Below are 53,252 nucleotides of genomic sequence, written 5' to 3' on the forward strand. Positions count from 1 at the left end.
ACCAACGGTTGGAAAATCGGAGCGGTATAACGGGAGACTGTTACGTACCGTTCTAACAGAATCTCAGGCTGCGATGCCTGGGTTTACTTACTAAAAGAAAAGATTTATGATTTTTATAAAGGCCATTAGTAACTAATGGCCTTTATAATTATGTTATCTTTATTTATACCTGAAAATATATAATTCTCAAGATTATGCGTTTGCGCAACGTTTCAATTCTTACTATACTCTCACTATTAGGAATAATCTCTTCTTGTAAGGAAAAAAAGGAAACTCTTTTATTTCAATTAATAGAAACCAGCGGAATTAATTTTGACAATAAAGTAACTGACGGTAAGCTTGAAAACAGCTTTCTTTTCCGGAATTTTTATAACGGTGGGGGGGTAGCAATTGGGGATTTAAACAATGATGGACTGGCTGATGTAGTACTTACCTCTAATATGGGGGAAAACAAAATCTATCTGAATAAAGGTAATTTCCAATTTGAGGATGTTACTGCTAAATCCGGCCTTCGGCAAGATAGCATGTGGAGTACAGGCGTCACCCTTGTTGACATTAATAATGATGGCTGGCTTGATATTTTTATCTGTAATTCAGGTCATATGACCAATGGTAACAGGCGGAATAAACTGTATGTCAATAACCACAATATGAGTTTTACAGAGAAGGCTCATGAATATGGTCTCGATATTAGTGGTTATACAACGCAGGTTTCTTTTTTTGATTATGACGGTGATGGCGATTTGGATTGCTTTATGATTAATAATAGTCCCATTCCTGTAAATACATTGAACAACAACAACGAGCGTGATCTTCCTGATTCTGAATGGAACGTAGCTCAATTTCTAAAAGGAGGTGGCAATCATTTATACCGGAACGATAATGGCCATTTTACAGAAGTTACTACCAAAGCAGACATTCACAGTGGTCTGATCAGTTTTGGGCTTGGTGTATCTGTGGGAGATCTCAACGGAGATGGATGGCCCGATGTTTATATTTCCAACGATTCATACGAGAGGGATTACTTATACATCAATCAAAAAAATGGAACCTTTAAAGATGAAACAGATGACTGGTTTCAACACATGAGCCTGTCATCAATGGGCGCTGATATAGCCGATATTAATAATGATGGCTATCCTGAAATTTTCACAACTGATATGCTTCCTGAAAATGACTACCGGCTGAAGACCATGGGTTCCTTTGATGATATTGAGCAGTTTAACAGTAAAATAAAAGCAGGATTTTCTTATCAGTATGTAAAAAATTGTTTACAATTAAATAACAAAGACGGGAAGTTTTTTGACATAGCGAATTATAGTGGAGTTTCAGCAACCGACTGGAGCTGGGGAGCATTATTATTTGATGCTGACAACGATGGCTACACTGATATATATGTATGCAATGGCGTAAACAGGGATGTTACCAATCTTGATTTTATGGAATTTTTTGCCAACGATGTTATTCAGAAAATGATTCTCAGTGGCAAAAAGGAAGGAGTGGATGAAATATTGAAACGAATCCCACAAAATCCATTAAAAAATTATGCCTTCAGGAATCTTGGTAATCTGAAATTTCAGGATGTGGGTGAATCCTGGGGATTTACGCAACCATCTTTTTCGAATGGCGCTGCTTATGGAGATCTCAATAATGATGGCGCAATGGATCTGGTGGTGAATAATGAAAATGGACAGGCTTTTGTTTACAAAAACAATTCAAGAACTATAAATAAAAACAATTATCTCGGTATCTTTTTGAAAGGAAACGATAAAAATACTTTTGCCGTTGGTAGTGAAATAAAATTGTATATCGGAAATCAAATTCTAAGCCGTGAGGTAATACCAAGCCGTGGATTTCAATCTTCTGTGGATTATAAGCAAATTGTTGGCTTAGGAAAATATAGTAAGATTGATTCGATGATAATATTGTGGCCAAACCGAACGTATTCCAAATATCTCAATCCACCTATTGATACCCTCCTGGTAATTCATCAACCGCCTAATGCAAAATTGTATTCCGATACGTCAAGCCTATCAATACCTTCTTTTTTAGAGCCTGTAAAAAGTACTTTTGAGAAGCACCAGGAAGATGATAATATTGATTTTTATTACGAAAAAAATATCCCCGAAATGCTTTCCAGGGAAGGCCCCAAAGCGGCTGTAGGCGATGTAAATAGTGATGGATTGGATGATGTCTACATTGGTGGTACAAAAGATCATCCTGGCCAATTATATCTTCAAACCCAATCCGGCCAATTTGTAAAAAAGAAAGAACCCATTTTTGATCAGTATGCTGATTTTGAAGATCAGGCTGTTCTATTTTTTGATGCAGATAATGATAGTGATCTTGATCTGTATGTAGGGCCCGGAGGAAATAATAATACACCTTATAGCAGGCAAATGCAAAGCCGGTTGTATAAAAATGATGGCAAAGGAAATTTTACTATTGACGTGGATGCTTTTCCTCCAAATGGTATGAATACAGGAGTGGCTATAACTTATGATTTTAATCATGATGGTTATCCCGATCTTTTTATTGGCGGTAGAAGTTATCCAAGGGATTATGGCGTTTCACCTTCCAGTTACCTTTATGTAAATGATGGCCAGGGTCATTTTAAAGATATTGCTAAAACAAAAAATCCGGATATAGCCAATATAGGAATGGTGACCGGCGCTGTATGGGCAGATGTAGTTGGTGATACTTCCAAAGAATTAATTGTAACGGGCGAATGGATGGCTCCCCGAATTTTCGCTTATAATGGGGATCATTTTATAGAAATTAAATCGAACCTGAATAAATTATTTAGTTTGTGGCAAACAATAACTGCTTTAGATGTAAACGGTGATGGTAAAATGGATCTAATTTTTGGTAACATTGGAGAAAATTTTTACCTGAAGCCCGACTCAGCTCATCCGGTAAAATTATGGATTGAAGATTTTGATCAGAGTAATTATATAAATAAAATACTTACCTACACTGTCAATAAAAAGGATAAGCCTGTTTTTCTAAAGCGTGACTTAGAGAATGACATTCCATCAATAAAAATTAAAAATTTGAGCCATGAAGATTTTGCAAAAAAATCAATAGAAGATTTGCTTCCGGCTGAAGAACTGCAAAAAGCAACAATAAAAGAATTTAATTACCCTTCTTCAATTGTGGCTATTAATCAGGGGAACGGTAATTTTAAAATCAAAAAATTACCAAAAATGACACAACTTTCTTCAATTAACTCCATCCTTCCAATGGATATTGATGGAAATGGCTTTCCGGATTTAGTACTTGGTGGAAACTTATATACGTTTCTTCCACAATTTGAAAGATTAGATGCAAGTTTTGGAGACATATTATTGAATGACGGTAAGGGAAATTTTACATGGGTTGATCAAAAAAAAACAGGGTTGAATGTAAAAGGAATGGTAAGAGATATCGTGAAAATTCCCGGTAAAAATGACCCTAAAATTTTATTTCTGATAAATGATCAATACCCGGCCTTATATGAATTAAAAAATGGCTTACAAAATAAACACTCTGGATTGACACAATGATGAAACAATGTAGTTCTTTTCTATATTTCAATTGGTGTAAATATAGGTTGTCAGTAGTTAATTTATTCTTCATCAATGTTGTGACTTTTGTTTTTGCTGTTTTTTTTTCGGGATGCAAACCAAAAGATCAATTGCCACCCGTGTTTGAACTGATGAATGATACACAAACCGGTTTACACTTTGAAAATAGACTTACCGCAACGCAAGAATTTAATATTTTTAAATACCTATATTTTTATGACGGCGCCGGAATCGGCGCAGGGGATTTTAATAATGATGGAAAGATTGATTTATTTTTTGCGTCTAATCAGGAGGCCGATAAATTATATCTCAATCAGGGAAGTTTGAAATTTAAAGATGTAACTGAGGAAGCGCACATTCCTGAAGATGGCGGCTGGTCAACTGGCGTTTCCGTTGTTGATATCAATAATGACGGCTTGCTTGACATTTACATTTGCAGGGTGGGGCATTACCAAACTTTGCAGAGTCACAACCAATTATTAATATGCCAGGGAATCAATAAAAATGGAATTCCTTATTATAAAGATGAGGCCCACCAATACGGTTTAGATTTTTCTGGTTTTAGCACACAGGCTGTTTTTTTCGATTATGATGGCGATGGATACCTTGATATGTACTTATTGAATCACACTATTCATCAGAATGGAACTTTTGGCCCGAGAAATAAATTGATACAAATTAAAAACCCATATTCCGGCGACAGGCTTTACCGAAATAATGGGAATAACACCTTCACAGATGTTACCACAAAGACAGGAATATACAGCTCCATACTGGGATATGGGCTGGGCGTTTGTGTTTCGGATATTAATCTTGATGGATGGCCGGATATATATGTGGGCAATGATTTTCATGAAGATGATTATCTCTATATTAATCAGCATAATGGAACTTTTAAGGAGGATCTGAATAATGAAATTATGCATACAAGCCGTTATACTATGGGAGTGGATGCTGCAGATCTGAATAATGACGGGTATCCCGAAATTGTCTCTATGGATATGTTGTCGGAAGATCCGCAAATAGACAAAAGAGTGCTCGGCGAAGGTGAGTATGATCTCTTTTTAAGTAAGATTGATTATGGATATAATTATCAATATTCTCGTAATAATCTTCAATTCAACCGGCGCAATGGAATGTTTAGCGAAGTGAGTTTCTATTCCGGAATTTTTTCAACTGACTGGTCGTGGGCTCCTTTATTAATGGATTTTGATAATGATGGCTTAAAAGATTTGTTTGTATCAAACGGGATAACAAAAAGATTGAATGATATTGATTATATCAATTACGTATCGGGTGATGCTTTGCAAACAAAAGTTCGGACTGACCAACTAAGCGGTAATGATATAACGCTGATCGATAAACTTCCGGAAACACAAATACTCAACCGGTTCTTTGAAAACAAAGGTAATTTGGCTTTTAAGGATATTGAAGATGAAATAAAAGGAAATGAAGCCTCTTATTCCAACGGCGCAGTATATGCGGACCTGGATAATGACGGCGATTTGGACATTGTTGTCAACAATATAGATCATCCTGCCTTCCTTTACAGGAATGCGACCAATGATAAAAGGGCCAGGCCGTATCTTGATATTAAATTAAAAGGACCAGAAAAAAATATTAATGCGATCGGAGCCAGGATACTGGTGTATGCGAATGGACAAATAAGGTCATATCAGAATTATCCGGTTCACGGTTTTATATCGAGCATGCAAATACCAATTCATATCGGGTTATATAAAGCTAAAGTGGATTCTATGTTACTCGTTTGGCCTGATAATACCTATCAACACATCCGCTATTCAAAAGTGAATGAATTGATAGAAATTGCCTATCAAAAAGATCTTCCGAAATTTGATTTTGCCAGTATCACGTCCTATTGGAAAAATTCTGCAAGGCCAATGGAAGATATTACTTCAAAATCCAACCTTTTATACAAGCATAAAGAAAATTCATTTCAGGAATTTAATCGTGAACCTCTGATACCTCACATGCTTTCAACCGAAGGGCCTGCATTGGCGGTTTGCGACATTAACCATGATGGATTAGAGGATGTTTTTATAGGGTCTTCAAAGTGGGAGAAACCGGCTGTTTTTGTACAAAACAAAGTAGGAAAATTTATTAAAACTGCCCAACCTGATTTGGATAAAGACAGTACCTATGAAGATGTAGGAGCCTGTTTCGCTGATGTCAATAATGATAGGTTTCCCGATTTAATAGTTGCAAGCGGCGGTAACGAATTTTATGGTAAGGACACTATGTTAACTCCACGGGTTTATCTTAATGATGGAAAGGGGATTTTTCATAAACTTGAGAATGCTTTTGACAATTTATTTGTAAATGCTTCCTGTGTGGAACCGTTCGATTTTAATGATGATGGTAATGTTGATTTGTTTGTTGGAGGAAGATCAGTTCCGTGGAAATATGGTGAAGTTCCAAAATCTTACTTATTGCAAAATGATGGAACGGGGAAATTTAAAGAAGTAACGGATAAATATGTAAAAGGGTTGTCTGATATTGGCTTGGTGACTTCTGCGTTGTGGTATGATATTAACAACGACGGTAATAAAGATTTAATATTAACCTTAGAATGGGGTGGCATAGTGGCATTCATTAATCATCGTGATGTATTTACTAAAAAGATTCTTTCTGATAAAAAAGGATGGTGGAATTTTGTGTTGCCGGTGGATTTGAATAATGATGGCAACATTGATTTCATAGCTGGAAATTTAGGATTAAATAGCCGTCTAAAAGCTTCCGAAAAAGAACCCGTAAGACTTTATTATAACGATTTTGACGATAATGGCAAGAAGGAACAGGTATTGACTCATTATTTTCAGGGAAAAGAAATTGAGTTTGCCAGTATTGGAGAATTGGAAAAACAGATGCCAATAATCAAAAAAAGATTTTTATATGCAAAGGATTTTGCAAAGGCCACGCTCAACGACATTTTTGTCAAAGAAAAACTAAAAAACGCAGATACTCTCACGGCAAATTACTTTTCAAATGCAGTTCTTCTGAATGATGGTAAATTAAACTTTTCAGTTCAGCATTTGCCTTGGCAGGCCCAGTTGTCCACTTATAAAACCGCTGTGGTGGTAGATGCCAATGGCGATAATTTGCCTGATATTTTAATAGCCGGAAATTATTATGAAAATAATATTCAAATGGGAAGAAATGATGCCGATTATGGAACTATACTTCTCAATAAGGGGAAGGGTAATTTTGAAGCGGAGCCACTAAATGGCTTGCAAATAAAAGGGCAGGTACGTCATATTAGCGAAATACAGATAGGCGACAAAAAAGCTTATATACTCGCAAGAAATAATGATAGCATAATGGTAATTCAATTTACGGGGCACTTAAAAAAATAAAAAAAAATTATAGAAATTTATTGGTCTACTGGGCAATGGGGTTGACTTTTGAAACTATCAAAGTAAACAGGGTGTTCGAAAATCCCGAAGATTTATACATGAAGCCTGATCCTATTCATCATCTCATGGCACAGGGACGTAGATATTTGTAATCCATTTTAAAGTATCCGGCTCCCTGCTGCGGTCGGTTACCAACGATTCAAATGGAATGGCCATAGCGGTTTGTTGATAATCGGACATGTATACATTCATTTGATGCATGGCTTTTTCTACAGTGATGTTGCCTCCATAAACTTCGGCGGTTAATACTTTCCATGGAACGAAACGCCTATAAAATATTTCTCCTTTTCCTTTAAGCCTTTTATTTACCGGTATTGCCACCATAGTTTTAAACTCTGAATTTTCTAATTTTCTTACACTAAGCATGGGGAAATTGTTCTCCTTGGCTCCTTCGCTTTTTATATATTTTTTTAGATTTCCGACTAAATTATAAATTTCAGAAGTGGTAGGATAGTCTGGCGTAATTATTTTTGTAGCAACCAGCGTGGAATCTTTTGATATTATGACGTGAAAATTAAAGCCATAAATATTTCTTTTGTCTTCCAAATACGAGACAAGCCCCGAAAGAATTTGAGTCATATTATTCCGGATGCTTTTGGCCTCCCGGTATTTCAATATTCTTGTTATGGGATTAATGCCCGCATAGAAGCTACACTTCCATTCTATAGCAACCGAATCAAAATTCAAACTGAAAATATGGATGGTGCTTTCAATGTTAGTTTTTTTATTTTTTATTTGAATTTTTATAGCATCATACAATTTCTCATCCAGATGGTAATGATATCCCTTATAGTAATACCATATCGAGTCAGCTTTGGTATTGTGGCGCAGGCTGTCTGGACCTGGCCACCATTTCCTCCAGCCATGTGAATTGTGTATCGTTCTGGAAACTCCGTTAATATTACAATTCGCCAATTCCACCGTAGCTATTTCCAGTTTTTCAGGAATAAACACATAAGAGCAAATTGATAGCAGAATAATCAGCGATAAAATAATTATCAGAATTTTTTTCATTTTTTTGGAAACGAATTATTAGCGCTACAAAGTAACAAATGGAACTTATTGAACCGATAATCTTTCAAATATAAAGGATCAATTAATATAAAATAAAGGGAAATGAACAATCGAATTCAACAATCGTTTTATAAGAAAGAATCTTACAATTTAGCGAGGATTATATTTCCAATTGTTACAATTTAGTTTACATTTAATTGCTGTTATAATTCTTTTAAATTTTCAATAGATGAAAAGATTTATTTTCTTTAGTTTCTTTGCTTTTTCTTTTTGCTATTCCTTTTCCCAAACAACCGATCCCTGGAAAATTGTTGCCAACAAAATAGACCCATCCAATTATTATGGCGAAACGGTTGCTAACGGAATGATCGGAATTGTGTCTTCCGCCGACCCTTTAAAATGTAAAACCGTTGTTTTAAATGGCGCTTATGATCAGTATGGCCGTGGAATGGTCAGCAACTTTTTGCAAAGCTTCAATCTTGTAGATATGTACCTGGATATTGATGGGCATCGTATTGGCGAAGGAGATTCGAAAAATATGAAGCAGATATTGGATATGAAACATGCGAATTTAAATACCACATTCGATTACCAGGATAAAGCTACCGTTTCCTATACTTATTATGCTTTGAGAAATTTACCTTATAATGTTTTGGTAGATGTTACTATAACTGCTAAAAAAGATATTCAAATAATTCCGGCGAGCGTGATGCAGGCACCTGATGAGTTGCGCGATGTTCAAAATTATTACAACCAGATTGACAGGCCGCATGTGGAAATAAGCTTACTTTCATCCGTTGCCAAAAGCCCGACAGGAAAATTAACTTTCGGATCATGCACTACTTTTTTATTTGACGAGCCTCATGATTCCGAACCGGAACTGATTCATGAAATGTGGGATAATAATATGCATCTTTTAAAATTTAAAAAAAATTTAAAAGCCGGCACTACTTACCATTTCGCGATTGCCGGAGCATCTATTACGACTGCGCAACATGAAGATCCTTTCAATGAATCACAACGATATGTTATCTATGCAAAATTGCAGGGCGCAAAAAAATTAATTCAGTTTCATGATGAAGCCTGGGACAAGCTTTGGAAAAGTGATATAGAAATTACCGGCGATGCAGCAAGCCAACGTGATGTTCATTCTGCGATGTATCATTTGTATTCTTTTGTACGGGGAGGAACCGCGTATAGCCCGTCGCCAATGGGTTTGAGCGGCCTTGGATACAACGGTCATGTTTTTTGGGACGCAGAACTTTGGATGTTTCCGCCGCTTTTAGTATTGCACCCCGACATGGCGAAAAGCATGATGGAATACCGTTTTGAAAGATTGAAAGAAGCAGAGCACAATGCATTTGCACATGGCTATAAAGGAGCGATGTATCCGTGGGAAAGCGCTGCCAGCGGCAATGAAGAAACACCTGTGTGGGCGTTGAGCGGCCCCTTTGAGCATCACATAACTGCCGATGTAGCCATTGCTGCGTGGAATTATTTTTGTGTTACGCAGGATACGTCCTGGCTGCGTGATAAAGGATTTCCCATGATAAAAGCCTGCGCTGATTTCTGGGCAAGCCGCGTAGAAAGAAATGGCCCGGGACATTACGATATAAATAATGTAGTGGCGGCCGATGAATGGGCCGAAAACGTAGATAACAATGCTTTTACCAATGCCGCTGCAAAAGCCAATCTGCAATATGCCGTTTGGGCTGCTGAAATATTACACGAGCCTGTTGATACCGATTGGTTAAATGTGAAAAATAATATCCCGATTATGAAGTCGGCTAACGGTGTCACATTAGAATATGCCGGTTATGATGGTATCAAAATAAAACAGGCCGATGTAAATTTATTGGCGTATCCTTTAAAAGAGATTACCGATTCTGCGCAAATAAAAAAAGACCTTGATTATTACGAAAGCAGGGTAGGAGAGGGCTCCCCGGCAATGACGCATGCTATCTTTACCATATTGCACGCACGACTCCAGGAACCTGAAAAGGCATGGAAGGCTTTTGAGGAAACTTATATCCCCAATAAACTACCACCATTTGGTGTGATGGCCGAAACTGCCGGCGGAACTAATCCATATTTTGCAACAGGAGCTGGTGGATATTTGCAAGCCGTCCTTTTTGGTTTTGGCGGCCTTGATATTACACGCAATGGCATTGTTCAGTTAAAAAGCGTTTTGCCAAAACATTGGAGATCACTTAGATTGACAGGCATCGGAAAAGATAAAAAAACTTTTGTTGTAAATGGATTGAAGTGAATTTGGAATTAAAAGGTCCACTTTATAATTTATAATAATTTGGAATAATCCTGTCACTATAATATTATAATACAAAAGAGGCGGGTAGTAAAGCAATTTTTAATGAAGATTTTTATTTTGACAAATAATCCTTATTACCGGTAGCCGGCCTATCTTTTTTGAGAAAGAAAATATTTTTTTATTTTATATTAAATCCGGAGAAAATATTATATTGCAGGAGTATTGTTTATTTATTTAACGTTTGCATTGAAGAAAATAACTGCCATATTTTTTCTCATCATATTCGCATTCAACTGGTTTGGATACCGGCTGATGTACGATTTTATGAAAACGCAGGCTAACAAACAATTGGAGGTGGCACTGGATAATAATCATTATGATGAGTCGCAATTAATTGAATTAAAAGTTCCTGTTAATCTTCCCTACCAAACAAGCTGGTCATCTTACCAGCGCTACGATGGCGAAATTGAAATCGGCGGTGTGAAATATAAATATGTAAAAAGAAAGCTGGCCAACGATACGCTTTATCTGAAATGTATTCCGAATACAAAAGAGATGAAATTGCAAACTGCAAAAAATGATTTCTTCAAACTCACTAACGATTTGGCTCAAAATCAAAATCCGAAAAAAGCAGATAATTCCTCCATTTCTGTTTTAAAATATTTATCCGTATTTGATAACTCTTCTTTTGGGATAGAAATAAATTCTCCATTAACCCCAGATCAACAATGGCTGTCTTTAAAAGCAGAAGCATTACCTTTTGTTGTTCTGCTTTCTTCCGAACGCCCGCCCGATTATAACGCCTGACAAGGCTTTACAAGCCTGCCGCACAAGACGACGATTCTTTAAAAAATTTATGGGATCTTCTTTATTGTATTGTTTTGCTTTTCTGGTAAAAAAGGTTTACCCGTTTTGAAGGCAATTTCAATGGTTTCAAAATAGCCTTTTTATAAGGCAGCAAAACGGAGTTCCATAAAGCCAAAGAATCAGGCTCGTTGATTTGTTGCGGCCTTCCTTCAGATAATTATTATTGAATCTTACTTCCGATTTCGTTTTTCTGAATCCCGAATGCATCGGGCAACAATCAAAAATTTGAAATCAATAACGGCTTATTAAAAAACATTTTTCATGAGAAGGATTTTCTCAACACTACTTAGCACTTTTTTATTATTGCTTGTTAATAACTATTTACATGCACAGGGATGTGTTGCAATACGTACTACCGGTGGCAGTCTATGCACCATGCAACATCCCGATGAAATGGCCAGTGAAACCAAACCTGATATCTGGCAATTGAATATCAGCAATCGTTATTTCAATTCGTTCAGACATTTTGTGGGTACAGTCCAGCAAAAACAAAGGCTCAAAGAGCGTAGTGAAGTGATCAATCATGTCAATACAACTGATTTTTCTGTTTCACGCGATTTGAACAGGCGCTTGTCGTTGTCGGTGGGCTTTCCGATTTTGTCCACTTCACGATCTCAACGCGCACGCTTCGGAAATGAAGAGCGGTACACTACTCATTCTTTTGGCCTCGGCGATTTGAACATCACTTTATACCGTTGGATGATGGATCCTGCTGAAGCACATAAAGGAAATATCCAATTGGGATTAGGTTTAAAGTTTCCGACGGGAGATTATAAATACCAGGATTATTTTCCGGTCAATGATTCAACAAAGGAGCTTCGTACGGTTGACCAGTCAATCCAGTTAGGAGATGGCGGCACAGGGATTATTGCTGCCGCAAATGGCTTTTATAATTTTACGCCTCTTGTGGGAATCTATGGCAATTTATATTATCTCATCAATCCGAGAGAACAAAATGGCGTGCCCACTTATCGTTCCAATCGGAATGAAGCGATCATGAGCGTGCCTGACCAATATATGGCCAGGCTGGGTTTGAATTATGGTTTTAAGGGGAGCATGAAAAATCTCTCCGTTGCATTAGGCGGTCGTCTTGAAGGAATACCAGTATATGATCTTATCGGTGGAAGCGAAGGCTTCAGGAGGCCGGGATATATTTTTGATATCGAACCCGGTGTAAACCTGGCAGTGAAAAAATCAACCTTCTTTTTGGCAGTGCCAGTTGCATTAATTCGTTGTCGTACACAAAGTGTTCCGGATAAAGAAACTACCGCGCAAACAGGTGTTTACAAGAACGGAGACGCAGCTTTTGCAGATTATCTTATAAACGTAGGGTTCACCACAAGGTTTTGACAATAAAAATTTATAATCAAGTAATACGGCTCTGTTAATCCTATCGGGAGTCTCTTTTTAAAATATTAAGTTTTGTTTTTTGATTAAGAAAATCTTTTTTAAAACAACAAACAATGAAAAAACTAAAAAATAACAAGCAGCAGATTATGAAACCCGCGGGAAAGTGCTTGCAAATTATTGGAGGATTTCGGAAAGAAATTCTAAGACAAAAATTTTCGTAAATCAAGTAATACGGCTCTGTTATTCTTATCGGGAGCCTCTTTTTTAAAGTACTAATATCAGTATTTTTTTGATTCCGGAAAAATTTTAAAACAGCAAATGATAAAAAAAATAAAAAATAAAAGCAGCAGATTATGAAACGGGAGAGAAAGCGCTTACAACGTATTGAAAAATTCAGAAAGCGATTCTGAATGGAAAATTTTCGTAAATCAAGTAATACGGCTCTGTTATTCCTATCGGGAGCCTCTTTTTTTGAATGGTTTAATATCAGATTTTTTTATAAACCGGAAAAATAAATTCCCTGTTATTATCAGGATAAAAAAAAGGAAAAATTGTTTGTTTACTGAATGGTATCTGTAAGAAAAATAATTGTTATGCCGCACATTCCAATCGACCAGTTCTACCGTCCGTGATTATGATTTGGTGTACAGAATGACTTTATATTTTATATAAAAAATGAACAAAAAATAATTAATAAGTTTTAGTAATTAAAATTAAATCATCAGGATTCTTAAAAATATGGGAGATACTAAATTAAATAACCCTGTTCAAAAAATTAATTTCAGAAGCAAGTCCGCATTTTGGGTGGGTTTTTTATCTGTTGCCGTTGGCGTGGCTTTGCAAATTCCTATGTACACTAATGCTGCCGGCATGGACTACAAGCTGGTGGGTATGCCCATGAGCACCGGCATGTATGTGGGAATGGCGCTTTCTATAATAGGGCTTGCCATTACGCTTTACAGCCTTCTGCCTGCATCAGCAATAAAAGAAAACAACGATTACCATTTTAAGGTTCGTGCACTTGACGATGCACCTATTAATAAAACACACATTGGATTGCTGTTCGTTATGGCTATCGCAATTACTATAGATGTGATGAAGCCTACAATTTTGTCTTTTGTTGTGCCTGGTATGGCAAGGGAGTACGGGCTTAAATCACCTGTAAATCCGGACGGGATTATCCCCGTGGCGTTTCTTCCTTTATGCGGAATTACAGGAACCGTGTTGGGATCTTTTTTATGGGGATGGCTGGGCGATAAAATCGGGCGCAGGTCTTCTATTCTTATGGCGGGTGTAACATTTATTGCAACAAGCCCCTGTGGCTGCATGCCCGAATTTTGGATGAATTGTGTTATGTGCCTTTTGATGGGCTATGGAGTGGGCGGCATGTTGCCTGTTCTTTTTACGCTCATGGCGGAAAGCATTCCCGCACGGCACAGGGGCTGGTTGATGGTTCTTATCGGTGGAGATATTGCAGGAGCTTACGTAATTACAAGCGCGCTGGCTTCATGGCTTGTTCCGGAATATAGCTGGAGGATTCTTTGGTTGATTGGTTTTCCAACCGGCTTCATGCTCATTCTTTTAAATCGCTGGATTCCCGAATCACCGCGTTACCTGCTTAATCACAGAAGGTTTAAAGAAGCGCAACAAGTGATGAAACGTTATGGCGCGGTTGCTATCAAAGAAAAAATCATGACAATTCATGTTGAGACCAGAATCAAGGATCAGTTTAAGCAATTGTTTCGCCCGCCTTTTTTAGGCATTACGGCCACTTTGACACTGCTTGCTCTTGGAGGAGGTTTCGTTGAATTTGGATTTGAACTTTGGATTCCTTCCAATCTGCAGCATCTTGGGTTTACAAGCGCCGATTCTTTTGCCATCCTTCGCAATGCAGCGCTTATTGGTTTTCCGCTTAATTTTCTTGTAGCGTGGATATATGGATTCTGGAGCAGCAAAAAAACAATCGTTCTTCTCACCCTGCTAACGGCTGCATCTATGGTAGGTTTTTTATTTGCAGGCAATTCAATAGTGCAACATAAAGTCTGGCTTTATGTATTGCTTGTCATTCCTATATGGGGCATTAGTTCCGTTATATCCATTCTATCGGCGTATGCTGCAGAAATTTATCCGACAAGAATACGTTCGCGCGGAAGCGGCCTGGTAGCAGGTTTCAGCAAGTTTGGGGGCGTGCTGGTCATCGCGCTTGTTGTATTTGCCATTGCGCCGCCGTCAATTGCGGCCACAGCAATTATAGGGGCTGTTCCCTTGGTGTTGGCCGCCTTGTCAATTATATTTTTTGGGGTAGAAACAAGGAAAAGGCAGTTAGAAGAAATTACAGCAGAACAACTTTCTCATATTTCAGCGTACGATGAAAGCAGTGACAACGTTGAAAACTTTTAGTTGTTCAGGTGACCTATAATTCCTGAGGTGATTTGCAGAAAATTAAAAGAAGAGCTTGAGTGTACAATTCTAAAATTATTAAACAAAAAATTATGCCCTACATACCACTTGAAGACCATCTGCCGGGCATTACCGGGTTATTGGAATATAGAAAAGACAGTGGCCAGCCCATTCGCGAGTTAACACAAGTATTGATGCGCGGGCCGTCGTCTCTAACGGAGGGCGAACGCGAACTGATTGCTTCTGTAGTTTCTAATGGCAATCAATGTACTTTCTGTTCTACTGCGCATACTGCTACGGCGGATTTATTAATTGGTGATCATGAAACTTCTCAGAAAGTAAAACAGGATATTGCTACCGCTCCTGTCAGTGAAAAAATGAAAGCGCTTCTTGAAATAGCTTCTCTGACAAGAATCAGCGGTAAAAGCGTGACTGAAGAAAGTATAGAGAAGGCCAAAGGTGCGGGCGCCACCGATATTGAAATTCATGATACCGTTTTAATCGCTGCATTATTTTGTATGTATAACCGCTACGTAGATGGAATGGCCACTTCACTTCCTAAGGAAGAGAGCTACTATGAGGTTTTGGCTGAAAGGCTTGTCAATTATGGATACATGCGATTGCCACAAGGATATGATCATCTAAAAAAAGAAAATAAAAAGTAAAAAATAAAACAATGAACAAAAGCACTATTGCTATTAAAACGGCTATTTGGATGTTTCTGCTAATCCTCTCTTTGCGATCGGTGGGGCAGGAAATAAAACTTTCAGGTAAAATTACTGACTCAGAGACCGGTAAACCTCTACCGGCGGTGAGTATCAACGTAAAGGATAAGTTAATAGGGACCATTACTGCTGAAGACGGCACATTTGACCTGACAGTAAACAAACAAAAATTGCCTTTTTATATTTTGATTACTTCTGTTAGTCATGAAAACAAAGAAATCCAAATTACAAGTAATAACCAGTCTGTCAATGTTTCACTCCTGCCCAAAACGGCCTTTCTTAATGAGGTAGTAACTGCGGCATCAAGGGTTAAAGAAAATATTCTGCGGTCGCCGGTTACTATCGAAAAGATGACGCTGAAAGATATTACTGAGAATCCCTCTTTAACTTACTACGACGGCCTTAAAAATATAAAAGGCATGGAGGTAGTCAGTAGTAGCCTTACTTATCAACAAATGAATACCCGCGGATTTAACACTACCGGAAATTCAAGATTTCTTCAAATGGTGGACGGAGTGGATAACCAAACGCCGGGCCTAAACTTTGCTGTCGGCAATTTGTTCGGGGCATCAGATATTGATGTCGAAAGTGTGGAAATCATACCTGGCGCGGCTTCTGTGTTATATGGGCCAATGGCTTTTAACGGGGCGTTGCTCATTCATACCAAAGATCCATTTCATTACCAGGGATTAACCATCCATGCCAAAACCGGGCTAAATCATGTGGGGGAAAAAGGAGTAAACCCCAAAGGGCTGGGTGATTTTGCTTTGCGCTATGCAAAGGCATTTAATGATAGATTGGCTTTTAAAATAAATGCTTCTTATCTGGCAGGCACCGATTGGTACGCCACAAATTATACGGATGTAAGTGCGCAGACCCCCGCGGCAAACCGAGGCCCTAATAATCCGGGCCGTGATGCTTTGAACATTTATGGTGATGAAGTTTCAAAAACACTGCCTGGCATTGGGCTTGTTTCGCGAACCGGCTATGAGGAAAAGGACCTTATGAATTATAATGTATATAGCCTCAAACTGAATGGTGCGCTGCATTATCGCATTGCCAATAACCTGGAATTGATTTATCAATACAATCTCGGCAAAGGAACCGCCAGCTACACCGGCAGCAGCCGTTTCGACCTAAATAACTTTGTGCTTCAAACCCACAGGATAGAATTGAAAGGATCAAATTATTTTTTGCGCAGCTATGCGGTGGCTGAAAATTCTCATGATTCATACAATACGCGTTCATTAGCTCAATTCATCAACCGTGAGTGGGTGAAAGATTTGAACGGCAATGTGGTTTCTCCGGCCCAGGCAGATGATGTTTGGTTTAACAGGTACCAGGCCGCTTTTAACGGTACTATATCGGGGGTGACTGCGAACGATAACAGCGCTGCGCGTGCATTTGCCGGCCAGGGAAGATTTGCGCCCGGTTCCAAAGATTTTAAAGCCGCCAAAGACGCTTCCATTCATAATTATGGGTTAAGTGGCGCTGGTGTTTTCAGCAATAGTAAATTTTATCATACGGAAGGGCAATACGATTTTAGCAACCAGGTAAAAGTATTTGAATTGCTTGCTGGTGGCAGCTTCCGTTATTATGATATGTTTACCAACGGAAGCTTATTTGACGACAAGGACAACAAAGTAACTATAAAAGAATATGGAGCCTTCGTGCAGGCAGCAAAAAAATTGTTTGATGACAAGCTGAAGGTAACTGCTTCCATGCGATACGACAAAGACGAAAATTTTGATGGAAGCTTTACGCCGCGCCTGTCAGCAGTTTATACCGTTGCTAATACCCATAATTTCCGTGCTTCTTATCAAACGGGATTTAGAAATCCTACGCCGGTTGATCAGTTTATTAAGTTAAACGTTGGCCCGATCACTATTTTGGGTGGAGCGCCCCGGAATAGTAAGGGCATGGGCGTATATGAGAATTCATTTACTGCAGCATCAGTTGGCGCATTCGGAGGTGCCTTTGGAGCAGCATCGGCGAATGGAACTCCTTTTCCACAGGCAGTTTCAGACAATAAAGATCTGTTGAAAAAATCAAATGTTGCCTATATTAAACCGGAAAAGGAAAAAGCATTTGAGGTTGGATATAAAGGATTATTTCAAAATAAATTTTTGGTAGATATTAACTATTACTATAGCACCTACACAGATTTTATTTTGAATACGGTGGTAATACAGCCGCAACACGATGTGTATGGCAGCGATGGAAAAATCAATTTTGACGCCGCCACCGATATTCTGGATGGAAAAGTTCATGCGTTCCAATTATATACCAATGCGCCTGATAAAGTCTCGGCACAGGGCGTATCCCTGGGGCTCACCTACATTTTTGATAAAGGCTATACACTTGGTGGAAACATGACATGGTCTTCCTTTAATCTGAAAAATGCCGATCCAAATAATGTGGCACAATTTAATACCCCGGAATATAGCACCAATGTCACTTTTGGCAATAGTGATGTACACAAAGGCTTTGGATTCAATTTGTCATGGCATTGGCAAAGCGCGTTTGACTGGTTTGGAACTTTTAACGGTATGATGCCGGGCAGGATTCATGCTTATTCCCTTGTGGATTTCCAGGTAAATAAAAAATTGCCCAAAGCGCATTCCACCATTAAACTTGGTGCAAGCAATATTTTCAATAACAAGATTTACCAGTCTTATGGATCGCCGGCAATAGGCGCTATCTATTATATATCCATAACTTTCGATGGATTATTAAAAAAATAAACGCGAATTAATTTCGAACACTTTTATCTAATTATTGAACAAGCAAAAAATGGAAGATATCGCCTTAAGAGAAAAAAAGATTTCGGCTTATCATAAGCTTTTCTTCGCCATATGCTTTGTCAGCACAGCCTTTGGTGGTGCAGTTTCTACGCTGATGTCTGTGTATTTGCCCGTAGTTACAACAGACCTTGCCGGAAATAAAAGCCCAACAGAAATGAATGAAATCAGCGCTTATATTAACGCCATTTTTATTTTCGGGTGGGCTTTCGGCGGTTTCGTATGGGGCATCATCAGCGACAGGATCGGCAGGAAAAAATCATTGCTGATGTCAATCGCTTTTTATGGGGTATTTACTGTGTTGACAGGAATGATGCCCAATTGGTGGCTTATGGTTATTTGCAGGTTTTTGAGCGGTTTTGGGGTGGGTGGTGTGTTGGTCGTTTCAATTATTTTTATGAGCGAAATCTGGCCGGCTTCCAGTAAAGCAATATATATAGGCATTTTATCTATTGCTTTCCCAATAGGGATTTTTTCGGCGGGACTTATCAATTACCTCATCGCTTATTGGCGGTTCGGATTTTTTGTTGGATTTATCCCCATTATTATTTCCTTTATTGGCTGGATGGTAATAAAAGAATCTGCAAATTGGCAAATGCATAAAGCGAAAAAAAGTGAATTGAATGCAGTTAAAATTTCCGCATTTTCGCAGGATAACCGCCGCAGCCTCGTTTTTGGCGCAGCCATATTCGGGTCGATGTTGATAGGGTTATGGGCAATTTTTTCATGGATGCCTACGTGGATTCAAAGCCTCGTGACAAATTCTGACGGTCAAAAAGAACGCGGTTTAAGCATGATGTTTATGGGAATCGGTGGTCTGCTTGGCGGCTTTTTATCAGGATGGCTGGTTAATCTTGCAGGAGTAAGAAGATCAATGCTCATCTGTTTTTCCGTTTGCGCTTTGCTGTCATTTGTCCTGTTTAAGACAAACGCAACGTTTACAAACATCATTTACATTGAGATTGCGTTACTCGCTTTATTCTTTGGTGGAAGCCAGGGCACGCTGTCGGTGTTTATACCTCACTTGTTCCCCACCGGCATCAGGGCAGCCTCTACGGGTTTTTGCTTTAATGTTGGAAGGATTGTTACTGCCACAGCCGTTTTATTTATAGGAATGCTGGTAACAACGCTTGGCGGCTATGGTAACGCGATATTTATTTTTTCACTTGTGTTTGTTATCGGGTTGCTTCTAATTGTATTTACGGATGAATCATTGTGTGATTTCTCCATTGAGACAAACGAGCCGGGTGGGGCCACACTTGTGGCAGAACTTCCTTAAAACGGAAGGGCATGAAACGGACTGGAATAGAAAATATTTTCTAAAATTTAAAAAAAGAAAAATCATGGCGTACATCAATGTTCCTGAGGGCGTTCCGGGTATTCGTTCGTTAGTTATGTTCAGACCCGAAACCGGTAAGCCTTTATATGACCTGGCACAGGTTTTATTGCGCGGAGAATCGCCGCTACCGGAAGCAGACAGAGAGCTGATTGCGGCTTATGTTTCTTATCGTAATGATTGCCTATTTTGTATGAAAAGCCATGCCGCTGCGGCGAGATGTTTGTACGGCGATGAAATAGACACCGTAGATGATGTATTAAAAGATATGCATCAATCAAACGTGAGCGATAAGCTGAAAGCCTTGCTGCACATAGCTGGCAAAGTGCAGATATTGGGCAGGGAAGTAAAGCCCGAAGATATTGAAGCTGCGAGAAAATTGGGGGCAGATGACCGCGAGATACACGATACTGTATTGATTGCCGCATCGTTTTGCATGTTTAACAGGTATGTGGATGGACTTAATAGTTTTACTCCGACTGACCCTGCAGAATATGAAGAAATGGGAAAACGCATGGCAAAAGGATACACTCCACCTTCTAATAAATAATTAACTAAATAAAAATTTTATGGCACACATTGATTTGGGAAACGAACTACCGGGCATAAGAGGCCCGATGGCCTACAGCCCTGAAACAGCAAAGCCTTTGAATGCGCTTGCCGAAGTTTTATTGCATGATGATAACAACACGCTTTCGCGCGGCGAGCGCGAAATGATTGGTGCATATGTATCCTCGCTGAATGATTGTTTTTATTGCCAGAATGTTCATGGGTCAATGGCGCAACATTATTTTGCATGCGACATGCAGACGATTGATGGAATAAAAAAAGATTATCAATCCGCAGCGATTTCTGAAAAATTAAAAGCATTGCTCTCTATCGCCGGCAGCGTACAAAAAGGTGGAAAAAATGTGACTGCTGAACAAATTAAAACAGCAAGAGCACTTGGCGCAACCGATAAAGAAATTCATGATACCGTTTTAATCGCTGCCGCATTTTGCATGTTCAACCGGTATGTAGACGGGCTTGGAACCTGGGCCCGACCAGACAGGCAATTGTATGTTGAAAGGGCTGTATGGCGGGCAGATGAAGGATATGCTGATATCGATCTGTATAAATGATTTCATAATCAATTCATATATTGCGATGGAACAGTAAATCAATAAATTTTTAATTTTTTATTTTTAACACTACATCAATTTCAAATAATATGGCACACATTGAACTTAAAAACGAAATGCCCGGAATCGTTGGTTTATTAAATTTCCGGCCTGAAACGGCAGGGCCGCTAAACGGTCTCGCCGAAGTATTATTGGTGCATGATAATTCGCTCACAAGAGGTGAAAGAGAAATGATTGCCTCTTCGGTTTCTTATTGGAACGATTGTCATTTTTGCCATAGTTCGCATGGAGCGGCTGCTGCAAATCTTTTAAATAAACCTGTTGATTTTTTAACCGAGATCAAACAGGGTTTTCCAAATACAGACGTATCGCCGAAAATGAAAGCTTTACTTCAGATTGCCGGCAAAGTACAGAAGGGTGGAAAGTATGTTACGGAAGACGATATTGCAAACGCTAAGGACGCCGGCGCAACTGACATAGAAATTCATGATACCGTTTTAATTGCTGCGGCCTTCTGCATGTACAACCGTTATGTGGATGGGCTTGCTACCTGGGCTCCAAAAGAAGACGAAGCTTTTATGCCAATGGGAAAAATGCTTGCCGAGCGTGGCTATGCTAATGCCGGCGTATAATAATTTTGATTATGAGTGAAAGTAGCGGCAACTATGGGTAATCCATGTTGCCGTTTTTTTAGGAAATTTTTTCTAAAATCCTGTTTTCTTTATTTTTAAGATGATTACTTTTAGCTTTTATACTGAATGTTCTAACTATTTTAATGAAGATGAAAAAGATTTGCTTCATTCTGTTATTTTCTGTTTGTGCCTTTTATTCTAACGGACAGGTAACGTGGCAAAACCTGGATTCGCTGTATCAGCCACTTCCCGCATCAATGCATGTTTATAAATCAACCTCTGATATGGAAGGAAAGCCAAACATTATGTACTATGCAATTGCGGATTTAAAGAACAGAAATTTGCAATTTACCACTGATACTGCAAGCCATAGGAGACTGACTCCTTCAGAGTTTTATGATAAAAATATGCGCCCGCTGCTGGTGGTAAATTGTTCATTTTTTTCATTTGCTACTAATCAAAATTTAAATCTTGTAGTAAAAAATGGAAAATTAGTAAGTTACAATGATGAAGATATTGCGGCAAAAGGAAAAGATACATTAACCTGGGTTCATTCTTTTACAGGAACATTTGGAATTTCAAAAAAAAGGAAAGCCGACATAGCATGGACGTTCACAGATTCATCTAAAAGATTTCCTTTTCACTCAGAAAATCCTGTTCATTCCATCAGAGATTCTTCACAGAAAATTGATCTTACAACAATTTATAAAAGATCGTACAAACCGGTGAAATTTTCAAAATGGAAGGTTCAGACAGCTATCGGCGGAGGCCCTGTGCTGGTGCAGGATGGTGAAATTAAAATATCCAACGATGAAGAAAGAAAGTTTGCCGGAAGAGCCGCTTTTAATCGTGAACCGCGAACTGCGATCGGATACACAAAAGATCAAAAAATTATTATTTGGGTTTGTGAGGGAAGAAGCGATAGTGCTGCAGGTTTAACGTTGTTGCAGGAAGCAAAAATTTTGAAAGACCTTGGCTGTGTAGAGGCGCTAAACCTTGATGGTGGCGGAAGCAGTTGTATGCTCATCAATGGAAAAGAAACCAATACGCCTTCATCCAAAGGAATTCAGCGCCCGGTGCCTTCTGTGTTTTTGGTAGAGAAAAAATAATAAAATGTTGAAGTAATTTAAGATTTGCTTTTATGATTTAAGCTTTTTAGAAACTTTATCCCAATTCATTAATCTGTCCGGGTTATTTTTTGCCTTTTATATTCTTCCTAAAACCAGCGCCTGATGTTGAGTTGATATTTTCATCTTTTCATCCCAGAGTACATCATTCATCATTAATCTTTCTTGAAGCAATCCTTTTATTGGCTGTGGTGTTTCTTTTTCGGACGCTTCTTGTTTTATATAGAAGCTTCTTCTCTTTATCTTTTTTAATCCATTCACTAATTTTTGCGAATTCCTTTTCGGAAGGTTGTCTGCCTGTTGTATAAAAGTCAATATTTTTTTCTTCTTTAATCATGATTGTAAGTTACGAATTTCCAGGAAAATATTGTTGAATAAGTATTCGAGCCTCCTTTGTACCAATTGCCATGATATTGCCAAAAAGTACATGTGCACCTAAGGCCTTTTGATAGTGTTCAATTAGCGTAGTTTTACTTTCAAATGAAATATAACCACCATAACCTTTATCAAAAGAAAGTTTGCAAGCAAAAGCTACAAGATTTCCCGGCACTCCAAAATATACTTTCTTAACTCCTTTGTTGAACTTGTTACTTTCGATTAATGGCATGAAAATATGGTCACCTTGGTCTTGCAAACTTATTAGTCCCTGAATGATTGTTGGATTGTCAATGATAACAAGCTTGTAAACTGTTTTCTTGGCTTGATTCGCTTCTGCTTTCCAATCAAAAAGCCAGTCTGATTTCTTCAGTGACTTGATGTCTTTTGAAGTTACTTTAAGCACTTCTGTTTTAAAAATGTCACCAGTTATTGCGTTTTCAATTGAACGTGTGAGTTTATCAATTTCAATGTCAACTGGTTTATGTTTTGCCATTTGTCGAAAATAAGTGAATTCGTCAAAACAATTATGAAATTGAACTGGCAAAACGGATTGCAGCCAAATTTTGTTAATTGATTACAATAAACAAACCTGCCTAACAGTAAATGGATAAATAAATCGATTCTTAATTCTGTTCCACAATAATAAAATAATCAATCATCAATTAAATAAGAATGGAACAATAAGTCAATTTAGTAATTCAATAATTTAATAATCCAATAATCCAATAATTCACTTCTCAAAAACCTTCTCCCCATTTACAAAAGTCATCAGCACTTTTGTATTCAAAATTTCTTTTTCATCAGCCTTCATCAGGTCGGTGTCGAGCAAAACAAAGTCTGCAAATTTCCCTTTTTCCAAACTTCCTTTTTCCTTTTCTTCAAAACCAGCTTTTGCCGCCCAGATGGTCATTCCGCGAATCGCCTCTTCACGGCTCAATGCGTTTTCCATTTGAAAACCACCGGCAGGCCAGCCTTTCGCATCCTGGCGAAACACAGCCGCATAAAATGTTTTGACGGGCGAAATATCTTCCACCGGAAAATCAGTGCCCAACGGAATCCAGCCGTTCTCATTTTTTAATTCTTCATTTGCGTAAGCATATTTCAATCTTTCTTTTCCAAGCCTGTCGCCGGCCCAATACATATCAGAAGTGGCGTGCGTAGGCTGAACAGAAGGAACGATATTGTAATCTCCAAAATAATGAAAGTCGTTTTTATTCACTACCTGCGCGTGTTCTATGCGCCAGCGCTTGTCATTTTTTCCCTTTAAATATTTTGCATAAATTTTTAAGATCATTCTGTTTGCTGAATCGCCAATGGCATGCGTACACATCTGAAACCCATGCGCCGCAATCATTTTAGCCATCGAGTCGAAATGCTGTTCAGGCTTCAACAAAAAACCACTCCAACCCGGTTTGTCAGAATAAGGATGTAATAAACAAGCGCCTCTTGAACCCAAAGCGCCATCGGCAAAAAATTTAAATGAGCAAACATTTAATCTGTCTGTTTTTATTTTTCCGTTTTGAAAAAGAAAATCAAAATTCTTTTTACGGTCGCTCAGCATAATGTACATACGCATTTTTAGCGCATTATTTTTTTGCAGTGAATCAACAAATAAGGCAGATTCGTAATCAAGCCCGCAATCAGCGACCGTTGTAAGTCCATACGCAAAACAATTCTTTTCTGCGGCCTGCAAAGCTTCTTTCAATTGGGACTCGTCAGGCTTTGGAACTTTCGAATACACGAGGCTTGTAGCATTGTCAATTAAAATGCCCGTGAGTTTTCCGTCTTTCAACTCAACCTCACCACCCTCCAGTTTTTGACCAGGTTTTACGCCGGCTAGCTCCAGTGCTTTATCATTCGCAATAGCAGCATGGCCATCAATCCGTGATAGAACCACCGGCCGGTCAGGAAACAGTTGATTGAGTTTTTCATTCGTTGGAAACTCTTTTACCGGCCAATCGTTTTGATCCCATCCTCTGCCGGTAATCCAGCCTTCTTTATGGATTTTTGAATATTTTTTTAATCGCTCCAAAATATCTTCCCAGCTTGTAGTGCCCACCAGGTCGGCTTGCTGCAAACCTAATCCATAACCAAAAAAATGCGAATGGGCGTCAATAAATCCCGGGTAAACAAATTTTCCTTTTGCATTTATTTTTTCTTTTGCATCAAATTGTTCTTCTAGTTTTTGCGTGATTCCTGTCGCAATTATTTTTCCATTATCTATGGCGATTGCTTCGGCCTGAGAAAAATTTTTATCAACAGTATAAACAGTAGCATTATAAATAAGCAGGTCAATTTTTTGTTTTGATTTCATGAAAGGCAAATTAAAATAAAGAATGAGCAATAAGAAGTTCTTCATTAAAAACAAATTTTTAAATTGAAAATACAAATATTATCCGCAGAAATGAACAAGGCCGTGCTTTTTAAAATTGCGATTTTCAGGAGGCTGCCGCGAAAATAAAATAGACATTCAACATCAGATACACGAATAAAAAAACCTGCGCGATGAGCAGATCAAATTTTCGCGCTTTATTTTCTTTGCCCGCTTTAACGAGTTTAAGGGTATAAGCCGTAGCTGAGATAATGGCGAGAATAAAAAAAAGTGTAAGCCCGTGAAGCGTATCTACGAGCGTGAAAGAAGTAGTTTCCGGCAGCGAAGAATCTATGATGTATTTATTGCCGATAACCGCGAAAAGCGCGCCCACGCTGATTCCGAAACGGGAATCTATTGCGTCAGTATGAATATAAAAACAAACATAGGCTATTAAAAATGCGATGTACATCCCCAGGAACATTTTCCAAAATAATCCACTGGCATTCCGGCTGATATTTACGACTACTTTGTAGGAACTGTATTCCGTGTGAGCTGTTGGAACAGATGGATCTCCAAATGCGGTTTCATATTTGTTGATACCGGTGGAGATCAGGCAACTGTCGATTTTCCATTGGCTAAGTGTGAAACGGGGATCGTAATTTTTTCCAAGTGTATCTCTGACAAAGACCAGCGATTTCGAATCGTATTGCGAGTTTTCAATGGATAATCTTAATTTCTGTTTGTCAAAAGGAAAATTCCGGATGCGCCAGCTATCCTTCATCACGCATTGCAGCTTCATCAAAATATAAATTTTGCCGTCGCTGCTGTCAACTGTGGCAAACGACCGGCTTACAGTTTTTGCGTGAGGCACTTCGAGGTTATTCAGAAAATCAAAATCTTTGTTTTTGTATTTCAGCCAGAGCCAGAAGGTGATGGTATATTCTTTTTGTTTGAAATCAATATCGTGGATGCTCGTAATGTAAATTCCTGTGCTGACGGTGTCCGGTGTTGAATCCTGCGCCAGAAGCGATTTAGAGAAGAATAAAAACAGAACCATCGAAAAAATGGCAACAGGAAATTTGTTTTTCATTTTAAAATAGAAACGAATTTATTAAAAGGATTTTAACAGGCAATAATTTTTTATTTTAAAAATCCGGGCTCAAAGGCAATTGTGCAATCACATTCTTCGTACCATTAGCCTTTCCTATCACTTTTTAAAAAATTCTTTATCATGGCAGACACATGGCTTCCTTCCCTTAATACAGCCACATCTCATAAATCTTTTTTTTTCAAAAAAGGGAGTTTTATTCCCTTACTAAAGGATAAATTTGAAAAAAAAATATTGTATGATACACAGAACTTTTGGACGAACAGGCTGGCTGGTAAGTGAAGTCGGCTATGGCATGTGGGGAATGGCTGGCTGGACCGGCTCAGATATTGGTGAAGTAAATAAAGCGCTTGATCGCGCGGTGGAGCTCGGCTGCAATTTTTTTGATACTGCCTGGGCTTATGGCGCCGGCCGTAGTGAACAAATTCTCAGGGATTTGATCAAAAGAAACGGGGATAAAAAATTATATGCCGCCACGAAAATTCCGCCTAAAAACCGCAAATGGCCATCCAGGCCTGAATTTCATTTAAAGGATGTTTTTCCTGCAGAATATATAATTGAGTACACGGAACAAAGTCTGAAAAACCTGGGTATTGAAAAAATAGATCTTCAGCAATTTCATGTTTGGGAAGATGCCTGGGCGCAGGAGGATGAATGGAAAGAAGCAACCCAAAAATTAAAACAGCAGGGCAAAGTAGAAGCGTGGGGCATAAGCATTAACCGGTGGGAGCCGGCAAATAGCCTCGAAACCCTCCGCACGGGCATGATAGACGCTGTGCAGGTGATCTACAATATTTTCGACCAGGCGCCAAAAGATGAATTGTTTCCACTCTGCCGCGAACTGAACCTGGGAGTCATTGCGAGGGTGCCATTCGATGAAGGCACCTTAACCGGTACCATGACAAAAGAAACAACATTTCCTCCTGATGATTGGCGATCCACCTATTTTGTGCGCCAAAATTTAATTTCAAGTGTAGAGCATGCAGATGCGCTGAAGCCTTTGGTTCCGAAAGGAATGACGATGCCTGAAATGGCGCTCAGGTTTATCTTGAGCAACCAGGATGTGTCTGTAACGATACCGGGTATGCGAAAAGTAAATCATGTAGCTTCTAATATGAGCGCCGGCGATGGCAAGCCGCTGAGCGACGAACTGCTCAAAGAGCTGAAAAAACACCGCTGGGACAGGCTGCCCACAGAATGGTCACAATAGCGCTCAGCGCTTATCATTCCTGTGCTGCAATTTTTTAATCATCGCGGCTAATTTCACCGGGTCATGAAGATAGGGGCCCAGGTCAAAGATTTCTACTTTTCTGAATTCAGTGGGCATGCTTTCACTTTGTAAAGCGATGTAACCGTCTTTTAATAATTGCCCATCTTTTTTAATTGCGGGGTCGTAGTTATTTACATTGCCTCCGCCTATACTTGGTTTTTCATAAACCAGCACGGTGTCTGTGCCTACAATATGTTTGATTACCGAATCGCCTAATACAAGCGCTTCTACGTGAGCCCATTCATAGCCGGGGCTCGGTTTGGAATCAGAACCGATACAATGGTCTGTCCTCAATTTGCCATCCATTACCACATTGGTGCCGGGGGTGCACACATTGGCATTGGTTCGTGTGGCAATACTGTCGCTTCCTAAAAGCTGGCATTCAATTGAGATGGGATAATCCTGTTTTAGCCACATGCTTTGCGGAGATTGGCAATGCAACATAATGCCATTATTGAGATAAGCCCACTGCGGCCCGTCTTTTGGCTGTTGGCCATAAAACCGGTATTCTACTACAACCAGGTAAGCAGCATATTTTTTCTTGTAAAATATATGGCCATACCTGTTATTCAGCATCCCGCCATATCCATCATAAGAAACTTTTAATAAGCCATTTTCTACCCTGAAAGTGTTGGCAAAATTATTATTCAAAGGATAGCCTTCAATCTTAATATCCCAGCCAGTTAAATCTTTTCCGTTAAACATTTGCGTCCAGCCGTCTTGGTTCTTTTTTTGGGAAAGAGCGGTAAACGTTAATGCCAGGCAAGCGATTAAGACAAAATATTTTTTCATGAATTCAGGTTTTATAATAAAATGTTTGGCAAAAGATAGACTTTTTTGATTAAAAAAATAGGAGATTAAAAAAAATTAAACAGCAGCCTTCAGGCTTTGGCAATTAGGGCTGTTTTCTCTTGCATATTGCAGGCCAAGATTCCACCATTCTTTCATTTTTTCCGGATTAAATATTAATGAATTTGCCGTGAGGGTTTGGGTTGGCTGATAAATGTTAAGCGTTACGTCTTTTTGTACGCCTTCCATTTGCCCGATTATCAAATCATCTACCTGTATTTGATTGAGCATAAAATCAAATGCTCTTTCAGTAAGCTCTAATGCATTGCGCACCGGCGGCTTTTGTATTTCGTGGTTTTTATTTTTTAAAACGATGACATCAATATCGGTAGCGCCCATTTGAATAGCCTTGTAGACGGGAACATTATTACCGAGGGCGCCGTCAGCATATTCGAAATTATTTTTTTGCAAAAGGCTCATAAAAGGCACCACATTAGACGAAGCCCAAATCCAATCGCAGAAATCATCATAAGTACTTACCTTAACGGATTTGTATTCTACTTGCATGGTGGTAAGATTGGAAACTGTAACTACCACATCGGCATGGGCATTTTTTATTTTCAAAAAATCCTGCTTGCTTAAAAACTTCCTGATGAGATCGCGCAGGTTAAGGCTTTCGCCAAACGTTTTCTTGTGCTTTAAAAACATTCTCACAATCCCAAGATGATTGATGGACGTTTTATAAGTATCATCTTTTTCATGAATTACAAAAGGATTAATATTGAAAATATCATTTTGGGTAACAGAAGTAAAAACCGAGTGTAGCTTTTCAATTTCTCCTAAAGATAGCAATGGAATCAGCAGTGACCCTGCAGACGTTCCGAGGTAAATGTCATAGTTTCTTTTACATTCTTCAATTAAAAATTGTGCAACGCCACCTGCGAAGGCTCCCTTGCTTCCTCCTCCCGATATTACCAATGCTTTCATGTGATGTCAGATGTTTTAGAAAAATGAATCCGAAGCATACGATTCGGAAAAGTATTTTCTAAATTACTCTATAAAGAAATAATAACCCAAAAGGTTTATGAAAAGATTTATGAATTTGTTTATTAAAATAAACAGCAAAGCAAAAAATAACATGAATTTCAATTCTCCGCCTTGGTTCGTGTCTCACGAACTCCTCCGCCTTGGTTCGTGTCTCACGAACCACTTTTTAGACAAGACACAAGTCACACGCCTTGGTTCGTGTCTCACGAACCACTTTTTAAAAGATCATTATTGAATTATTGATTATAATGGTAAATATGAATAATGTTTTTCAAAAAGCTAAAAGCTTTTAGATTATCATATATTTATTAAATGAAACAAATGGAATTGCGAAAATCTCATATGGATATTGGCAAGCTCTCCGCCTTGGTTCGTGTCTCACGAACCACTTTTTAGCACGCCTTGGTTCGTTATTGATTATAATGGTAAATATGAATAATGTTTTTCAAAAAGCTAAAAGCTTTTAGATTATCATATATTTATTAAATGAAACAAATGGAATTGCGAAAATCCACGCCTTGGTTCGTGTCTCACGAACCACTTTTTAAAAGATCATTATTGAATTATTGATTATAATGGTAAATATGAATAATGTTTTTCAAAAAGCTAAAAGCTTTTAGATTATCATATATTTATTAAATGAAACAAATGGAATTGCGAAAATCTCATATGGATATTGGCAAGCTGTATTTTTGGACAGCAACTATAAACGACTGGAATAAATTATTGGAGGAAGATGAGTTAAAGGAAGTAATTATTTCATCCCTGAAATATTTAGTTACGAATAAGAAAATAGAAATTTATGCATTTGTCATCATGCCGAATCACGTGCATTTTGTTTGGCAATTAATGAAAATGAATGGGAAAGAGCAACCGCATGCTTCATTTTTAAAATATACGGCGCATGCTTTTAAAAAATACTTGCAAATAAATAGGCCCGGCGATTTAAAATTATATAGTGTTGATGCTGCCAATAAGCAGCATGAGTTTTGGCAGAGAGATTCACTGGCATTTGAATTATTAAAGAAGCAAACGCTGAACCAAAAAATGGATTATATCCACTATAATCCGTGTGTGGGAAGATGGAACTTATGTAAAGAGCCGCAGGATTATTTTTACTCCTCCGCTTCATTTTATGAAAAAGGAATTGATAATTTCGGATTTATAAAGCATATTGGCGGGGTTTTGCAAAGTTAGTGTAAAGTGTGGTTCGTGGGACACGAACCATGGCGGGGGCTTCTCGCGATGACGGTTAAACGAGATATGTAAGCTCCCCGCAACGCCGACAAAAGCTCCCCCAAACCACAATAATTTTTCCCCTTCCGCTGTTATATAAGACTGCTAAAAATCCTGTGATAAACCATGTCACCTGTATTTAAAATAATAATTGCTTCTGAGAACACCTTCGAAAGGACAGGCGTGAAAAACGTCCTCACCACAGCACCCGACATCGAAATATTGGAAGCGCTTCCCAACACCGGGACTCCTTCACAAAATACTGAACCACCACTGGCGTGGATCATCATTACCAGCCTCCCCGACAAAAGCCCGTCTTTTGAAAACCTGCGCCAGGCCGCATTCCCGGTTTCGGTCATCGCCTGCTACCCGCAGTTTCCACCGGCCCTTATCGGGCAGTTGAAAAGAAAGGGTGTCAAAGGTTTTGTGATGACGGCTGCTTCGGATGAAGATTTGTTGGAAGCCATTTATACCGTAGGCAATGGCGAAGAATATTACTGCCCGCTCACCCTGCAACACCTGGAAGCGCACCACAGACGTCTCCTTGGCCCCGGCTCCGGCGAGGTAACGTTTACCAAAAAAGAATTGCAGGTGCTGGAGCTCATCTGCCAGGAATTTTCCGACAAGGAAATCGCCACCCGCACCGGCACCAGCCGCCGCACCGTTGAGGCCCACAAAAGAAATATCCGCGCCAAAACCAAAGCCTACAACAACGTCGGCTGCATCAATTACGCCCGTTCACAGGGAATTATTTTTCTCCAGCTCTTATGGGTTTTGCTTAATCCGTTTGCTGATAGCATGTACTAGCTAAAGGCTAAAAGTTAAAAGTTAAAAGCTAAAAGCTAAAGGCAAAAGCTAAAAGCTAAAGGCTAAAAGCAAAAAGCAAAAAGCAAAAAGCAAAAAGCTAAAAGCAAAAAGCTAAAAGCTAAAGGCTAAAAGTTAAAAGTTAAAAGTTAAAAGCTAAAAGTTAAAAGCAAAAAGCTAAAAGCTAACAGCCAACAGCCAAACTCCCCCAATAAAAAAAACCACCCTTCCAGATGGTTCTCAAAATTAAAAATTAACCAATTCATCCCTCTCTCACTCCCCACTCATAACTCATAACTCATAACTCATAACTCATAACTCCTCACTAAAAGTTAAAAGCTAAAAGCTAAAGGCTAAAGGCTAAAGGCTAAAAGCAAAAAGCAAACGGCCAACAGCTAATAGCCCAACTCCCCCCAATAAAAAAAACCACCTTTCCAGATGGTTCTCAAAATTAAAAATTAACCAATTCACCCCTCTCTCACTCCCCACTTATCATTCATAACTCATCACTCATAACTCATAACTCATAACTCATAACTCCTCACTCCTCACTCCTCACTAAAAGCTAAAAGCTAAAGGCTAAAAGCCAAACGCTAACAGCCAAAAGCTAAAAGCTCCTCACTCATAACTCCTCACTCATAACTCATAACTCATAACTCCTAACTCCTCACTCCTCACTCATAACTCCTCACTCCTCACTCCTCACTCCTCACTGAATCGTCCTCCCCTGTATCTCGCTGTACGTAAACTGGTTTCTCACACCTACTGCCGCCACGCGGGCCCAGATTTTTTGACCGCTTTGCAGGTTGTTGATCGTGCATTTCCGGGTAGTGCCCGCTATCTTCACCCACACGCTGTCTGGCCCAAGCGGGTCAGGCGTATATTCGAAAGAATAGCTGCGCGCGCCCCTTACCGCGTCCACGCTCATGATGAGCACGCCCGGGTTGATGCCATTCACCAATTGCAGGTTTTTAGGCTGCTGCAGCTCAGGCTTGGGCTCCCTGTTTTTGCGGAGGTTGAAGCGTGACTCTGTCAGCATGGTTAAGTCGCCCTTGGCAGTCAGGGTTACATAGTGTCCCAGCTCCACCAGCAGGTCGGTCAGCGACTGCCTTAAGGCATTCTTCACCACAACGTCGTTCTTGCTGCGTGAAGAAGCTTTATCAAGGGCAGCCAGGTAGGCCAGTCTTGCCGTGTTGAGGACTTCCATCGTGGGCACCGGGTTAGTAAATACGGTACTGTTGTTCATGCCATCATAGATGGCGCCGGCTTTTTCGCCGAAAGCTGCGTCAGTATACTGACCGAAGCTGAGATTGATCTTTGCGACCTGTTTCATATTTATGGATTTTGTTTACAAATGTTGATTACTGCCGGCGGCATGCCAATAGCTGCGCATTCCCTGTATCATTTTCAGGAACATAACCACCAGCAGGAACTGGCCCGGCTTTTCCGAAGCCGCCTTGCCGGTTTTCCTGCGCACGGGCTGAGGCCGGCTTATAGGCAGATTAAAAAAGGCCGGTTTTTCCAGCTTTACTGCCTCGCGATTCGGTGCCGTGGGTACATAATCTTTTAGCGCTGCCATCCCAATGGCCAGCTTACGCCTGTGCGCATTCTTTGCCGCTACGTCGGCCCTGGTGCGTGGGGTAGCTTTCTCCAAAGCCTCCATGAAGGCCAGGCGTGCCGCATTAAAAGTTTCAAAGCCCGGCGGGGAGCTTGCCAGTCCGGTATGGTTGCTGATGGCATCGTAAAAGGCGGTGGCTTTTTCGGCCAGGGCCCTGTCGGAGCAGGAGCCGAAGCCTGTGGGGTGGTGGGGGTTGGTTTTCATTTTCCTGGGTTTTGCATTTTTGTGATTCAACATCACGATGCAAAGCAAGCAGCTTTTCCCACAAAAAAAATCGGTAATATTACGTAGAAAAAATAAAGATCCGTTTATTACATTCCCCCGGTATTTACGTAGTGGCGGCCTCTTGTTTGGCCCAAAAATTTTTTAAAAAAGCCTTCATCTGCACCGTAAATTTTACATGGCCGCCTGCAAAAACCCTCAATTTTTGATTTTTTGATTTTTACCTCCTTCATCAAAAAGCTCGGCTCTTTTGAAAAAAGCCCCATTTTTTTAAGAGAAAAAGTTCCCCATAAAAAATAATTATTCATTTTTTTGACGAAGGAATTCACTATAAAAAATAATTATTCATTTTTTTGACGAAGGGATTCACTTTTTTTATCAAGGGATTCACTTTAAAAAATAATTATTCACTTTTTTGACGAAGGAATCCACTTTAAAAAATAATTATTGGTTTTTTTGACGAAAAAATCCTCTTCTTAGACAAAATAGGCTCAATAAAAACTCAAAAATTTCATTTTTAAAGACAAAATTCGCCATAAAAAATAATTATTCGTTTTTTGAAAGAAGGGATTCACTTTTTTTGATTAAAAATTCACTATAAAAAATAATTATTGGCTTTTTTAAAGAAGGAATTCACTTTAAAAAATAATTATTGGTTTTTTTAAAGAAGGAATTCACTTTAAAAAATAATTATTGGTTTTTTTAAAGAAGGGATTGGCTATTTTTATTACTGATGCTTGCTTTTCCCGCAATTGTTTGCCTGCTTTTTTTGTGATTACCGAAAAAGATTGACAACTGTTTTTCTTATTACGGATCAGTGTTTATTTTTTAGGTGATATTCCTGTTTTCGGGAGACAGTTTTAAAAAAACCTATAAGGGTTGGCCCGGCTTTCTGTGGTATAGCAAATGCTATAGGTCTGATAATCTGGCAGTAAATGAACCTGCCTACCGGCAAAGGCAGACCTGCCAGACGGCAAAGTCCGGCAAATAAGATGATTTCCCGTTTTGCTTTTTCCTGAAAATTTTATTTCAATATCTGTATATTTGATAATAGAAACTTTGCAAAATACTCCGAAGATTCTGACTGCTGCTTCTAACAGTAAACTGTAAAACTTTATAATTATAAAATGAATTCCGTTAGCGAATCTGAAATTGAATATGGCTTTATAAGTAAGTTTACGGATCTTAAATATACCTTCCGTTCTGATATCAGGAATCGTAAAGCCCTCGAGCAGAACTTTCGCAAGAAATTCGAAGCCTTAAACCGGGTTAATTTAACGGACAGTGAATTTTTTCGCCTGCGTGATGAGATCATAAATCCGGATGTGTTTGCTGCCTCTAAAATCCTGCGGCAGATAAATACTTTTCAACGTGAAGATGGCACGCCTTTACATTACACACTTGTTAATATAAAAGACTGGTGCAAAAATGAATTTGAAGTAATTAATCAATTGCGGATGAATACTGAAAATAGTAATCATCGTTATGATGTTATCATCCTGATCAATGGAATACCGGTCGTACAGGTTGAGTTGAAAACGTTGGAGATAAGCCCGCGCCGTGCTATGCAGCAAATTGTGGATTACAAAAATGATCCTGGTAATGGCTATACTAATTCGCTGCTTTGCTTTATGCAGTTATTTATCGTGAGCAACCGAACCACCACTTATTATTTTACCAACAATCGCAATCAACATTTTAGTTTTAATGCCGATGAACGCTATTTGCCGGTGTACCAATGGGCAAGCGAAGACAATAAAAAAATCACGCACTTATATGATTTCACTGAAAAGTTTTTGGCCAAGTGTACGCTGGGTGAAATGATTAGCCGCTACATGGTATTGGTAGAAAGTGAGCAAAAGCTGATGATGATGCGCCCTTACCAGATATATGCGGTAAAAGCCATTGTTGACTGCATCCATCAAAACCGTGGGAATGGTTATATATGGCATACCACGGGCAGTGGCAAAACATTGACCTCTTTTAAAGCGTCTACTTTATTAAAAGACAATCCTGACATAGATAAATGTTTGTTTGTGGTTGACCGCAAAGACCTCGACCGTCAAACCCGTGAAGAATTCAATAAATTCCAGGAGGGGTGCGTGGAAGAAAATACCAATACGGAAACCCTTGTGCGACGTATGCTTTCAGAAGATTATGCCGATAAAGTGATTGTTACTACCATTCAAAAACTGGGACTGGCATTAGATGCCAATCATAAAAAAAATTATAAGGAACGGTTACTACCACTTAGGGATAAACGCTTTGTTTTCATTTTTGACGAATGCCATCGTTCTCAGTTTGGTGATAACCACCAGGCGATAAAAGATTTTTTCCCTAAAGCGCAACTTTTCGGGTTTACCGGTACACCCATTTTTGAACAAAATGCAAGCTATGTACAAAAAGACGGACAGGAAGGCTCGTTTAAAACTACGCAGGATGTTTTTCAAAAGCAATTACATGCCTACACCATCACGCATGCCATTGAAGACCGGAATGTATTGCGCTTTCATGTGGACTATTATAAACCGGATGGAAAGGTAAATACCGGCAGCTCAATGCATCGTTTGGCAGTGGCAGAAGCTATTTTAAATAAACATGATGCCGCTACCGATTCACGGCGGTTTAATGCTTTTTTGGCTACCGGCTCTATCAATGAAGCCATCGAGTATTATGAACTTTTTAAACAACGACAAATCGAAAGGAAGGAAAAAGATGAAAATTTTCAACAGCTGAATATCGCCTGTGTGTTTTCGCCACCCGCCGAAGGCAATAAAGATGTACAGCAGCTTCAGGAAGATTTGCCACAGGAAAAAGCAGATAATGAAACAGCGCCCGATGAAAAGAAACTGGCTTTAAAAGCCATTATAGCCGAATATAATAAAAGCTATGGCACGAATCACACTATCGGCGAATTCGATTTGTATTACCAGGATGTACAGCAACGCATCAAAGACCAAAAGTATTCCAATGAAGATTACCCGCGTGCCAACAAAATAGATTTGGTGATTGTGGTGGATATGCTGCTCACAGGTTTTGATTCGAAATATCTAAACACATTGTATGTAGATAAGAACCTGAAATACCATGGGCTCATACAGGCTTTTTCACGCACCAACCGGATTTTGAATGATACCAAACCTTATGGAAATATCCTGGACTTTCGCAAACAACAAACAGCAGTGGATGAAGCGATAGAATTATTTTCCGGTGCGAAAAAAGAAGAGGCTAAAGAAATATGGCTGGTGGAATCTGCCCCGGTGGTTATTGGAAAATACGAAAAGGCTGTGGCTGCTTTGAATAAGTTTATGCAATCGCGGGGACTGGAATGTAAAGCGGAAGAAGTAAATAACCTGCAGGGAGATATTGCCCGCGCTGAATTTATCAACCACTTTAAAGAAGTGCAAAGGCTGAAAACACAGCTTGACCAATACACTGATTTAACGCCAGTAAACAAAGAAATAATTGAAAAATTGCTTCCGCAGGAAGAGCTTCGGTCTTTTAAAGGCGCTTATCTTGAAACAGCCAAACAGTTGAAGGAAGTAATGGTAAGAGAAGGAGAAAATGCCAATCCGCAAGTGCAGCAATTAGATTTTGAATTTGTATTGTTTGCTTCTGCAGTGGTGGATTATGATTATATCATGAAGCTGTTAGCCGGAAACATGCAGAATAAGCCCGCAAAGCAAAAAATGACGATGGAGCAGATTATTGATTTGCTAAGCTCCAGCGCCAACCTGATGGGTGAGCGTGACGAACTGGTAGATTATATCAAAAGCCTGCAATGGGACAAAGGACGCTCTGTAGATGAAATAAAAGATGGTTATGAAAAATTTAAAGAAGAAAAATTAGCTAAGGAATTAGCTGATATTGCCCAAAAACACAGGTTGCAAACAACAGCGCTGGAAAGTTTTGTAAATGGCATTTTAGACAGAATGATATTTGACGGAACAAAATTGAGTGATTTGTTAGCGCCTTTGGAACTAGGCTGGAAAGAGCGTGCAAAAGAAGAATTGGCATTGATGAATGACCTGGTTCCGTTATTAAAAAAACGAGCGCAGGGTCGTGAAATATCAGGGTTGAATGCGTATGAGTAAATCTTACATAAACCTATAAGGTTTTCGAACCTTATAGGTTTGAATAAAAATCACAGTCCATCACAAAATCAAATGAATCATAGTTCAGACAATGAGTAAAGAAATAAAAAGTAAGATAGTGCCGAAGTTGAGGTTTTCGGAGTTTAAGGATGATGGGGAGTGGGACGAGAAAACTCTTGCAGAAATATCATCTGCAATATTTGACGGTACGCATCAAACACCAAAATATATTGAAAAAGGTATTCCATTTTTTAGTGTTGAAAATGTAGTAAGTGGAAATAAAAATAAATTTATTTCTCAGGAAGATTACTTAATTGCCACGACTAAGAATAAACCTGAAAAAGGCGATATCTTGATAACAAGAATTGGAAACATCGGATTTTCAAAGATTGTAGATTGGGATTTTGAATTTAGCATTTATGTTACATTAGCTGTTGTAAAAAAATCTAAAAGGTTTGACTCATATTATTTGCATTCCTTTTTTCAATCTGATTATTATCAGAATGAGATAAGAAGTAAATCCCTGTTGAATGCAGTTCCATGTAAAATCAATATGGATGAATTGCGAAAAAGCAAAGTATTACTTCCGGATAATATAGCAGAACAACAAAAAATCGCCTCCTGCCTTTCTTCTTTAGATGAATACATTACAGCAGAAAGCCAAAAACTCGAAGCGCTCAAAACTCATAAAAAAGGATTGATGCAACAGCTATTTCCCGCCGAAGGGGAAAGAGTGCCTAAGTTGCGTTTTCCAGAGTTTAAGGATAGTGGGGAGTGGAAGATTAGAGAATTAAATGAATTCATAACCGAAAGAAATGAATCTCCAATTAATAAGACTCCCCTTTATAGTTTAACAATTGAGAATGGAGTGACACCAAAAACTGAACGCTATGAACGGGCTTTTCTTGTTAAGGATGAAGAAGATGCCTATAAAATAGTATATCCTAATGATTTTGCCTATAATCCTATGAATTTGAGATTCGGGGCAATAGCAAGACATGCAGGTAATGAAATTGTTGCTCTTTCAAAGTATTACAATATTTTTCATTGTGACTATTCGGTTGATTCTAAATTTTGTGATATTTATTTTAGAAGTTATGGAATGATTACGCATTACAACGATATCGCTACTGGCTCTTTGATAGAGAAAAGACGTGTCCATTTCAGTAATTTTCTGAAGATTAAAATACATTTTCCAACCTTGGGCGAGCAACAAAAAATTGCCTCCTGCCTTTCTTCTTTAGATGATTTAATTACTTCACAAACAGAAAAAATTGAAGCGTTGAAAGAGCATAAAAAAGGATTGATGCAGGGATTGTTTCCGGAAACAAATTAAAACCAAAAATAAACTGAAGATGAAGCCAGAAGAAGCTACAATAGCAAGTTTGCTGTCGATTGAAGGAAATCAATGGCATTACCATGTCCCTAAATATCAGAGAGAATACACTTGGGGTAAAAATAATTGGAGCAAGCTAATAGAAGATATTTACGACAGTGACCTGGGGCATTATATGGGCTCCGTTATTTGCGTTCATGAGAAAGAAGAACTTACTCCAAGTGAGGAACTAATTTACGATGTAGTTGATGGACAACAACGCTTAACCACTATCTCCTTAATGTTAATGGCGATCTATTATAAATTAAAATTTGATCTACCAGAACAACAACCTGAAATTGTTGACGACGATGATTACACAGACAGTTTGAACAGCATTAGAAAAAAACTCTTGAAAAAAATCAAAGCCCTTTCATCAAAAATCCCTACAGGTGGTTTTAAGAGTGATAGTTCAATTTGCTTTCTTCGTGTTCAACCTTCATCACAATTCTCGAATCTTGACGATTATAAATTCATCCTTTCTGAAGTTGAATTGATTGATGAATTACCTAAGCCTAGAAATTGTGGAAATCGTTCAATATATAAGGCATATCAATATTTCTATGACCATATTTCAGATGAATGGAGTGGTTTAAAGGACCTGCTTGATAGAATAAACAGGCTTGCTTTTATTTTAATTTCAGAAACAAGTCATTCCAAAGCTTTCATGCTATTTGAAACGCTAAATAATAGGGGCGTTCCGCTTTCCGGCATTGACATCATCAAAAACAAAATGCTTGCGGTACTTGAGAAAAATCATGGTAAACATATTGACGATTCATATAACCAATGGCAAAAACTTCTTTCTAATCTTCCATCGCACGAAGAACAAGATCGATTTCTAAGGCAGTTCTATAACGCATTTAAGTTTAAGGATGAGATAAAAGTGGAGAAAGTTCCAAAGGCAACCGGTTCAACATTAATCAAAATTTATGAGTCTCTAATCAGTTCAGATGCAGAGGGAATCTTTAAGGAACTTCAAGGCAAAGCAAAAATTTATAATCAACTCATTGAACCAGAAAAATACCCGGTTTCAAAGCTTACCGAGTCTTTAATTGATTTGGCAAGGATAGGCGCGAAACCATCTTACACTTTTTTATTATACTTTTTTTCCTTGGACGAAAAAAACTTTAATGAATCAGATTTGAAGTTAAAAGTTGTTGACCTATTCTGCAGGTATTATTTGCGAAGGAATGTTACAGACTTCCCAAATACAAGAGACCTGGATGCTATCAACATAGACCTTATTGAACAATGTGAAAAACGAATTGAGAACAACGGAATGCTTGATTATTCATTTATAGAAGATGCCCTGTTAACAGGAAAGGGCAAGCCGGAAACAATTGAGACGTTTAAGGAATCGTTGGGTGACAATATTTTCTATCACAACGAAGGTATGGCAAGATACTTACTCGCAAAGCTTGATGAAACTTCACACACCAGAGAATACAAACCTGATTTATGGGCAAGAAATGAAAAAGGACTTTTTGTATGGACAGTTGAACATATTTTTCCTCAAGGAAAAAACATTCCAAAGGATTGGGTTGAAATGATTGGTTTTGGCGACAAAGAGAAAGCTGAATCAATTCAGGAAAAGATGGTTCACTCGCTCGGTAATTTAACTTTGAGCGGTTATAATTCAAAACTTTCCAACTATTCTTTCTCTAAAAAGCAATCCCGTTCTGATGCAAACATCTTCGGCAACAAAATAAAAATTGGATATCAAAATGGAATGGCAATAAACAATATTGAATTTAAAATAAAAGGAAGAAAATTTACAATTGCTAATGCACCTGAATGGAAAAAAGAATCCATACAATCAAGAAATGAAGTAATGGTTGATATGATCTTAAAACTATTTGCATTTAACAAAAGGGAAATATCTCAAGTAGGTATAATAGAGTAAATCATGACAGCAACAGAACAAACACAACTCGGTAAGACACTTTGGGCAATAGCAGATGACCTGCGCGGCTCTATGAATGCAGATGACTTTCGCGATTACATGCTTTCGTTTTTGTTTTTGCGGTATTTATCAGATAACTATGAAGCCTCTGCAAAAAAAGAGTTGGGCAGGGATTATCCTGTCCTGGAAAAGGAAAACAAGCGTCCGCCATTATCGGTTTGGTACAAAGAAAATAAAGCCGATGTGGTGGAGTTTGAAAAGCAGATGCGCCGTAAAGTACATTATGTAATAGAGCCACCCTATTTGTGGAACAACATTGCTGATTTAGCCCGCACGCAAAATGAAGATTTGCTGAAAACACTTCAAAGTGGTTTTAAGTATATCGAAAATCAATCTTTTGAAAGCACGTTCCAGGGCTTGTTTTCAGAAATCAATCTTGACTCTGAAAAGCTGGGTAGAAATTATAAAGAACGCAATGCAAGGCTGTGTACCATTATTCAAAAGATTGCAGAAGGCATCGCTCAGTTTTCTACCAACACCGACATCCTCGGTGATGCTTATGAATACCTGATTGGCCAGTTTGCTTCCGGTTCCGGTAAAAAGGCCGGTGAATTTTATACGCCGCAACAGATATCAACCATCCTTTCTGAAATTGTAACGCTCGACAGCCAGGACCCTTCTTTGGGCAAAAAGAAAAAGCTGGATAATGTGTATGATTTCGCCTGTGGTTCCGGCTCGCTGCTTTTGAATGTGCGCAAACAAATGGGCCAGCATGGAATTGGTAAAATTTATGGACAGGAAAAAAATATTACTACCTACAACCTTGCCCGCATGAACATGCTGCTGCATGGTGTAAAGGATACCGAGTTTGAAATCCATCATGGCGATTCATTGCAAAACGATTGGGGTATACTTAACGAAATGAACCCGGCAAAGAAAATGGAATTTGATGCTGTGGTAGCAAATCCACCATTCAGTTATCGCTGGGAGCCATCCGAAGTATTGGGAGAAGATTTCCGTTATAAAAGTTATGGCCTTGCACCTAAATCGGCCGCAGACTTTGCCTTCTTATTACATGGGTTTCACTTTTTAGGCAAGGAAGGTACTATGGCTATTATTTTACCGCATGGTGTTTTATTTCGTGGTGGTGCAGAAGAGCGAATCCGCACAAAACTTTTAAAGGATGGAAATATTGATACGGTGATAGGATTACCGGCCAATCTCTTTTTCTCCACCGGCATCCCGGTTTGTATCCTGGTGCTGAAAAAATGTAAGAAGTTTGATGATGTACTCTTCATCAATGCCAGCGAGCATTATGAAAAAGGCAAACGCCAGAATCGCCTGCGCGACGGCGAAGACGGCGAGCCAAATGATATTGAAAAGATTGTAAACACCTATAAAAACCGCACTGAAGAAGACCGCTATTCCCGCCGTGTTTCAATGGAAGAGATTGAGAAGAATGGTTATAACTTAAACATTTCACGATACGTTAGTACGGCTATTGACGAGGAAATAATTGATTTGAAAGTGGTGCATGAAAAGCTGGTGGAGATTGAAAAGAAAGCAGCAGATGCGCAGAGGAGGCATAATGAATTTTTGAAGGAGCTGGGATTGGAGGGAGTGTGAGGGGTATATTTTAGTAGAATTACTACCCTTATTATTCGGCTAAAAAATAAAGAAGTCATTAAAGAAACTCTTTAAACAAGCTTTAGTAAATTAATTAATATATTTTTTAGTAAGGATTTTAAATACAATTTCTTTGAAGAATTTTTCCAAAGAAAATTTGTTTTTATGCCAAAAACTGACTTTAGATGGCAGTAAGAAATAAGACGGTATACATACTTGGAGCAGGTTTTTCTATGGATTCGGGCGCACCTTCTCAGGCACAAATCATCCAGAAGATTTATCAACTTAAAGAATCATTCAAAAAAAACTCAAAAGCACGGCCTTGGCTTAAAAAGATGGATTCTTTCCTCACTGATCAGCTTAGAGTTTCAGATGATCAAAAAGCGTTTTATTCTCTTGAGGATATCTATACTCCTATTGATAAATCTTTGGTAGAAATGGAATCATTTAGGGAACTTTCACCAACAAAATTATTGGACTTGAGGGATACACTTAATCGACTTGTGATTTTGGCTGTTCGGGAATCAATTGCTAAGAGTAAGAAGGATAAATTAACAATTGAACAATTTGCTGATTGTTTAGTAGCTCAGTGTAAAAAAAGGCTTGAAGATGAAAAAGAAGATAGAGTATCGGTTATAACTACAAACTGGGACATCATGCTTGATAATGCGATTTATTCCAGACTTTGTTCCGATCCTAAACCCAAGGGAATGCCATTCTTAGGAGTAATCGATTATTGCTGTTACATAAGTTCACTTAAAGAAGATGCTGATGATATAAAACCAGGTTTGTATGCTTTAGGTAAAGGAGGATATAATGTAAAATTATTAAAATTACACGGCTCCTTAAACTGGTTGCAATGTCCAAAGTGTCAGAGATTATATGTATCACTCTATAAAAGATTTGCGGGAGGTTACGTTTACAGTAAGAAGTTTTGTAGACATTGTGAAAAGAATTTTAATGAGAAGAAACATTATTCTAATCAACTTCGAGTAAACTTAATAACACCTACGTTTCTTAAGAATCTTAATAACATTCAGAATAAATTAATCTGGCAAAATGCAGGAATAGAATTAAGCGAAGCTTCAAAAGTTGTATTTATGGGTTATTCTTTTCCTCTAGCAGATTTTGAATTTAAACAACTTCTTTCTCGTATGATTCCATCAAGTGCGAAGATTGAAGTAGTTCTTAGACCGTCCGACAATCCTGATAATTGTGAAGAAAAGTTTCGATGGCAAACAGCCGGTTATCGGTACAAGAATTTTTTTAGCGGAAGAGAGTTGACTTTTCACTATGATGGTGTGAAGACGTTTGTAGAAAAGTATTGTTAGTAAGACTATCCATTAGGGGCTTAGGTGTGTGATTACCGATATTGAGAGTAACTGAAATGAAGATTGCCCAATCAATGAATATTGATGCTTTCACGTAATTACTCAATTTTTATACTCATTATATGCAAGAAATGTTAAGCGAATTATACAGCTGGTTTGTAAACGGGGCAAACGTTTTTATTAAGACAATTACACCTCCTATAATCGTTGTCAGTTTGTATAAAATTGGAAAATTTGTGATAGAAAAAGTAAAGGCAAAAAGAATAGAAAAAAGCTTGTTTCCATATTATACAGTTGGCTTTATCCAACAAGCCAAGAAAAAGTACATTAGGACAAAATGCCAAAATATTGATCCAGCTAATGAAATTAATCTAAAACAATCATTTGCCTTTGCGGCGCGAGAAGATTTACTAAAATTTTTTATGGCAAAAGTTTTTAAAGTAGTTGAAAATGAAAACAGATTCTATTTAATACTAGCAGATTCAGGTATGGGAAAAACCACCTTTATGGTGAATTTATACATGCGATTCACAGCACTCAATTATGTTAATATTTTTAAGAAAAAGATTAAATTATTCCCATTAGGGGAGAACTTTGAAACTTTAGTTAAAAATATTAAATCGATTGAAAACCCGCATGAAACCATTCTTCTGCTTGACGGTTTCGATGAGTTGCCTGCAATCGATAATTCAGAAATAATCAGTAAATTCAATGAATTAATTGAATCAGCGAAAGAGTTTTCGATTGTTATAATAACTTGTCGAACTCACTTCTTTTCTTCTGAAGTAGAGGAACCGTTCGAATTAAAAATCAAGAAGTTCAATACTCAAGGAAATGGTTTCCATACAATCAAGAAAATATATATCTCTCCTTTCGACAATAATGACATTAAGAGGTATATTAAGAAAACTTTCCCTTTTTATGATTTTTCAAACAAACGTAAAGCGCTTGATGTTGTAAATAAAACGAATGATTTAATGGCTCGGCCCATGTTATTATCATACATAAAGGATATTATAACACTTTCCGAGATAAGGCTCACCACGAATTTCGACATCTATGAGTCATTAATTTATAATTGGATAGAGCGGGAGTCTAATAAATACCCCCAAGATCAACGATGGGATTTTAAATTAAATCTAATTTATTTTTCTTATGCCGCCAGCGATTTCATATACAACAACTATGAAAAGAATGGCTTGTATATTCCGCTGGAAGTTGCTCAAAGGATTTCAAAAGAATATAGCCTTATTCTCAATGATATTGAAATTAAGAGTAGGTCACTTTTAAACAGAAATTCTGGCGGAGATTATAAGTTTTCCCATAAATCAATTTATGAGTTCTTTCTTGCCTATAATGGATATTCAGAACGAATTGTCAATGGTAATGAAAACACAATCAAGTATAATTTGGAAAATAATGACTTTGCAAAAAAATTGATTGAAGACATTATTATTTCAAAAAGGCACAAATTTTTACTGCCAAAAATGTATGATAAATTTAATAATTTAAATACGGATCTCTATAAAAAAATATTGGATGTAAGAAATAAAGATATAGAAGTAAATTGGATTTCAGGTAATAAATTTAAAATAATGAAAACTAAATCAAGCAATACTAGTGAAAGTAGACTGCTTGAAAATATTTAAAGAGATAAAATTTATCCGAGGTCGTGTCTCTCCTCAAGGCCACTTCCGCGATTCGTGACACACGAAACGGTATTTTTTTATTTTTAAATCCGGATAGTAATTTGTGCATGCAAATTCAAAGAAAATATTATTGTGAATTAACGGAACTTATTTCTTTACTGTCTTGTTGAGAACTCATTGCAAGAACAGTTTAAGCTGTTCTAAACTAAATTAAATTACATGAATGATTCCTTTTACTTTTTAGCAGAAAGTTACAATTCGAATGAAATACTCCGCAGTTTAATAAAGTTAATCCCTCATGGAAGTATTATAGATAATAAGTTGACTAATTTTTATACAAAAGAAAAGGCAAGAAGATTAAAAATTTTTTATGATGAGTTGGCAAATGGCAATATTCAATTAACTGAAGAAGTTATCGAAAGCGATGATTTTATCCATAAATATTATATTACTCTCAAAGCTGTTTTAGAAACAAGACGCGATGAGAAAATACAATATTTTGCCAGGTTACTAAAAAATTCTGAATCTGAATTAGTGAATAACCCGACAGATTATTATGAAGATTTTATTAAAGTATTAGATGATTTGACTTATCAAGAACTTTTTGTTCTTAAAAAATTAAAGGAAAAAGAAAAAGAATTTGAATCACTCCAAGGAAGACGTCTTATGATTCATAAACGATTCTACCGCAAATTTAAAATACAACTTTCTGAAGAAATAGGTATTACTGAAGATGAAGTGCTATCTATTTTTATTAGATTAGGTAGAACTGGATGCATTAATCTTGATAAAAACACAGATCAATTTAATCAGGTCTCCGATTCCATTGCAACAACTGATTTTTTTAAAAAACTTGAAACCTTGGCCTTAACTTAATGACTCGTCCTAAAAAAAGTTTACAGGTTAATAGATAAATCCTGCGATAGGTTTACAGGATGATTTTCATTGTTTTCACAAATGTACTTGCTCATGGACAGATATTTATTTGCAAGGCGAAAGAGTTATATTGAGATAGGAGAAATATTTTTTTGGACGGCTACCATAAATAATTGGCAACGTTTGTTGTTGAAAGATGAGTACAAAAATGTTATTATTAATTCATTAAGCTATTTAAGTGAATCAGGGAAAATAGATGTATATGCTTTCGTTATTATGCCCAATCACATTCATCTGATATGGAGAATAAAAGAGATGAATGGTAAAGAAACTTCACAAGAGGCATTCCTGAAATATCCTGGTCATAAGTGAAAAAAGTGAAGAGCCTGACCTGTGGTTCGTGGGGCCACGAACCTTGGTGTGGGTTTTTCCCCTTAAAATTTGGAGCTTTTTCATGACGAGAACAAAGTTTTTTCACTATTTGACAGAATTGTGGTTAAATAGCTTTGGTGTGGTAGTAAAGTATCTGAACGGTATTTTCAAGATCAGAAATGCTGTTCATCTAAACATTTATTAACATAAGCGTAAAACTATATGTTTTCATATCACCTTACCAAAAATTATAAAATATTTTTTTTATTGCTGCTATTTTATAATATATCGAAATTCGCTTCTGGGCAAGAAAAGACTTTAGATATACCTCCCGTATATCAACAAACACCTGAATGGTGTTGGGTAAGTTGTGGAGAAATGATTTTCAAGTACTATGATATTTGCTCTATCAACCCAGCGAATAATTTTCAGTGTGGGATTATTGCTTTAATTGGTCCAGCATGTAACAATAACTGTTTTTCTTGTCCGCTGCCGGCAGGATCGACACAAACTATAATAAATATGTTAGCAAGGTACCCGTACTATGCTCACAACATATGTGGCAGTTCAAAAACAACAATTGGCTGTATCGATGTTTTTGGTCAATGTTCTGAGTCTACAATCATTGCCAATATTGATAATGACATGCCGATTATTGCGGGCATAAGTCCTGCAGGCGGCGGTATGGGTTTGGAAGCTGCGCACGTAGTTTTAATTGTTGGTTATGATTTGAATCAAGATGGCACTTATGTTATTATCAATGATCCTTTTCCCTATTCAAGATTAAGAATGACAGATCCTTATACTTTTTACGGTGGTCAACTAGTTGAGGATGGACAGTACAAAATGAAATTTTCAACTTTTACCTCTAATTTCAGGTGGAATAGGTCGTTAATAAGTATACGTTAGTTCTTGATCTAGTTACTTATAAGAAAGTTATACTCTTAAGCTTAACCAGCAACAATTATCGAATCACACTTAGTAAATATTCAACTCAATTAAATGAAACAATATTATTTTTCAGTTCATTTTTTTTCATTTATTAACCCCGTCTTTCACGGGTATTTGCGAGATCAAATATCAATTTCCATTAATCCTGCAATTGCTAATTATATGGCGTTCTTAGTACTGTAGAATCACGGAATAGGTTTTATGAGGATTTGTTTTTAATACTGAAAAATGACCAACCAGGTGGTTGATCTGTCTTTTGATGAAGTTTATAAGAAAAGTGATGATAGCATCGATGGTTATAATTTCCAGATTAACCCAAAATGATCATATGCGAAATTACAATCCGGATCATATCTGGTTCAGAAAGGGATTAGGCAGCAAAAATTTTGAATCTTGGGGAGTTACTTCACCGAATCAGGGTGGTTATCCGATGGTCGGTGGGGGTCTTGATCTAAAAAGGACTCTTTTAAAAAGCTGCAAACAATTTTATAGAGTATTGATCTAATACCATTTAATGGAATGGTTATCTAAACTGGACAGATCATATATATATATCTAAAAATATTATTATTAATAAATTTTTATATTAGTAATTTTGTAACTATAAAGATTGGTAGCTATTCTCAGGGCATATACAATATTTTACACCATTATTAAAACCTTGCTAAAATGAAAACTCTTTTTATTTTTTTCCTGCTGCTCACGAATTTTTTTTCATATTCCCAGGAACAAAGATTTACATGTTTTTATGGTGAAGGAGGGCATCCCGATTTGGCATGTTTGAGAATGCATCAATACTCCTTTAGCTCTGAAACTGATGCAAATACAGCAATACGCACCATAATAAGACCATTAGGTTTAGCTCCAAATTTTGTTTTAGTCCCTTGTTTGAACATAAATAACTGTGCCGCTATTACGTTAAGTGATGGAATAAGATATATAGTTTATGATAATGACTTTATGACAACAATTGCTAAAAGCGCTCGTACAAATTGGGTTTACACAAGTATTCTTGCACATGAAATTGGACATCACCTTCAAGGGCATACAACAATGGGAAGCACTCTTGAACAAGCTCGCAAAATGGAGTTGGAAGCAGATAGATTTTCGGGGTTCATTTTGCAAAAGTTGGGCGCCACATTAGATGAAGCTGAGGCAGCTATGAAACAATTACCCGATCCAGATAATGAATCTTTATCTGATCATCCACTTAGATGGCGAAGATTGGAATCAATTGAGGCCGGATATAATGACGCCATAAAAGGGGCCCAAGTCTCTCACGCTGACCAACCTGTCATTACCACTTCTGCAACTACACTCGTTAAGCACGATATTATCACCTCCAATTCATTTCCTTCATTAAGCGAGTCCTGGAATAAAGGATATAGGTTTAGAGATGCGGTTTACTCCGAAAATAAATGGTATGTTTTTATGGTAAAAGATGGAAAACCTCAATCTTATCGATATCGAAATTATTACCCCAAAACTGAAATAGAAGCCCTTTGGCAACAAAATAAATATATTGATTATTTAAATTATAGCGATGGAAATTATCATTTAATAATGTCAGGCAATGATATAGACTTTGACGAGGTTTATTTTACTTCTTCAGATTTCCCTAAAGAAAAGATCCAAGAATATTGGGATAAAGATTATGTTATTAGAAATATCTTTAAATCAGGAACCAAATGGACAGTTGTATTAGATAAAGCAATTAATGGGAGTTGGCATCAATTATGGAGATCTAGAGATTATTTTCCAGAAGACATTATAAAAGAATATTGGAATCAGGATTATGTTATAAGAGTACTTAAGTTTTTCGATAATAAATGGTATTTAGTTATGGATAAGGATTCAAAAAGTTCACAAACCGGTCAAAAATGGTTCTCTCGAAAATATTTCCCCCTAGATGAAATGATAAAATACGAAAATGAAGGATATATATTGCAATGTGCAGACTACGACGGGGACTTATGGGTGATTGTAATGAATAATTAAATATACCTTCTTCCTTCGTATCCACGAACCGGAATAGTAGTATAAATGAGTTTAATAGCCAGTACATCTAAATAAAAATAAGCCAAAAATATATGCTGACATATAACGAACGTATAGAATTAAGAGACAAACTGGCGAGCGGCGAAATCGGAATTGAATTCGCACAAGAACAGTTTTGGAAGGATTTTAAAGAAGGAAATAAATCTTGGCATACAAAGGACTGGAAAGAAAGAAGGGATAAGTTGATCAATGACAAATGTCAAATATGTGATAGTAAAGAGATGTTAACGCTACAACACCTTTCTCACCCAAGAAAATACTCCGAGTATTTAACAGAAGCAAGAAGGACATATGCCAATGATTACATCAACACCAATCCTAAAATTGATAAATCTGAATTTAGCAATCATATCCTAAAAGATTATGATTATGCACCAACTCCCTTTTGTCCAAACTGTAAAAACAGTAGTCCTAGCAGAAGAGTAAGAAAAGCCCCACAATATCGTTGCACAGTATGCAAACATGAATTTGATGAGCCAGTTTATAAATCAATTGATGAACTAATCTCAATCTTTCTTGAAAATGAAGATGCACTTGAAGTTCGGGATAAGTGCTTTATTTCAAAGAAATGGAAAAATCAACATAACCTGTCAAGTATCAGGTATTGGATGCAAAGAGACCGGGCAGTAGCTAAAGATTCAGCAACGATTGAGAAAGAGGCATTTTTACTTTACCTAAATGATGACATTAAATACCTTTCATTTGAGGACACGATAACAGCTTGCAAAAGATGTGCGTCAAGTTATGACTTATACAGAATGGAATTATGTCCACAATGCAAAGAGCATTACAAAGGCATTCAATATTCAATCTGCATTCCATGTTTGCCGGAAGAAAAGCGGAAAGCTGTTTTAGAAAGTATAGCTTTTGGAAACGAATGGCGAGAAATGGAAAGAGAACTTGGAATTGACTAATTGCGAATTGAAAACCTGCTGCCAACCTCTGCGGGCTCCCTCCGAGGTTCGTGTCCACGAACCGGAATAGTCAGTATAAATGAGAAGTGATAATTAACTTTAAAGCCACAAATGTACTTGCTCATGGACAGCTATTTATTTGCAAAGCGAAAGAGTTATAATTGCAACGGTTGTTATTGAAAGATGTTTTCTTAGCAACGTCTCACTTCGAGAATATTTTTTATCTACCGGAAAGATCGTGTGGACGTTGCGCCCGGAAGATTGATTAGGAATCAAACTGGTTGAACCAGGTATTCGTCATTTACGCAATGTCCCGATGGGAATAAACTCAATTTGAAAATAGATGATGGAGACATTGCTGAGAAGGAGGGTGGATTATATGATGGTCCGTGGGGACACGTACCAAGGCGAGGGGTAGCGTTAGACCTATAAGGTTTTTGAAACCTTATAGGTCTTTTTTTTTGGCAACGTCTCACCTTGGTGAATATTTTTTTATCTACCCGAAAGATCGTGTGGACGTTGCGCCCTGAAGATTGATCAGGTATCAAACTGGTTAAACCAGGAATTGATCATGTACGCAATGTCCCGATGGGCATAAACTCAATTTGAAAATAGATGACGGAGACGTTGTTGAGAAGGAGGGCGGATTATATGATGGTCCGTGGGGATTGCTATGGAAAAAACAAATCTATTTTAGGCTGCTTTTTTATAGTTTTCCACATAATATTTTTGGTTATTCACTACTGCCACTGCCCGCAAGAGTATCTTATTGCAAATTGCATTTAATACAGAATTAGGATGTTTCCCCTCAGTTACCTTTCTGTCGTAATACTCTTTAAATTCCTTATGATTTTTTAGCGATGATAAGGCACACATGTGAAGCAAAGATTTGAGTTCTTTATTTGCCATTTTATGGACTTTATTTCGACCTTTTAAACTAGTTCCGCTTCTGTCACTAAATGGTACCACTCCAACATAACAAGATAATTGTTTGCCAGTGATTTTACCAGCAAAATTATTAGTGCAGCAGAGGATATAAGTTGCAGTAACCGGTCCTATGCCAGGCACTGAAAGAAGAAAGGTATAATTAGCGTTGATTGATGAATCACTCTTAATTACAAATGTGATTTGTTTCTCTATTTCAGTTATGGATTTTTGTAAACCATTTATAGCCATTTTATAAATGTTCTCCATCATTTTTTGTGTGGCTTTATCATTGATATTTTTTAATTCTTTCAGATATGCTTTATTAGCTCCAAGCTGGGTTTTTAATCTTGTCCTGGATGTTATTAAATCCTTGAGACTGATAAACACAGGATTCAAAGCAGGAGTAGCTTTCAGCTCACCCTCATTCTTATAGGCATAGCTACAAAGCCTCTGGCTGTCTATCTTATCGTTCTTACCCCGGGCAATGCCAAAACTCTTTTTAATATGGGCGGCATTACCTATGTGAATGGGAATATTATTTTCACTAAAAAATTTCCATAACAGCCGATGGTATATTCCTGTATTTTCTATTACTAGTAAAGTATCATTATCAAATGTTACTTTTTGTACTTTAAGCCATTTTTTTAGGAGTGCCAAACCTTTAATAGTATTGTTGAAACGCTCAATGATCATCTGTTGTTTTTGAAAATTAACAACCTGCATCAAAGAGATGTCAAACCATAATTTTGAAACATCAATTCCTAAAAAAAAGCCCGTTTGTTTTTTCATCATTTTGGATTTAAATTGTGAATAATTACATTAACCATTTTTGCCCCATTGTCCTAGTCCTTAATAATGGGTAATTAACCCCAATTGCTATATGGACACTAAGGGAAAAAACAGCAGCGGATTGTATCTCCACATAGGTAATAAACCTTGACACGGAACATAATGTACCGCTGCTGATGGTTAGTGTTATCCACATAAAATAGTGAATTGTAAAAGAAAAAAAGAACCAAAAAAAGAAAAGTAGTAATAATAGTAATATGTTCTAATAAATTAAGAATACAAATCTAAAGGACACGAACCTGGGAGAGCGCCAGGTTTTATGAAACAGGAGCAGATGACTTTGGATTTTTAAGTAACCTGTTTCAACGGTAGAAAATAAAGACAGACATGTAACCCACAAATTCTCCTTTTTTTTATCTTATCCCCACAACTGAATACTACTCCACTTTTCAGGTAGATGGGTGTCATAAATACCGTGACTGTTCAGTGCCATTGCGGGATGTGATATTTCCGTTCCTGAGTGAATTAATTTTTGAAACCTTCCCAAAAACATCTTCCAACGATCACCGTTTGAAGGCGGTATGCTTCTGCCATTCGCCAAAATTTGCATGCTGCTCCATGGAATGGCTATTTCCAGACTCCATCCTTTATCAATGTCAGCATTATCATTTAATGTTCCATCAATCATCACGGCAGTTTGCAATCCGTGCATATCAAAATGAGTAAAAGCCCAGCGGATACCGCGGGGATGAGTACCTTTCCAAAACGTGGTGTCACTCCGGTCAGCGTTGCCGCCGAAAGTGTAAGCCTGCGGATGATGTACATCAAATTGCGGAATATCAAACCTGCTGCCTTTTGTAAACGCGTCTTTCCAAATAAAAAACACTTCATATACCGTATTCATAGCGTTTACTTCCAGCTCGTAATAACAATCGCCGCCATCAATAAAAACTTCA

At 37.8% G+C, this 53,252-nt stretch carries 39 protein-coding genes; 27 read left to right on the plus strand and 12 right to left on the minus strand.

Annotation, left to right across the window (positions count from 1 at the left end):
* The first annotated feature begins 194 nt into the window (after positions 1-194).
* A complete protein-coding gene (locus EFY79_RS19615; protein ID WP_123122456.1) occupies positions 195-3,545 on the plus strand; it encodes a VCBS repeat-containing protein in 3,351 nt (1,116 codons plus the stop codon).
* A 47-nt stretch (positions 3,546-3,592) separates the two neighbouring features.
* On the plus strand, positions 3,593-6,940 hold the full coding sequence (locus tag EFY79_RS19620) for a VCBS repeat-containing protein (protein WP_233578063.1): 3,348 nt from the start codon (positions 3,593-3,595) through the stop codon (positions 6,938-6,940).
* 123 nt (positions 6,941-7,063) lie between these two features.
* On the opposite strand, the gene EFY79_RS19625 is transcribed toward EFY79_RS19620, so the two are convergent.
* Entirely contained in the window at positions 7,064-8,014 is a 951-nt protein-coding gene (locus EFY79_RS19625; RefSeq protein WP_123122457.1) for a hypothetical protein, read from the minus strand.
* Positions 8,015-8,243: 229 nt separating this feature from the next.
* On the opposite strand from EFY79_RS19625, the gene EFY79_RS19630 reads away from it, so the two are divergent.
* The 11 genes from EFY79_RS19630 to EFY79_RS19685 all read left to right on the plus strand — a co-directional run bounded on the left by EFY79_RS19630 (position 8,244) and on the right by EFY79_RS19685 (position 22,624).
* Positions 8,244-10,283 carry a glycoside hydrolase family 65 protein gene (locus tag EFY79_RS19630; protein WP_233578064.1) on the plus strand — a complete coding sequence of 680 codons (2,040 nt, stop codon included), beginning with the start codon at positions 8,244-8,246 and terminating at the stop codon, positions 10,281-10,283.
* Positions 10,284-10,529: 246 nt separating this feature from the next.
* Complete coding sequence (locus EFY79_RS19635) at positions 10,530-11,090, plus strand: hypothetical protein (RefSeq protein ID WP_148041982.1); 561 nt, start codon at positions 10,530-10,532, stop codon at positions 11,088-11,090.
* A gap of 321 nt (positions 11,091-11,411) precedes the next feature.
* Positions 11,412-12,500, plus strand: a complete 1,089-nt coding sequence (locus tag EFY79_RS19640) for a hypothetical protein (protein WP_123122459.1) — start codon at positions 11,412-11,414, stop codon at positions 12,498-12,500.
* 738 nt (positions 12,501-13,238) lie between these two features.
* On the plus strand, positions 13,239-14,900 hold the full coding sequence (locus tag EFY79_RS19650; protein WP_123122461.1) for an MFS transporter: 1,662 nt from the start codon (positions 13,239-13,241) through the stop codon (positions 14,898-14,900).
* 92 nt (positions 14,901-14,992) lie between these two features.
* Positions 14,993-15,565: a carboxymuconolactone decarboxylase family protein gene (locus tag EFY79_RS19655; RefSeq protein ID WP_123122493.1), complete on the plus strand. Its 573-nt coding sequence runs from the start codon at positions 14,993-14,995 to the stop codon at positions 15,563-15,565.
* Positions 15,566-15,576: 11 nt separating this feature from the next.
* Positions 15,577-18,369, plus strand: a complete 2,793-nt coding sequence (locus EFY79_RS19660) for a TonB-dependent receptor (RefSeq protein ID WP_123122462.1) — start codon at positions 15,577-15,579, stop codon at positions 18,367-18,369.
* A gap of 49 nt (positions 18,370-18,418) precedes the next feature.
* Entirely contained in the window at positions 18,419-19,705 is a 1,287-nt protein-coding gene (locus EFY79_RS19665; protein ID WP_123122463.1) for an MFS transporter, read from the plus strand.
* A gap of 64 nt (positions 19,706-19,769) precedes the next feature.
* Positions 19,770-20,312 (plus strand): carboxymuconolactone decarboxylase family protein, encoded by a 543-nt coding sequence (locus EFY79_RS19670; RefSeq protein WP_123122494.1) that lies wholly within the window; start codon positions 19,770-19,772, stop codon positions 20,310-20,312.
* A gap of 19 nt (positions 20,313-20,331) precedes the next feature.
* Positions 20,332-20,883 (plus strand): carboxymuconolactone decarboxylase family protein, encoded by a 552-nt coding sequence (locus EFY79_RS19675; RefSeq protein ID WP_123122464.1) that lies wholly within the window; start codon positions 20,332-20,334, stop codon positions 20,881-20,883.
* 89 nt (positions 20,884-20,972) lie between these two features.
* Positions 20,973-21,515, plus strand: coding sequence for a carboxymuconolactone decarboxylase family protein (locus EFY79_RS19680; RefSeq protein WP_123122465.1), 543 nt, complete (start codon positions 20,973-20,975; stop codon positions 21,513-21,515).
* A 149-nt stretch (positions 21,516-21,664) separates the two neighbouring features.
* The gene (locus tag EFY79_RS19685; RefSeq protein ID WP_158605261.1) at positions 21,665-22,624 is read left to right on the plus strand and encodes a phosphodiester glycosidase family protein; all 960 of its coding nucleotides are present in this window, start codon (positions 21,665-21,667) and stop codon (positions 22,622-22,624) included.
* Between the two features lie 163 nt (positions 22,625-22,787).
* Here the strand turns inward: EFY79_RS19685 and EFY79_RS19690 are convergent, their stop codons facing one another.
* From EFY79_RS19690 to EFY79_RS19705, 4 genes are all read right to left on the minus strand, one after another.
* Positions 22,788-22,979, minus strand: a complete 192-nt coding sequence (locus EFY79_RS19690) for a hypothetical protein (protein ID WP_123122467.1) — start codon at positions 22,977-22,979, stop codon at positions 22,788-22,790.
* Between the two features lie 9 nt (positions 22,980-22,988).
* Entirely contained in the window at positions 22,989-23,513 is a 525-nt protein-coding gene (locus tag EFY79_RS19695) for a hypothetical protein (protein ID WP_123122468.1), read from the minus strand.
* Between the two features lie 237 nt (positions 23,514-23,750).
* Complete coding sequence (locus tag EFY79_RS19700) at positions 23,751-25,334, minus strand: amidohydrolase (protein WP_233578065.1); 1,584 nt, start codon at positions 25,332-25,334, stop codon at positions 23,751-23,753.
* Between the two features lie 124 nt (positions 25,335-25,458).
* Positions 25,459-26,424 carry a ligand-gated ion channel gene (locus EFY79_RS19705; RefSeq protein WP_123122470.1) on the minus strand — a complete coding sequence of 322 codons (966 nt, stop codon included), beginning with the start codon at positions 26,422-26,424 and terminating at the stop codon, positions 25,459-25,461.
* 256 nt (positions 26,425-26,680) lie between these two features.
* On the opposite strand from EFY79_RS19705, the gene EFY79_RS19710 reads away from it, so the two are divergent.
* Positions 26,681-27,652, plus strand: coding sequence for an aldo/keto reductase (locus tag EFY79_RS19710; protein WP_123122471.1), 972 nt, complete (start codon positions 26,681-26,683; stop codon positions 27,650-27,652).
* Between the two features lie 3 nt (positions 27,653-27,655).
* Here EFY79_RS19710 and EFY79_RS19715 read toward each other — a convergent pair whose 3' ends face one another.
* Entirely contained in the window at positions 27,656-28,504 is an 849-nt protein-coding gene (locus EFY79_RS19715) for a 3-keto-disaccharide hydrolase (RefSeq protein ID WP_123122472.1), read from the minus strand.
* Positions 28,505-28,579: 75 nt separating this feature from the next.
* Complete coding sequence (locus EFY79_RS19720) at positions 28,580-29,488, minus strand: patatin-like phospholipase family protein (protein ID WP_123122473.1); 909 nt, start codon at positions 29,486-29,488, stop codon at positions 28,580-28,582.
* Positions 29,489-30,196: 708 nt separating this feature from the next.
* On the opposite strand from EFY79_RS19720, the gene EFY79_RS19725 reads away from it, so the two are divergent.
* Complete coding sequence (locus EFY79_RS19725; protein ID WP_199727597.1) at positions 30,197-30,745, plus strand: REP-associated tyrosine transposase; 549 nt, start codon at positions 30,197-30,199, stop codon at positions 30,743-30,745.
* Positions 30,746-30,910: 165 nt separating this feature from the next.
* Positions 30,911-31,591 (plus strand): response regulator transcription factor, encoded by a 681-nt coding sequence (locus EFY79_RS19730; protein ID WP_123122474.1) that lies wholly within the window; start codon positions 30,911-30,913, stop codon positions 31,589-31,591.
* Between the two features lie 706 nt (positions 31,592-32,297).
* Here EFY79_RS19730 and EFY79_RS19735 read toward each other — a convergent pair.
* The 3 genes from EFY79_RS19735 to EFY79_RS19745 form a co-directional block, all read right to left on the minus strand.
* Positions 32,298-32,921, minus strand: a complete 624-nt coding sequence (locus EFY79_RS19735; RefSeq protein ID WP_123122475.1) for a hypothetical protein — start codon at positions 32,919-32,921, stop codon at positions 32,298-32,300.
* 15 nt (positions 32,922-32,936) lie between these two features.
* The gene (locus EFY79_RS19740) at positions 32,937-33,410 is read right to left on the minus strand and encodes a hypothetical protein (RefSeq protein ID WP_148041983.1); all 474 of its coding nucleotides are present in this window, start codon (positions 33,408-33,410) and stop codon (positions 32,937-32,939) included.
* Between the two features lie 107 nt (positions 33,411-33,517).
* Entirely contained in the window at positions 33,518-33,736 is a 219-nt protein-coding gene (locus tag EFY79_RS19745; protein WP_123122477.1) for a hypothetical protein, read from the minus strand.
* Between the two features lie 819 nt (positions 33,737-34,555).
* Between EFY79_RS19745 and EFY79_RS19750 the strand changes: the two genes are divergently transcribed.
* The 11 genes from EFY79_RS19750 (at position 34,556) to EFY79_RS19800 (ending at position 50,580) form a co-directional block, all read left to right on the plus strand.
* Complete coding sequence (locus EFY79_RS19750) at positions 34,556-37,522, plus strand: type I restriction endonuclease subunit R (protein WP_123122478.1); 2,967 nt, start codon at positions 34,556-34,558, stop codon at positions 37,520-37,522.
* Between the two features lie 91 nt (positions 37,523-37,613).
* Positions 37,614-38,858: a restriction endonuclease subunit S gene (locus tag EFY79_RS19755; protein ID WP_123122479.1), complete on the plus strand. Its 1,245-nt coding sequence runs from the start codon at positions 37,614-37,616 to the stop codon at positions 38,856-38,858.
* Between the two features lie 19 nt (positions 38,859-38,877).
* Positions 38,878-40,803, plus strand: coding sequence for a DUF262 domain-containing protein (locus EFY79_RS19760; RefSeq protein ID WP_123122480.1), 1,926 nt, complete (start codon positions 38,878-38,880; stop codon positions 40,801-40,803).
* A 3-nt stretch (positions 40,804-40,806) separates the two neighbouring features.
* Complete coding sequence (locus tag EFY79_RS19765) at positions 40,807-42,429, plus strand: type I restriction-modification system subunit M (RefSeq protein WP_123122481.1); 1,623 nt, start codon at positions 40,807-40,809, stop codon at positions 42,427-42,429.
* 185 nt (positions 42,430-42,614) lie between these two features.
* Positions 42,615-43,760, plus strand: a complete 1,146-nt coding sequence (locus EFY79_RS19770) for an SIR2 family protein (RefSeq protein ID WP_123122482.1) — start codon at positions 42,615-42,617, stop codon at positions 43,758-43,760.
* A 122-nt stretch (positions 43,761-43,882) separates the two neighbouring features.
* Complete coding sequence (locus EFY79_RS19775) at positions 43,883-45,409, plus strand: NACHT domain-containing protein (RefSeq protein WP_123122483.1); 1,527 nt, start codon at positions 43,883-43,885, stop codon at positions 45,407-45,409.
* A gap of 219 nt (positions 45,410-45,628) precedes the next feature.
* The gene (locus EFY79_RS19780; protein WP_123122484.1) at positions 45,629-46,285 is read left to right on the plus strand and encodes a hypothetical protein; all 657 of its coding nucleotides are present in this window, start codon (positions 45,629-45,631) and stop codon (positions 46,283-46,285) included.
* 93 nt (positions 46,286-46,378) lie between these two features.
* Positions 46,379-46,657, plus strand: a complete 279-nt coding sequence (locus tag EFY79_RS19785) for a transposase (RefSeq protein WP_158605262.1) — start codon at positions 46,379-46,381, stop codon at positions 46,655-46,657.
* Between the two features lie 222 nt (positions 46,658-46,879).
* Positions 46,880-47,566: a C39 family peptidase gene (locus tag EFY79_RS19790; protein WP_123122486.1), complete on the plus strand. Its 687-nt coding sequence runs from the start codon at positions 46,880-46,882 to the stop codon at positions 47,564-47,566.
* 711 nt (positions 47,567-48,277) lie between these two features.
* On the plus strand, positions 48,278-49,606 hold the full coding sequence (locus tag EFY79_RS19795; protein WP_123122487.1) for a M48 family metalloprotease: 1,329 nt from the start codon (positions 48,278-48,280) through the stop codon (positions 49,604-49,606).
* Positions 49,607-49,698: 92 nt separating this feature from the next.
* Complete coding sequence (locus tag EFY79_RS19800; RefSeq protein WP_123122488.1) at positions 49,699-50,580, plus strand: hypothetical protein; 882 nt, start codon at positions 49,699-49,701, stop codon at positions 50,578-50,580.
* 693 nt (positions 50,581-51,273) lie between these two features.
* On the opposite strand, the gene EFY79_RS19805 is transcribed toward EFY79_RS19800, so the two are convergent.
* Together EFY79_RS19805 and EFY79_RS19810 are read right to left on the minus strand one after the other, a co-directional pair.
* Positions 51,274-52,296, minus strand: coding sequence for an IS110 family RNA-guided transposase (locus EFY79_RS19805; RefSeq protein ID WP_158605263.1), 1,023 nt, complete (start codon positions 52,294-52,296; stop codon positions 51,274-51,276).
* Between the two features lie 418 nt (positions 52,297-52,714).
* On the minus strand, positions 52,715-53,252 hold a 538-nt coding region (locus EFY79_RS19810; RefSeq protein WP_123122490.1), incomplete at its 5' end, for a carbohydrate-binding family 9-like protein.

This window comes from Hanamia caeni, from assembly GCF_003721595.1.
Taxonomy (GTDB): domain Bacteria; phylum Bacteroidota; class Bacteroidia; order Chitinophagales; family Chitinophagaceae; genus Ginsengibacter; species Ginsengibacter caeni.

What these genes read in the sequence shown, in the direction of transcription:
- EFY79_RS19660 (WP_123122462.1), top strand. Translation starts at nt 15,577, where the DNA reads ATGAACAAAAGCACTATTGCTATTAAAACGGCTATTTGGATGTTTCTG.
- EFY79_RS19765 (WP_123122481.1), top strand. Translation starts at nt 40,807, where the DNA reads ATGACAGCAACAGAACAAACACAACTCGGTAAGACACTTTGGGCAATA.
- EFY79_RS19720 (WP_123122473.1), bottom strand. Translation starts at nt 29,488, where the DNA reads ATGAAAGCATTGGTAATATCGGGAGGAGGAAGCAAGGGAGCCTTCGCA.
- EFY79_RS19715 (WP_123122472.1), bottom strand. Translation starts at nt 28,504, where the DNA reads ATGAAAAAATATTTTGTCTTAATCGCTTGCCTGGCATTAACGTTTACC.
- EFY79_RS19730 (WP_123122474.1), top strand. Translation starts at nt 30,911, where the DNA reads ATGTCACCTGTATTTAAAATAATAATTGCTTCTGAGAACACCTTCGAA.
- EFY79_RS19760 (WP_123122480.1), top strand. Translation starts at nt 38,878, where the DNA reads ATGAAGCCAGAAGAAGCTACAATAGCAAGTTTGCTGTCGATTGAAGGA.
- EFY79_RS19755 (WP_123122479.1), top strand. Translation starts at nt 37,614, where the DNA reads ATGAGTAAAGAAATAAAAAGTAAGATAGTGCCGAAGTTGAGGTTTTCG.
- EFY79_RS19630 (WP_233578064.1), top strand. Translation starts at nt 8,244, where the DNA reads ATGAAAAGATTTATTTTCTTTAGTTTCTTTGCTTTTTCTTTTTGCTAT.
- EFY79_RS19800 (WP_123122488.1), top strand. Translation starts at nt 49,699, where the DNA reads ATGCTGACATATAACGAACGTATAGAATTAAGAGACAAACTGGCGAGC.
- EFY79_RS19680 (WP_123122465.1), top strand. Translation starts at nt 20,973, where the DNA reads ATGGCACACATTGAACTTAAAAACGAAATGCCCGGAATCGTTGGTTTA.
- EFY79_RS19670 (WP_123122494.1), top strand. Translation starts at nt 19,770, where the DNA reads ATGGCGTACATCAATGTTCCTGAGGGCGTTCCGGGTATTCGTTCGTTA.
- EFY79_RS19740 (WP_148041983.1), bottom strand. Translation starts at nt 33,410, where the DNA reads ATGAAAACCAACCCCCACCACCCCACAGGCTTCGGCTCCTGCTCCGAC.
- EFY79_RS19685 (WP_158605261.1), top strand. Translation starts at nt 21,665, where the DNA reads ATGAAAAAGATTTGCTTCATTCTGTTATTTTCTGTTTGTGCCTTTTAT.
- EFY79_RS19780 (WP_123122484.1), top strand. Translation starts at nt 45,629, where the DNA reads ATGAATGATTCCTTTTACTTTTTAGCAGAAAGTTACAATTCGAATGAA.
- EFY79_RS19640 (WP_123122459.1), top strand. Translation starts at nt 11,412, where the DNA reads ATGAGAAGGATTTTCTCAACACTACTTAGCACTTTTTTATTATTGCTT.
- EFY79_RS19750 (WP_123122478.1), top strand. Translation starts at nt 34,556, where the DNA reads ATGAATTCCGTTAGCGAATCTGAAATTGAATATGGCTTTATAAGTAAG.
- EFY79_RS19790 (WP_123122486.1), top strand. Translation starts at nt 46,880, where the DNA reads ATGTTTTCATATCACCTTACCAAAAATTATAAAATATTTTTTTTATTG.
- EFY79_RS19775 (WP_123122483.1), top strand. Translation starts at nt 43,883, where the DNA reads ATGCAAGAAATGTTAAGCGAATTATACAGCTGGTTTGTAAACGGGGCA.
- EFY79_RS19665 (WP_123122463.1), top strand. Translation starts at nt 18,419, where the DNA reads ATGGAAGATATCGCCTTAAGAGAAAAAAAGATTTCGGCTTATCATAAG.
- EFY79_RS19795 (WP_123122487.1), top strand. Translation starts at nt 48,278, where the DNA reads ATGAAAACTCTTTTTATTTTTTTCCTGCTGCTCACGAATTTTTTTTCA.
- EFY79_RS19805 (WP_158605263.1), bottom strand. Translation starts at nt 52,296, where the DNA reads ATGAAAAAACAAACGGGCTTTTTTTTAGGAATTGATGTTTCAAAATTA.
- EFY79_RS19745 (WP_123122477.1), bottom strand. Translation starts at nt 33,736, where the DNA reads ATGAATAATTATTTTTTATGGGGAACTTTTTCTCTTAAAAAAATGGGG.
- EFY79_RS19675 (WP_123122464.1), top strand. Translation starts at nt 20,332, where the DNA reads ATGGCACACATTGATTTGGGAAACGAACTACCGGGCATAAGAGGCCCG.
- EFY79_RS19770 (WP_123122482.1), top strand. Translation starts at nt 42,615, where the DNA reads ATGGCAGTAAGAAATAAGACGGTATACATACTTGGAGCAGGTTTTTCT.
- EFY79_RS19615 (WP_123122456.1), top strand. Translation starts at nt 195, where the DNA reads ATGCGTTTGCGCAACGTTTCAATTCTTACTATACTCTCACTATTAGGA.
- EFY79_RS19725 (WP_199727597.1), top strand. Translation starts at nt 30,197, where the DNA reads ATGGAATTGCGAAAATCTCATATGGATATTGGCAAGCTGTATTTTTGG.
- EFY79_RS19650 (WP_123122461.1), top strand. Translation starts at nt 13,239, where the DNA reads ATGGGAGATACTAAATTAAATAACCCTGTTCAAAAAATTAATTTCAGA.
- EFY79_RS19695 (WP_123122468.1), bottom strand. Translation starts at nt 23,513, where the DNA reads ATGGCAAAACATAAACCAGTTGACATTGAAATTGATAAACTCACACGT.
- EFY79_RS19785 (WP_158605262.1), top strand. Translation starts at nt 46,379, where the DNA reads ATGGACAGATATTTATTTGCAAGGCGAAAGAGTTATATTGAGATAGGA.
- EFY79_RS19705 (WP_123122470.1), bottom strand. Translation starts at nt 26,424, where the DNA reads ATGAAAAACAAATTTCCTGTTGCCATTTTTTCGATGGTTCTGTTTTTA.
- EFY79_RS19735 (WP_123122475.1), bottom strand. Translation starts at nt 32,921, where the DNA reads ATGAAACAGGTCGCAAAGATCAATCTCAGCTTCGGTCAGTATACTGAC.
- EFY79_RS19710 (WP_123122471.1), top strand. Translation starts at nt 26,681, where the DNA reads ATGATACACAGAACTTTTGGACGAACAGGCTGGCTGGTAAGTGAAGTC.
- EFY79_RS19690 (WP_123122467.1), bottom strand. Translation starts at nt 22,979, where the DNA reads ATGATTAAAGAAGAAAAAAATATTGACTTTTATACAACAGGCAGACAA.
- EFY79_RS19700 (WP_233578065.1), bottom strand. Translation starts at nt 25,334, where the DNA reads ATGAAATCAAAACAAAAAATTGACCTGCTTATTTATAATGCTACTGTT.
- EFY79_RS19655 (WP_123122493.1), top strand. Translation starts at nt 14,993, where the DNA reads ATGCCCTACATACCACTTGAAGACCATCTGCCGGGCATTACCGGGTTA.
- EFY79_RS19625 (WP_123122457.1), bottom strand. Translation starts at nt 8,014, where the DNA reads ATGAAAAAAATTCTGATAATTATTTTATCGCTGATTATTCTGCTATCA.